The sequence below is a fragment of the Streptomyces acidicola genome (assembly GCF_009377235.1).
Lineage (GTDB): Bacteria > Actinomycetota > Actinomycetes > Streptomycetales > Streptomycetaceae > Streptomyces > Streptomyces acidicola.
Genome location: NZ_VMNX01000068.1, coordinates 1 through 40,814, shown reverse-complemented (window position 1 = coordinate 40,814; position 40,814 = coordinate 1). Strand labels below are relative to the sequence as shown.

30 protein-coding genes and 1 riboswitch are annotated in these 40,814 nt (G+C 70.6%); of the genes, 13 read left to right on the top strand and 17 right to left on the bottom strand.

The annotated features are described in order from the left end of the window. Nucleotides 1-157 precede the first annotated feature (157 nt). Nucleotides 158-1,159 carry an RNA polymerase subunit sigma-70 gene (locus tag FPZ41_RS19525; protein WP_322620442.1) on the top strand — a complete coding sequence of 334 codons (1,002 nt, stop codon included), beginning with the start codon at nt 158-160 and terminating at the stop codon, nt 1,157-1,159. Between the two features lie 106 nt (nt 1,160-1,265). Here FPZ41_RS19525 and sucD read toward each other — a convergent pair whose 3' ends face one another. From sucD to FPZ41_RS19495, 6 genes are all read right to left on the bottom strand, one after another. Next, entirely contained in the window at nt 1,266-2,150 is an 885-nt protein-coding gene (gene sucD, locus FPZ41_RS19520; RefSeq protein WP_131564465.1) for a succinate--CoA ligase subunit alpha, read from the bottom strand. A gap of 21 nt (nt 2,151-2,171) precedes the next feature. Continuing rightward, a complete protein-coding gene (sucC, locus tag FPZ41_RS19515; RefSeq protein WP_322620441.1) occupies nt 2,172-3,353 on the bottom strand; it encodes an ADP-forming succinate--CoA ligase subunit beta in 1,182 nt (393 codons plus the stop codon). An 838-nt stretch (nt 3,354-4,191) separates the two neighbouring features. Further along, the gene (locus FPZ41_RS49535) at nt 4,192-5,178 is read right to left on the bottom strand and encodes a hypothetical protein (protein WP_152864317.1); all 987 of its coding nucleotides are present in this window, start codon (nt 5,176-5,178) and stop codon (nt 4,192-4,194) included. 410 nt (nt 5,179-5,588) lie between these two features. After that, nucleotides 5,589-6,779, bottom strand: a complete 1,191-nt coding sequence (locus tag FPZ41_RS19505) for a VWA domain-containing protein (protein WP_152864315.1) — start codon at nt 6,777-6,779, stop codon at nt 5,589-5,591. Next, nucleotides 6,776-9,190 carry a DUF5682 family protein gene (locus tag FPZ41_RS19500; protein WP_322620440.1) on the bottom strand — a complete coding sequence of 805 codons (2,415 nt, stop codon included), beginning with the start codon at nt 9,188-9,190 and terminating at the stop codon, nt 6,776-6,778. Before FPZ41_RS19500 ends, FPZ41_RS19505 begins: the two co-directional genes overlap by 4 nt. Before the next feature lie 121 nt (nt 9,191-9,311). Further along, nucleotides 9,312-10,511 carry an ATP-binding protein gene (locus FPZ41_RS19495; protein WP_152864313.1) on the bottom strand — a complete coding sequence of 400 codons (1,200 nt, stop codon included), beginning with the start codon at nt 10,509-10,511 and terminating at the stop codon, nt 9,312-9,314. Between the two features lie 143 nt (nt 10,512-10,654). Between FPZ41_RS19495 and FPZ41_RS19490 the strand changes: the two genes are divergently transcribed. Then, nucleotides 10,655-12,010: an SWIM zinc finger family protein gene (locus tag FPZ41_RS19490; RefSeq protein WP_152864311.1), complete on the top strand. Its 1,356-nt coding sequence runs from the start codon at nt 10,655-10,657 to the stop codon at nt 12,008-12,010. 182 nt (nt 12,011-12,192) lie between these two features. Then, a complete protein-coding gene (locus FPZ41_RS19485) occupies nt 12,193-13,800 on the top strand; it encodes a DUF5691 domain-containing protein (RefSeq protein WP_152864309.1) in 1,608 nt (535 codons plus the stop codon). A 104-nt stretch (nt 13,801-13,904) separates the two neighbouring features. On the opposite strand, the gene FPZ41_RS19480 is transcribed toward FPZ41_RS19485, so the two are convergent. Beyond that, nucleotides 13,905-14,321 (bottom strand): cobalamin B12-binding domain-containing protein, encoded by a 417-nt coding sequence (locus FPZ41_RS19480; RefSeq protein WP_131564477.1) that lies wholly within the window; start codon nt 14,319-14,321, stop codon nt 13,905-13,907. 691 nt (nt 14,322-15,012) lie between these two features. Here FPZ41_RS19480 and FPZ41_RS19475 point away from each other — a divergent pair. Then, nucleotides 15,013-15,906 (top strand): esterase/lipase family protein, encoded by an 894-nt coding sequence (locus tag FPZ41_RS19475; RefSeq protein ID WP_152864331.1) that lies wholly within the window; start codon nt 15,013-15,015, stop codon nt 15,904-15,906. Between the two features lie 285 nt (nt 15,907-16,191). Then, nucleotides 16,192-17,823 carry a M23 family metallopeptidase gene (locus FPZ41_RS19470; protein WP_322620439.1) on the top strand — a complete coding sequence of 544 codons (1,632 nt, stop codon included), beginning with the start codon at nt 16,192-16,194 and terminating at the stop codon, nt 17,821-17,823. Between the two features lie 102 nt (nt 17,824-17,925). Here the strand turns inward: FPZ41_RS19470 and pcrA are convergent, their stop codons facing one another. Beyond that, complete coding sequence (pcrA, locus tag FPZ41_RS19465) at nt 17,926-20,445, bottom strand: DNA helicase PcrA (RefSeq protein ID WP_152864305.1); 2,520 nt, start codon at nt 20,443-20,445, stop codon at nt 17,926-17,928. A 499-nt stretch (nt 20,446-20,944) separates the two neighbouring features. Next, a riboswitch (cyclic di-AMP (ydaO/yuaA leader) is annotated at nt 20,945-21,113 on the top strand. An 8-nt stretch (nt 21,114-21,121) separates the two neighbouring features. On the opposite strand from pcrA, the gene FPZ41_RS19460 reads away from it, so the two are divergent. Then, entirely contained in the window at nt 21,122-22,303 is a 1,182-nt protein-coding gene (locus FPZ41_RS19460) for a C40 family peptidase (RefSeq protein WP_152864303.1), read from the top strand. 71 nt (nt 22,304-22,374) lie between these two features. Here FPZ41_RS19460 and FPZ41_RS19455 read toward each other — a convergent pair whose 3' ends face one another. Then, nucleotides 22,375-22,728 carry a hypothetical protein gene (locus FPZ41_RS19455; RefSeq protein WP_152864302.1) on the bottom strand — a complete coding sequence of 118 codons (354 nt, stop codon included), beginning with the start codon at nt 22,726-22,728 and terminating at the stop codon, nt 22,375-22,377. 621 nt (nt 22,729-23,349) lie between these two features. Here FPZ41_RS19455 and FPZ41_RS19450 point away from each other — a divergent pair. Further along, nucleotides 23,350-24,420 carry a C40 family peptidase gene (locus tag FPZ41_RS19450; RefSeq protein ID WP_152864300.1) on the top strand — a complete coding sequence of 357 codons (1,071 nt, stop codon included), beginning with the start codon at nt 23,350-23,352 and terminating at the stop codon, nt 24,418-24,420. Nucleotides 24,421-24,666: 246 nt separating this feature from the next. Here FPZ41_RS19450 and FPZ41_RS19445 read toward each other — a convergent pair whose 3' ends face one another. Then, nucleotides 24,667-25,530 (bottom strand): response regulator transcription factor, encoded by an 864-nt coding sequence (locus FPZ41_RS19445; protein WP_322620438.1) that lies wholly within the window; start codon nt 25,528-25,530, stop codon nt 24,667-24,669. After that, nucleotides 25,527-26,816: an ATP-binding protein gene (locus FPZ41_RS19435; RefSeq protein ID WP_152864298.1), complete on the bottom strand. Its 1,290-nt coding sequence runs from the start codon at nt 26,814-26,816 to the stop codon at nt 25,527-25,529. The genes FPZ41_RS19445 and FPZ41_RS19435 overlap by 4 nt, the downstream gene beginning before the upstream one ends. Before the next feature lie 166 nt (nt 26,817-26,982). Here FPZ41_RS19435 and FPZ41_RS19430 point away from each other — a divergent pair, with 166 nt between their 5' ends. Continuing rightward, nucleotides 26,983-28,764, top strand: coding sequence for a PspC domain-containing protein (locus tag FPZ41_RS19430; protein WP_228022836.1), 1,782 nt, complete (start codon nt 26,983-26,985; stop codon nt 28,762-28,764). Beyond that, complete coding sequence (locus tag FPZ41_RS19425; RefSeq protein ID WP_322620437.1) at nt 28,751-29,017, top strand: hypothetical protein; 267 nt, start codon at nt 28,751-28,753, stop codon at nt 29,015-29,017. Before FPZ41_RS19430 ends, FPZ41_RS19425 begins: the two co-directional genes overlap by 14 nt. Nucleotides 29,018-29,272: 255 nt before the next feature. Here FPZ41_RS19425 and FPZ41_RS19420 read toward each other — a convergent pair whose 3' ends face one another. Together FPZ41_RS19420 and FPZ41_RS19415 are read right to left on the bottom strand one after the other, a co-directional pair. Then, nucleotides 29,273-29,803 (bottom strand): DoxX family protein, encoded by a 531-nt coding sequence (locus tag FPZ41_RS19420; RefSeq protein ID WP_131570472.1) that lies wholly within the window; start codon nt 29,801-29,803, stop codon nt 29,273-29,275. A gap of 321 nt (nt 29,804-30,124) precedes the next feature. Continuing rightward, complete coding sequence (locus tag FPZ41_RS19415) at nt 30,125-31,396, bottom strand: hypothetical protein (protein ID WP_322620436.1); 1,272 nt, start codon at nt 31,394-31,396, stop codon at nt 30,125-30,127. Between the two features lie 324 nt (nt 31,397-31,720). On the opposite strand from FPZ41_RS19415, the gene FPZ41_RS19410 reads away from it, so the two are divergent. Continuing rightward, nucleotides 31,721-32,602, top strand: a complete 882-nt coding sequence (locus FPZ41_RS19410) for a DUF4429 domain-containing protein (protein WP_152864296.1) — start codon at nt 31,721-31,723, stop codon at nt 32,600-32,602. A gap of 179 nt (nt 32,603-32,781) precedes the next feature. Here the strand turns inward: FPZ41_RS19410 and FPZ41_RS19405 are convergent, their stop codons facing one another. Next, nucleotides 32,782-33,576, bottom strand: coding sequence for a class II aldolase/adducin family protein (locus FPZ41_RS19405; protein ID WP_152864294.1), 795 nt, complete (start codon nt 33,574-33,576; stop codon nt 32,782-32,784). A 252-nt stretch (nt 33,577-33,828) separates the two neighbouring features. Between FPZ41_RS19405 and FPZ41_RS19400 the strand changes: the two genes are divergently transcribed. Next, the gene (locus tag FPZ41_RS19400) at nt 33,829-34,323 is read left to right on the top strand and encodes a pyridoxamine 5'-phosphate oxidase family protein (protein WP_152864293.1); all 495 of its coding nucleotides are present in this window, start codon (nt 33,829-33,831) and stop codon (nt 34,321-34,323) included. 73 nt (nt 34,324-34,396) lie between these two features. On the opposite strand, the gene guaA is transcribed toward FPZ41_RS19400, so the two are convergent. Further along, nucleotides 34,397-35,977: a glutamine-hydrolyzing GMP synthase gene (gene guaA, locus FPZ41_RS19395; RefSeq protein WP_322620435.1), complete on the bottom strand. Its 1,581-nt coding sequence runs from the start codon at nt 35,975-35,977 to the stop codon at nt 34,397-34,399. 395 nt (nt 35,978-36,372) lie between these two features. Between guaA and FPZ41_RS19390 the strand changes: the two genes are divergently transcribed. After that, a complete protein-coding gene (locus tag FPZ41_RS19390; protein WP_152864292.1) occupies nt 36,373-36,678 on the top strand; it encodes a chorismate mutase in 306 nt (101 codons plus the stop codon). A gap of 630 nt (nt 36,679-37,308) precedes the next feature. Here FPZ41_RS19390 and FPZ41_RS19385 read toward each other — a convergent pair. Further along, the gene (locus FPZ41_RS19385; RefSeq protein ID WP_322620434.1) at nt 37,309-38,109 is read right to left on the bottom strand and encodes a hypothetical protein; all 801 of its coding nucleotides are present in this window, start codon (nt 38,107-38,109) and stop codon (nt 37,309-37,311) included. A gap of 388 nt (nt 38,110-38,497) precedes the next feature. Between FPZ41_RS19385 and FPZ41_RS19380 the strand changes: the two genes are divergently transcribed. Beyond that, nucleotides 38,498-39,553, top strand: coding sequence for an LAETG motif-containing sortase-dependent surface protein (locus FPZ41_RS19380; protein WP_152864291.1), 1,056 nt, complete (start codon nt 38,498-38,500; stop codon nt 39,551-39,553). 189 nt (nt 39,554-39,742) lie between these two features. Here the strand turns inward: FPZ41_RS19380 and FPZ41_RS19375 are convergent. Beyond that, nucleotides 39,743-40,814 (bottom strand): GMC oxidoreductase (locus FPZ41_RS19375; protein ID WP_265584236.1); only part of this gene is annotated, 1,072 nt, incomplete at its 5' end.

The following is a 40,814-nucleotide window of genomic DNA, read 5'->3' as shown; positions in this document are numbered from 1 at the left end:
CCCGCCGGGTCGGGCGGTTCGGCGGGGTGGGGGGAGTCGCTCAGGTGCGTCACGGCCCCATGCTGCCAACGACACGCGCTTTGGCCGCGTAACGGGAGAATCGTGGATGTGTCGCTCAAGATACGTTTATGTGCTTTTCAGTGCGGAGGGCATACCCGTGACACAGAGCCCCGGAGCGTCGTCCACCCAGGCGGTCGAGCCGTCGACCCGCGCAACCGAGCCGTCGGCCGAGGATGCCGAGCCCTCGCTCCCGGCCGCCGAGTGGTACGAACTGACACCCATCGAGGCCGCCGAACCCGCGCCCCCGTCGGGCCCGCTGACGCCCGCTCAGGCGTTCGACGCCCTCTACGCGTTCTGCGCCCCCACCCTCGTACGGCAGACCTACCTGCTCACCGGACGGCGCGCTCTGGCCCGCGAATCGGTGGAGCGCGCCTTCCAGCTCGCGTGGCAGCACTGGCCCGAGGTGGCCGTCGACCGGGACCCCACAGGCTGGGTACGGGCCGCGGCACACGAGTACGCGCTCGCCCCCTGGCACCGGCTCCGCCCCCGTCTCTGGCGCACCGACACCTGGCGCACCCCCACGCTCTCCGCCTCACCCGACCAGACGGGCACCGCCCTCACCGACCGCGCCCTCATCCACGTACTCCTGAAGCTGCCGCCCCCGTACCGGCGCACGGTGCTGCTGTACGACGGCCTCGGCCTCGACCTGCCCGAAACGGCCGCCGAGACCGAGGCAAGCACGCCCGCGGCGGCGGGCCGACTGCTGTACGCCCGCGAGGCGGTCGCCGCGCGCCTGCCGGAGCTGGCGGACACCGAGGAACTGCACCGCCGGCTCGCCGATGCCGCGAACGGGGAGGGCCCCTGGATCGTCAGGCCGTGCTCCCCGTTCGCCGCACGCCGCCGCGGCGAACGCCGTGCCCGCCGCTGGATCCACGCGGCCACCGCCTTCGCGGCCCTCCTCCTCAGCACGACCGCCGTCGCCGTACGCACCGCCCCCGACCACTACGAGCCGCCGGTGGCCCCGGGTGCTCCGATCCGGGGAATCCCGCCGAAGGGCGCCATGGGCCCGCTCTCCCAGGACCAGCTGGATCTCCGGGCCAAACTGAGATCGGCCACCACGGGAGGCGGCCCGCAGAGGCTGGCTCCGGAGAGCAGATGACGCCCCGGAGCAGATGACACCCCGTTCCCCGGCACCTTGCGTAACGCCGGTGGGCCCGCACCCCCGAGGGGTACGGGCCCACCTGACCGGGCTTCGGACCGAGGCGTCAGCCGGCCAGGATCTCCCGCGCGAGCTTCGCCGTCTCGGTCGGGGTCTTGCCGACCTTGACGCCCGCGGCCTCCAGGGCCTCCTTCTTCGCCTGGGCGGTGCCCGACGAACCGGAGACGATGGCGCCCGCGTGCCCCATGGTCTTGCCCTCGGGAGCGGTGAAGCCGGCGACGTAGCCGACGACCGGCTTGGTCACGTTGGCCTTGATGAAGTCGGCCGCGCGCTCCTCGGCGTCGCCACCGATCTCACCGATCATCACGATCAGGTCGGTGTCGGGGTCGTCCTGGAACGCGGCGAGGGCGTCGATGTGGGTGGTGCCGATGATCGGGTCACCGCCGATGCCGACGCAGGAGCTGAAGCCGATGTCCCGCAGCTCGTACATCATCTGGTACGTCAGCGTGCCGGACTTCGAGACCAGGCCGATGCGGCCCGGCTTGGTGATGTCGGCCGGGATGATGCCGGCGTTCGACTGACCCGGGGTGATCAGGCCGGGGCAGTTCGGGCCGATGATGCGGGTCTTGTTGCCCTTGGCCTGGGCGTGCGCCCAGAAGCTCGCCGTGTCGTGGACCGCGATGCCCTCGGTGATGACGACCGCGAGCGGGATCTCGGCGTCGATGGCCTCGACGACGGCGTCCTTGGTGAACTTCTCCGGGACGAAGATGACCGTGACGTCGGCGCCGGTCTTCTCGATCGCGTCGGCGACCGAGCCGAATACCGGGATCTCCGTGCCGTCGAAGTCGACGACCTGACCCGCCTTGCGCGGGTTCACGCCACCGACGATGTTCGTGCCGGAGGCCAGCATGCGCTTGGTGTGCTTCTGGCCCTCGGAGCCGGTCATGCCCTGGACGATGACCTTGGATTCCTTGGTGAGGAAGATAGCCATGGTGTTCTGTGACCTCGTCCCTTACTTCGCGGCAGCAGCCAGCTCGGCGGCCTTGTCGGCCGCGCCGTCCATGGTGTCCACCTGCTGCACGAGCGGGTGGTTGGCGTCGTTGAGGATCTTGCGACCCAACTCGGCGTTGTTGCCGTCGAGGCGCACGACCAGCGGCTTGGTGACCTCTTCGCCCTTGCTCGCGAGGAGCTCCAGGGCCTGCACGATGCCGTTGGCGACGGCGTCGCAGGCGGTGATGCCACCGAAGACGTTCACGAAGACGGACCTGACGTCCGGGTCGCCCAGGATGATCTCCAGGCCGTTCGCCATGACCTCGGCGGAGGCGCCACCGCCGATGTCGAGGAAGTTGGCGGGCTTGACGTTCTTGTGGGCCTCACCGGCGTACGCGACCACGTCGAGGGTGGACATGACCAGACCGGCACCGTTGCCGATGATGCCGACCTCGCCGTCGAGCTTCACGTAGTTCAGGCCCTTGGCCTTGGCCGCGGCCTCCAGCGGGTTGGCCGCCGCCTTGTCCTCGAGCTCCTCGAACTCCGGGTGACGGAACTCGGCGTTCGCGTCCAGGGAGACCTTGCCGTCGAGGGCGAGGACGTCACCGGAGGCGACCTTGGCGAGCGGGTTGACCTCGACCAGAAGGGCGTCCTCCTTGACGAAGACGTCCCACAGGGTGACCAGGACATCGGCGACCTTGTCGGCGACCTCGGCCGGGAACTGGCCCGCGGCCACGATCTCCTGTGCCTTCTCCTTGGAGACGCCGGCGTTGGAGTCGACCGGGATCTTGGCGAGCTTCTCGGGGGTCGTCGCGGCGACCTCCTCGATGTCCATGCCGCCGGCGACGGAGGCCATGGCCAGGAAGGTGCGGTTCGTGCGGTCGAGGAGGTAGGAGACGTAGTACTCCTCGACGATCTCCGGAGCCGTCTCGGCGATCATGACCTTGTGGACCGTGTGGCCCTTGATGTCCATGCCGAGGATGTCCGTCGCGCGCGCGACGGCCTCGTCCGGGGTGGCGGCCAGCTTGACGCCGCCGGCCTTGCCACGACCACCGACCTTCACCTGCGCCTTGACGACCGACTTGCCGCCCAGCCGCTCGGTGATCTCGCGCGCCCCTTCAGGCGTGTCGATGACTTCACCGGCCAGCACCGGTACACCGTGCTTGGCGAAGAGGTCCCTCGCCTGGTACTCGAACAGGTCCACGCGCTTCCGTCCCTATCAGTGATCTAGCGGTTCGTTGGATGCGTGGGCGTGCCGCGAAGGGCAACGTGACGTCCGCATGAGTCACAAGGGAAGCGCACACGGTGTCCGAGCGCGCGGCATGTCCGTCTCGCAGGTTATCGCTGCTTCCGGGGGGCCTCTAAATTCCGGGTCACACATGAGCGGTGATACCTGTCACATGATGCCTCCCTCACTGGCACGGCGTGCCGCATGTGCGGGGCCTCACCGGGCTGGGGTTGACCCGGTGAGGCCCCTGGATGGCCCTCCAGTGGCTGTGAAGGACCCAGGGCGGGTGGTCCCCACCCCAATGGGGACCGCTCACCGCCCTCCGCCGGAATTCGCTCGGACACGGCCGACGGCTTCGACCGCCCGCGGCACGACCGATGGCTTCGGCCGCCCGGATACCTCTCGGCGGAGCTGGTTCTGATGCACGGCTCGCCGGGATGCCGCGCTCCGCGCGCGCCCCGCACTCGTGTCCGTACGGCTTTCGTCTGTATGTACGGACCTGGTCTCTGTCAGGGCGGGCGTCGGTGCGGCTCTGTCAGGCGCTGTACTCCGCGTTCGGCAGGTGGCACCGCATGTGCGGGATCGGCCGAAGGGTCCGGGAAGCGGGGACCAACGGCTCGGCTGTGTGTCCGAGTGCGGGTCAGGGCTCCGGGCGGGTTCGCGGGTTCCGGCTACTGCTCCGTCGCGGTGCGGTGTCGACGCTGTCGACGCGTTCCGGCTCCGGTGGCGTCCGTCCGGGGAACGGAGGGGTGCCCGAACAGCGGGCAGATCTGCTCCGCTCCCCGCGCTACAGGCCTGGCGGGGAGGGGCCGCGCTAGCCGGGGAACTCGGGTATGTCCCGGTGCCTGTCCCGGGTGCCGTCCGCGGCGACGACCGCGGTGACGCCGAGCACGCGGCTCAGCGGCGCCCGGTGATCGAGAGTGACGGCATGCGGCTCACAGTGCCGCGACCCGCCGTTGTCGACGGCGGAGTGGCGGCCGAGCGCACCGGCCTCGTCGCCCGGCGCCCGGTGCGGGGGCGTCCGTACGGTGTCCACGCCTTGGGGGACACGGGCCCCGGACACGTCGGCCTCGGCGCCGTCGGCGAACCGCGGTCCGTACCCGGCTTCCGCCCGTGCGGCCGGCCGCGCCTCGGAACCGTCACCTCGCTCGGCGGCGCCGGACTGCTCGGGCACCGCCCCGCCGGGCTGCTGAGGTGCCGCACCGATCGGCAGAATGTTCGCCGGGATCCCAGGCAGCCCTGGCAGGCCCGGCAGTCCGGGCAGCGCGGGCAGTGACGGCACCTCGGGGAGACCGGGCAGTGGCGGCATGCCCGGCAGCGGCGGGAACTCCGAGGGTTCGCCCGCCGGACCGCCGGTCACCGTCTCGACGAGATCACCGACGGGTCGCACGACCTGTTCGGTGACCGGCCGCACGACGTGCTCCCCGACGGGCCGCACGACCCGCTCCCCGACCGGCCGCACGACACGACCGACGGTGCCGGTGACGGCCGCGACCGCGTCGGTGGCGGTGGCGGTGGCAGTGGCAGTGGCAGTGGCAGTGGTTGTGGGGGCGGTCCGAGGGCCTGTGGCGACGCCGGTCGCCTGAGCTATCGGGTGGTTGGGAGCGGAGATTCCCACCGTTGGCTCGGCCCTGTCCTCCACGCCCGGTGCCGTGCTCGTCGCGGTGCTCTCCCCGGGAACAGCATGAGCATGAATCGCGGACCGAACGGACTCGGTCGACGTGGTCACCGCGACCGTCGCCGCCTCCGGCGATGTCCCGTCCGCCGCGTGTGCCTGCTCCCCGCAGAGGAACCCCAGCACGAACAACCCTCCCACCAACAGCACAACCTGCAGCACACGTCGCCCGGCCGCCCCGCGCGTCACGCGCAGAACGGCACCGGCACCGGGCAGTGCGGCTGACGGAGTCACAACGGGGAGAGCCCTCCCATGGAGCGGAACGACGGCGTACGGCACGGTGGACGCGGGGGACTTGAGGCCCAGCGGTACGAGGCTGTGCGCGCGCCGGACATCCGGCGAACTGTTCGAAGCGTACGAAGAGGTGCTGCCGATCCTCGCACGGGACTCCCGAGGTTGCGCAAGCCCCTCGTTACCGATGGCCAGTCATGTCCCCTTTCTCGGTTCTCTCAGTCACCTTTACTTCACCTCCCGCACTTCACCTCCCGCTCCTCCGCTCTCATCTCTCATCACACTCCACCGCCTGTCTCGTCACGTCACGCCGTGTCAGGGACCGGCAGGGGCCGCTTCTCGATGGCCGCCGCCATGACCTCGGGGAAGAGGTCGGGCGTGCAGGCGAACGCCGGTGCCCCGAGGGCCGCGAGCGCCGCCGCGTGCTCACGGTCGTACGCGGGCGCCCCTTCGTCGGAGAGCGCGAGCAGCGTCACGAACTGCACGCCCGACGCCTTCATCGCCGACACCCGCTTCAGCATCTCGTTCCGTATCCCGCCCTCGTACAAGTCGCTGATCAGCACGACCACCGTCTCCGCGGGCCGGGAGATCTGCGACTGGCAGTACGCCAGCGCCCTGTTGATGTCCGTGCCGCCGCCGAGCTGTGTGCCGAACAGGACGTCGACCGGGTCGTCCAACTGGTCCGTGAGGTCGACGACGGCCGTGTCGAAGACGACGAGCCGGGTGCTGATGGACCGCATGGACGCCAGCACGGCCCCGAACACCGACGCGTAGACGACGGATGCCGCCATCGAGCCCGACTGGTCGATGCAGAGGATGACCTCCTTCTTCACCGACTGCGAGGCCCTCCCGTACCCGATGAGCCGCTCGGGCACCACCGTCCGGTACTCCGGCAGGTAGTTCTTCAGGTTGGCCGCGATCGTGCGGTTCCAGTCGATGTCGTGGTGGCGGGGGCGGCTGACGCGGGCGCTGCGGTCGAGGGCACCGGTGAGGGTGGCCCGCGTGCGGGTGGCGAGCCGCTTCTCGAGGTCCTCGACGACCTTGCGCACCACGGCCCGCGCGGTCTCCTTGGTCGTCTCGGGCATCGCCTTGTTGAGCGAGAGCAACGTGCCGACGAGGTGCACGTCGGCCTCCACCGCCTGAAGCATCTCCGGCTCCAGCAGCAGCGTGGACAGCCCGAGCCGGTCGATGGCGTCCCGCTGCATGACCTGCACGACGGACGAGGGGAAGTACGTCCGGATGTCCCCGAGCCAGCGCGCCACGGACGGCGCCGACGCCCCGAGCCCGGCGGAACGCTCGCGTCCCGACTGCGGTTTGTCGCCCTTCCCGTAGAGAGCGGTGAGCGCACCGTCCATGGCCGCGTCCCGCCCGGAGAGCGCGCGCCCGGTCCCGTCGGCCGCGCCACCGCCCAGCACGAGCCGCCACCGCCGCAGCCGCTCCTGGCCGTCGGCCGACTGATCCGTCACCGCTGTCCCGTTCGTCGTTTCGGTACTCATCGGCCCACCCCCGCGAGGTCGTTGATGCCCGTCGTGATGCCGGCGCCGTCGCTCGTGTCCGCCTCGTCCAGCCCCAGCAGCAGACGCAGCACCGGCAGCACGGCGTCCGCCCGGTCGGTGTCGAGCTCGGTGGCGAAGCCCGGTATCCCGGAACCGGCGGCCGCGGCACCCGTCCGTGCTCCCGGCCCGCGTCGGACCAGCTCGCCGAGGGTTCGCCGCACCCCGGGCTCGTACGCCGAGAACGTCCGCCGCAGCAAGGGCAGTACGTCGGTGAACGCCTCCTGCGGCACCCCGGTCAGCCATGCGTCCACCAGCCCGAGCAGCCGCTCGTCGTGCACCAGCAGCATGCCGCCGCCGGCCCCGCCCCCGACGAACCCCTCGATCCAGGCGGCAGCGTCCCCCGGCGCCGTCCCCGGCGACAGCACCAGCGCCATGAGCCGTGCGGCGTCGTCCTGCGCCAGCTCCCCGTCGTCCAGGAGGAGCCGTACGGCCCGGCCTCGGATGACACCGGGAACGGTGTCGCGTCCGCAGAGGACGTGCAGCACGGAGTGCCAACGGGCCCGCAGGTCGCCGTGCGCCTCCGAAACGGTCTCGCCCAGCAGCGCCACCGCGCCGTGCACCGCGTCCACATGGCGTCGCATCTCCTCCGCCGCCTCCGCGTCGAGCGCGGCACATGCGGGCGGGAGGCCGACGAACACACGCTCGGCGAGTCCGGCCGCGACCTCGGCGAGAGCGTGCGTGTCCGTGGCGCGGACGTCGCCGTAGCGGAGGGAACGGACCAGGGCGGGGAGTGCCTGGGCGAGGTGGCCGACGTCCGCGTCGAGCGCGGCACGGTCGGCGAGGGCCCGCATCACCACGGGGAGGGCGTCCGGGAGTTCGGCGAGGAGGCAGCGCTCGGCGAGCCCGGTGACGTCGGCGAGCGACTGCGCGGCCACGGCGTCCGCTTCGGCCTTGGCGGTCGCGGCCGAGAGCACCGTCGTGCCCCACACCCCGGCCTCGGCCACCCGCACCGACAACTCCGGCTCCCAGCGCAGCCGCCAGGTCTCCCGGAACGTGCCCGTGCTGCCGCGCGAGGCCGTGGGCTCGCCCCACTCGATGCGGAGCAGCCTCAGCCGGTGCAGGAGGAGGCTGCGCTCGGCGTCGTTCTCCTTGCGCAGGTCGAGCTCCAACTCCCGCTCCAGCGCCTCCGGCTTGAGCCGCAGCTTCCGCTGGATCCGCGCGAGGTCCCGCTGCAACGGCACCGCCGGCGCCGCCTCGGGCACCTCCCCCAATACGTCCCCGACGACCAGCCGGTCGTGCACGAGGCCCAGCGGCACGTCCGAGCCCTCGCACATCACCGCCCGCACGGCGTCGGTGGCCTCGGTGAGGCCCGGCAGCGGGCGCCCTCGCATCGCCGCCAGCGTCTCGGCGAGCCGTACCGCCTCGATGACGTGCGCCGACGAGACGATCCGGTCCTCCTCGCGCAGCAGCCCGGCCACCTTGGTCATCCACCGCTCGACGGGGCGGTCGGGCGCGCCGAACAGGTGCCCGTACCAGCCCGGCGAGTCGATGCCCGCGCCGTACCCGCTGACCCGGGACAGCCTCCGGTGCGTCCACGGCACCCACGTCATGTCGGCCCTGACCTTGGGCAGCCCCTTCAACAGCGCCCGGTCGGCTGCGACGGTGTGCTTCTCCCACAGCGCGGGCACGTGCCACGCACCGCACACCACGGCGACCCCGTCTCCGGCCTCCTTCTGCGCGGCCCTCATCTGGAGCCGCATGTATGCCTCCCGCACCAGGTCCCGGTCATGACCACCGGTCCCGTACGCCTCCCGCAGCGCCCCCATGGCCTCCCCGAGCACCGCGAACGGTGCGAACACGTCCCCACCCGTGCCCCTGTGCTCGACGACGTCCTCCCACCACCGCTCGGGGTCGTCGTACCCGGCGGCCTCGGCGAGGGCCGCGAGCGGATCCACGCGGAGGGCTTCCGCAGGCGTGACGGTCTCAGTGGCCTCGGTGGCCTCGGTGGGCTCGGTGGGCTCGGTGGGCTCCGAAGGCTCATCCTTGCCCCACGCCAGCGTGTGGGTCGCCGGGAGGTCGATGAAGCGGGCCGGGACCTGGTGCTCCAGGGCCCAGCGGATGGCCACCCACTCCGGGGAGAACTCGGCCAGCGGCCAGAAGGCCGAGCGGCCGGGCTCGTCCACCGCGTGGGCGAGGAGGGCGACCGGAGGTCGCATGTCCTCGTCGGCGGCGAGCGGGATCAGGGCGTCCGCCTCCGGTGGCCCCTCGATGAGGACGACCTGCGGGCGCGCCGCCTCCAGCGCGGCCCGCACCGCCCGTGCCGACCCCGGACCGTGGTGCCGGACACCGAGCAGCAGCGGCCCGTCACCGTACGCCCGCTCTCGCGGCAGTACCCCCTCGACGCCGGTCACATGGTCCTCCAGAATCCCCAGTCGGAGTCGTCCGGACCAAATCCCCAGCCGAAGTCGCCCGAACCGGTCCCCTCGCCTCCAGAGCCGGGCCGGGGGCACGCGCTCACCATCTGAAACCTGCTCACGCGCTCACCTCCCGGCAGGCCCGGTAGAAGTCCGCCCAGCCGTCGCGCTCGCGCACGACCGCCTCCAGGTACTCCTGCCAGATGACGCGGTCGGCCGCCGGGTCGCGGACGACGGCGCCGAGGATGCCGGCGGCGACGTCCGAGGCGCGCAGGACGCCGTCGCCGAAGTGGGCCGCCAGGGCGAGTCCGCTGGTGACGACGGAGATGGCCTCCGCTGTTGACAGCGTGCCGCTGGGCGACTTCAGCTTCGTGCGGCCGTCGGTCGTCATGCCGTCGCGCAGTTCACGGAAGACCGTGACGACCCTGCGGATCTCGTCGATGCCGTCGGGTGCGGCGGGCAGGTCTAGGGAGCGGCCGATCTGGTCGACGCGGCGCGAGACGATGTCCACCTCGGCATCGGCGCTCTCCGGCAGTGGCAGAACCACCGTGTTGAAGCGGCGGCGCAGGGCACTGGACAGCTCGTTGACCCCGCGGTCGCGGTCGTTGGCCGTGGCGATCAGGTTGAAGCCGCGGACGGCCTGCACCTCCTGCCCCAACTCCGGTATGGGCAGCGTCTTCTCGGACAGGATGGTGATCAATGAGTCCTGGACGTCGGCGGGGACGCGGGTCAGCTCCTCGACGCGGGCGGTCATGCCCTCGGCCATGGCGCGCATGACCGGGCTCGGCACGAGCGCGTCGCGGCTGGGGCCGTGGGCGAGCAGCTGCGCGTAGTTCCAGCCGTAGCGGATCGCCTCCTCCGGCGTGCCCGCGGTTCCCTGCACCAGCAGCGTCGAGTCGCCGCTGACGGCTGCGGCGAGGTGCTCGGACACCCACGTCTTCGCCGTGCCGGGCACGCCGAGGAGGAGCAGGGCTCGGTCGGTGGCGAGCGTGGTGACGGCGACCTCGACGATGCGGCGCGGGCCCACGTACTTCGGCGTGATCACCGTGCCGTCCGGCAGCGTGCCGCCGAGCAGGTACGTCGCCACGGCCCACGGCGACAGCTTCCAGCGGGTCGGGCGCGGCCGGTCGTCCTGCGCGGCCAGCGCGGCGAGCTCCACGGCGAAGGCGTGCTCGGCGTGCGGGCGCAGCGCCTCGGCATCGGTCTGTTCCGCGGGCGTGTGCCCGCTCGTGCGGGCGCCCGGGTCCGCGTGCGTGTTCGCGGGCGCGGACGGGTTCTGGTGCTCGTCGACGGACGTCGGGTCAACGGAAACAGGCATGACTGAGTCCCCCTCCAGCCCGGCCGCCTCCGGCCGGTTCGGATCTGGTGTCCACCGTGCACCACACCACTGACAATGCGTTCTGACCTGCGGAAACGTGCCGCAGAGGTCGATTGTCAGTGGTGGGTCCTACCTTCGATGACATGACTCAGCAGGGGGTGCGCTGGACGGCTGAGCAGGTGCTGGCATTGGCGCCTGACGCCGCGTCGCGCAAAGCGGGAAGCAAACTCGGCGCGGCCGGGCCGTGGTCGGAGGCGGGCAGTTCTGACGAGGGGACGGTGTGGGGACTGTGCAAGGGCAGTGGCAGCAAGCCGTATCAGACGGTCATCGACGTCGCGGACTCCAGTGGGCCCGCGTACAAGTGCAGTTGTCCGAGCCGCAAGTTCCCGTGCAAGCACGCGCTGGGGCTGCTGTTGCTCTGGGCGGGCGACGACGGATCGGTGGCGCGTGCCCAGCCGCCGGACTGGGCGGAGCAGTGGATCACCGGGCGCCGGCGGCGCGCGGAGGAGAAGAGGACGACGACGGGCGCGGAATCTGGGGGCACGTCAGGTGATCCGGAGGCGGCGCGCCGCAGGGCGGAGCGGCGCGCCGAGCGGATCACCGCGGGGGCGACGGAGCTGGAGCAGCGGTTGTCGGACCTGTTGCGGGGCGGTCTGGCGGCGGCCGAGCAGGCGGGGTACGGGCTGTGGGAGGAGACCGCGGCCCGCATGGTCGACGCCCAGGCGCCCGGACTGGCCGCGCGGGTGCGGGAGCTGGGGGCGATACCGGGCTCGGGGCCCGGCTGGCCGGTGCGGTTGCTGGAGGAGTGCGCGCTGCTCCACCTCCTCGACCAGGGCTGGCTGCGGCGTGAGCGCCTGCCGGACGGCCTCGCGGCGACGGTCCGTTCCCGGGTCGGCCTGCCCGGCTCGGCTGACGGCCCCCCGGTGCGCGACCACTGGCTGGTCCTCGCCCAGTACGACACGGCGGACGCCCGCCTGACCACGCGCCGGATCTGGCTGTACGGCGCCGAGTCCGGGCGTACGGCACTGCTCCTCTCCTACGGCGCGGCCGGCCGCCCGCCGGAGTTGACGCTGCCGATGGGGCTCGCCTTCGAGGCGGAGGTGTCGTCGTATCCGGGTGCGGGGCAGTTGCGGGCCTCTCTCGGCCAGCGGTTCACCGCGCCGGAGCCCGCGGCGGTACGACCGCCGGGGGTGACCCCGGCTCAGGCCGCTGCCCGCTACGGCGAGGCGCTGCGCGACGACCCGTGGCTGGACTCGGTCCCGGTCACCCTGTCCAGGGTCGTCCCGGCCCCGGACGGCGACTCCTGGCAACTGTCCGACGCGGACGGCGACATGGCCCTCCCCTTGTCTCTCTCCGCCCGCTCCCGGCCCGGCCTGTGGCGCCTCGTCGCTCTCTCGGGCGGCGCACCCGTCACGGTCTTCGGCGAGTGCGGTCACCACGGCTTCACCCCACTGACGGCTTGGCCGGAGGGGGCGGGAGACGCGGTGGGGCTGTGCTGAGGGAGATGAGTGGCCGCGTGAGGTGAGCCGGCGCGTGACGAGCCGGGTGTGACCCGCACCCGGCTCGTCCGCTCCAGCGTCTCCAGGACCTGGCCGGCCTCCTGCCGAACCAGCGGAACCAGCCGAACGAGCGGAACCAGCGGAACCAGCCGCACAAAGAAACACGGACGGAAGGAACCCTCATGAACAGCACCTCGGCTCCTCCGCGGAACGCATGGGAAGAGCTCGTGACCGTCGCCCTGCTCGGGACCGATCGGCGCCCGGCTCCCGGCCCGGCCGCCGGGCGGGAGGCGCCGGTGGCGTTGTTGGACGCGGCGGCGGTGGAGACCGTGCGACGGAGGGCGGGGGTGCGGCCCGCGCGGGCGGCGGTGCGTCCGGAGCCCGCCGCACCTGATCCGCGTCCGCCGCTGCCGCCGGCCGCGGCGCGCAGGCTCGCGCAGTTGCTGGCTGATCGGCCCGGCGCGGGAGGCGGGGGACGCAGAGGAACGGCGCCCGACCTCATGGAGTTGCTGCCGCAGTGGCTGGCGCTGGCGAACGCGTGCGGGTTGGCGGCACCTCCCGAGGCGCTGCCCGCCTTGCTGGACACGGCACGGGGCCGTACCGACCTGCGCCCGGCGGCCCTGGCCTTCGCGGGCCCGCGCGCGCTGTGGCTGGCCCGGCTGAACCCGGACTGGCGTTTCGCTCTGCGGGCCGCACCGGGTGGTGGCGCCGATCTGCCGGGCCCCCAGGAAGCCGACCGGATCCGACGGCTGTGGCAGGAGGGGCTGTTCGCGGAGCGGGTGGCGCTCCTGACGGGGATACGGGCACAGGAGCCCGCGGCCGCACGCGAGTTGCTGGAGACGACATGGGCGACGGAGCGGGCCGAGGACAGGCTCATGTTCCTCGATTCCCTGCGTACGGGGCTGGGCTCGGACGACGAGCCGTTCCTGGAGCGGGCGTTGACGGACCGCAGCCGGAACGTGCGGGCGACGGCTGCGGAGCTGCTGTCCGCGCTGCCGGGTTCGGCGCTCGCCGCGCGGATGGCGGACCGTGCGGCGGCGTGCGTGGCCGTCGACCGTACGCGGGACGTACCCACGATCGTGGTGGAGGCGCCGCACGAGTGCGACGCGGGCATGGAGCGCGACGGGGTGGCGCCCAAGGCTCCGGCGGGGAGGGGTGAACGGTCCTGGTGGCTGGGCCAGTTGGTGGAGGCGACACCACTGGCGGCGTGGTCGGCGCGGCTCGGGGGACGTTCACCGGAGGAGATCGTGGCCTTGCCGGTGGCGGACGACTGGCAGGGGGAGCTGAACGCGGCGTGGTGCCGGGCGGCGGTGCGGCAGGGGGACGCCGGCTGGTCCAGGGCGCTCCTGGGTTCGCCGTCCGCTACCGAGGCCGCCGGCCCCGGGGCGGTGTCGCTGGCCGAGCGGGCCAAGCTCCTGGGGACGCTGGATGCCGGTGAGCGGGCGGAGTGGGTGGCGGGGTTCATCGCGGCGCACGGACTGTCGGAGGCGTTCCAGTTGCTCGGGGTCTGTGCTGTGCCGTGGGCGCCGGCTCTGGGCGGCGCGGTGGTGGACGCGCTGAACATCGCGCGGGACGCCGGTAGTTACCCCTGGAGCTTCAGCGGCGTGATGGGACTCGCCGAGCGCTGCCTGTCCCCTGCGGAGGCGGCACGTCTGGATGCCCTGACGGCCACCCCCGAGGAGCAGGAGGATGCGTCTCCGGGTGCCGGCGGGTACTGGTCCGAGGCCTTCCAACGCCTCGTGACGACGTTGCGTCTGCGCGCGGCGATGGAGGAGGAGTTGAGGAGCTGACCCCGCCGAGGCGCCGGACTTCTCCGCGGCCGCGGCGGGGGCGGCCATGCCGTCACGGCGGGCGGCCACCCTCTGTGGGGACCGCTCGCCGGGAGGCCGGGGACCTACGCCTCCGCCGGCTGCCGTACGTTCGCGCGGACCCAGTCCACGATCGAGGCAGTGGTGGCGCCGGGGGTGAAGATCTCGGCGACGCCCATCTCCTTCAGGGGCGGGATGTCGGCCTCGGGGATGATGCCGCCGCCGAAGACCTTGATGTCCTCCGCGTCCCGCTCCTTGAGGAGCCGGATGACGGCTGCGAACAGCGTGTTGTGGGCGCCGGAGAGGATGGAGAGGCCGATCGCGTCGGCGTCCTCCTGGATCGCGGTGTCGACGATCTGCTCCGGTGTCTGGTGGAGGCCGGTGTAGATGACCTCCATACCGGCGTCGCGCAGCGCCCGCGCAATCACCTTGGCCCCTCGATCGTGGCCGTCGAGCCCCGGCTTGGCCACCACCACACGGATCGGACCGGCTGCCACACCCATCACTGCCTCCATCAAACGACTGCACCGAACCCGTACCGAACGTCACGACACACACGGCAGACGAACCATCACAGTACGTACTGTCACAAACCGTACCGACCGCCCGTACAGCATGCACACCGCACATATCGCTACATACCGCCACCTACCGCGACTGACGCGGCTGCGGGCACAGGCCCCGCACCGCACCGGCCGGGAAAGTGAACGAACGTTATCGCCAGCATCCCGCAACCGGCAGTTTCGCGGTGCGGACCGAGGGGGAAATCACACACAGGGACACGTTCACAGCGCAAGGTTCCGGGTTCCGCGGCACACGCGTCACCGAGACGGGCGGCCACCAGGCCGCACGGCCCCGGGAAACGGGCGTCACGGGCGGATCGTGCGCAAGGAGAGCCGCCACGAGGTGGCCGCACCACCGCCGTACCGGCGGGAGACGGCAGCGGTGGTGAGGCGCTTCGGCGATGGCACGAGCACGAAAGCGAGGAATCGAGGTCGTACGGAGTCCGGGACAGCCTGTGCCGTGAGCACGGCAGGGCGTCGCGTCGCCGGCACGGCAAAGGCCCTCGACGCGACACCGGCGCCCCAGCGTCGCCCACGCCGCACTCGCACCGTCACCCACCTCCACGGCGGCTCACCATGAGGGCACATGGGGGACAGGGACGTCCTCCCGAGTGCCGACGGGAGGTCGGCCATGAAGGTCACCTGGGGAGCACTGCCCTTACTACCGTTCTGCCAGCGCCTGTGGCCCGTCAAACTGGCAGGGCTGTCAGTGGCCCTCCTGAAGGCGACCGCCCTGGAGTTCGCGGTCCTCGCGGGGCATCTGCTCCTCTACCCGTCCGGGATCGCGCAGGAGCGCCGTTCCGTTCCCGCCCCTTCGCCCCCCGGTGACACCACCACCGCTCCCCTGCCGACCGAGGTCAAACCCCCGGTCGTCCTGTTGCACGGGTTCATCGACAACCGGTCCGTGTTCGTCCTGTTGCGCCGCTCCCTCACCCAGCACGGCCGGCGGCAGATCGAGTCGCTCAACTACTCGCCCCTCACCTGCGACATCCGCACCGCCGCCGCGGCGCTCGGCCGCCGCGTGGAGGAGATCTGCGAGCGCACGGACTGTGAGCGGGTGGACATCGTCGGGCACAGCCTCGGCGGACTCATAGCGCGGTACTACGTACAGCGACTCGGCGGCGATGCGCGTGTGCGCACGGTCGTCACACTCGGCACCCCGCACGGGGGCACGCGTGTAGCACCGCTGGCCGACGCACATCCCGTCGTGCGCCAGATGCGCCCCGGCTCACCGGTGCTGGAGGAGTTGCGCGAGCCGGCGCCGGGCTGCCGTACGCAGTTCGTGGCCTTCTGGAGCGATCTCGACCACCTGATGGACCCGCTGGAGACCGCCTGCGTCGACCATCCGGACCTGCTCGCTCAGAACGTGCGGGTGAGCGGCATCGGGCACCTCGCCATGCTCGTACACCCCGCCGTCGCCGCAGGGATTCGGCAGGCACTCGACCTCGACGAGACGACACCCGAGACGGTCCACGGGCCCACCGGAGGGCCGGAAGCCCCCACAGGAGGCCTGACCGTGGCGTAATCGCTCAAAGTCAGCTGAAAATCCGGCAGAACCAGTCGAGTCGAGCGGCGACCCGCCACCCGAACGACGACCGGCGCAGTCATTCGACAGTCTCGATCTCGCCGTGCAATTTCGAACATTCATCGAACACAAAGCCAAGGCTCAGTCCATGGTCCACCGAAAGGCGCTCGAATGCCCGTTTCCTGCGAGCCCGAAACCCGTTGAAGATTGTCGCGCCCGCGCACCGCCGGGTACAGTCGCCGCACTGCTCTGCCAGCCCCTGTTGTCGAGGCGAAAGAGAAGTTGGTGAACGATCGTCACCCGTCGGGGACTGTGACTCCCCCGGCTCCGGCTTCCGATGCCACCTCGGCGCATTACGCGTCGTACGGCCACCAGGAAGCCTCGTACGGCGACTTCACCACGTATGACAGCTACGGTGCCACCGGTTTTGACACCGGTCACCACACCACCGCCGACCCGGGCTTCGCGACCGCGACCTTCGAGACCGACCCCCTCTTCGGCAATATGCCGGGCGACGGCGCGACGGGCTCGTACGACTCCTCACAGTGGTCCACGGGCAGCCACCAGACGCTGAACCACGACCCGTACGCGGGCCAGCACCAGGAGCACCAGGCCGCCTACGACACGGGCGGCTACGACGCCACCGGCTGGACGGCGGGTTACCAGAACCTGGGCGAGATCCCCGCGCAGCCCCAGAGCCCCGAAGCATCCGGGCAGTGGGACTCGAACGGGTGGACGCAGGCCGAACAGCGCGTCCAGGCAAGCGAGTTGGGACAGCCCGACCAGACCCAGCAGTGGACGGACGGGCAGTACTTCGACACGGGCGCCTACGACGCCACGCAGTGGAACAGCGACGGAACCTCCGGCGATCACGACGCGAACGGCCATGAGTCGTACGAGGGGTACGAGCAGCAGACACCGGCCGACGGGTACGAGCACCCCTCCCCCGACACCTTCGACCAGCAGGCGACCGCGGCCTTCGAGCAGGTCAACCCCTACGACGACGGACAACCCGCCGTCATGGAGGGCGAGTTCGAGGGGGCCGACGACACCGAGGCGCACGGAACAGGCCGTTCCACGCTGCTGGAGGACGAGGAAGAGGCCGCGTCCGGGACTGCTGTCGCCGCAGCGGCGGCCGGCGCCTCCGCCGGCTCCGGCCGGGCGGCGGCCCGCGCGGCCGCGCGCTCGCGGCGTCGCGCTCCGGCGAAGCGTTCCGCCGTACTGACCGTCGCCGTTCCGTCCGCGTGCGTCATGGGCGTCGCGGGGATCGCCGCCGCCTCCGTGGGCGGTGCGGACGACGACGTCAACAGGACGACGGCCAGTGCGTCGGAAGCGGTCGCGGTCAAGCCGTCCACCGCCAACAACAAGCTCGACACACAGCTCGAAAGCCTCTCTGCCGGGGCTGACGACTTCGCCGACCGGGCGAGCCGGACCCAGGAGCGCATCGACCTCAAGGCCCAGCAGGAGGCCGAACAGAGGCAGGCAGCGGCGGAGGCGGCGCGCAAGGAGCGCCTGCGGCCGAAGTTCGCGCTCCCGGTCGCACAGAGGGGGCTCAGCGCGTACTACGGGCAGTCCGGCATCAACTGGATGTCCACGCACACCGGCATCGACTTCCCGGTGTCGTACGGCACGCCGGTGATGGCGGCGGCCGATGGCGTCATACGGACCCAGTGGAACAGCGCCTACGGCAACATGGTCATCCTGACCGCCAAGGACGGTACGGAGGTGTGGTACTGCCACCTCTCCACGTACAAGATCCCCTCGGGTACGGCGGTGAAGGCGGGTGACGTGATCGCGTTCTCCGGCAATTCGGGCAACTCGACGGGCCCGCACCTGCACTTGGAGGTACGGCCCGGGGGTGGCTCGGCGATAGACCCGCTGGCGTGGCTGCGCAGCCACGGGCTCGACCCGACGTAGCTCGAGCGCCGCGAGCCCCGACATCCCGCAAACACAAGCAAGCACACAATCGGGCCCCTGCTCAGCAGGGGCCCGATTCGTGTCCGCGGCCTCGTCCTCCGCCTACAGCTTCTCCACCGGGGCGTACCGCAGGAGCAGCCGCTTCGGCTTGGTGTCGCCGAAGTCGATCGTCGCCTCGGTGTTGGCACCCGTGCCCTTCACGGCGACGACCGTGCCCAGGCCGAACTGGTCGTGGGTGACGCGGTCGCCGACGGCCAGGGAGACGACCGGCTTCTCGGTGGCACGTCGCGTCGCGAAGCCGGAGGCGCCCGCGGCGGACGAACGGGAACGGGAGGACGACAGGGAGGCAGCGATCCCCGAGGCCGGGCCGGTGGAACCCGGGGCCGCCGACGCGCCCGTGCGCTTCCAGTCCAGGTGCGCCGCCGGGATCTCCTCCAGGAAACGGGACGGCGGGTTGTACGAGGGCTGGCCCCAGGCGCTGCGCAGGGTCGAGCGGGTCAGATAGAGCCGTTCCCGCGCGCGCGTGATGCCCACGTACGCCAGGCGCCGCTCCTCCTCCAGCTCCTTGGTCTGGCCGAGGGCGCGCATGTGCGGGAAGACACCGTCCTCCATGCCGGTGAGGAAGACGACCGGGAACTCCAGGCCCTTGGCGGTGTGGAGGGTCATCAGCGTGATGACGCCGGAGCCGTCCTCCTCGTCCGGGATCTGGTCCGAGTCGGCCACCAGGGCGACCTGCTCCAGGAAGTCGGACAGGGCCACCGACTCGCCCTCGGCGCGCTCCTGCTCGAACTCCAGGGCCACGGCGGCGAGTTCCTGGAGGTTCTCGATGCGGGTCTCGTCCTGGGGGTCGGTCGAGGCCTGCAACTCGGCCAGGTAGCCTGTGCGTTCGAGGATCGCCTCCAGGACCGTCGCCGGGCCCGCACCCGAGTCGGCGATCGTGCGCAGGTCCTCCATGAGCGCGTTGAAGCGCTTGACGGCGTTCGTGGAGCGCGCGGCCATGCCGTACGCCTCGTCCACGCGCCGCAGCGCCTGCGGGAAGCTGATCTTCTCGCGCTGGGCGAGGGCGTCGATCATCGCCTCTGCGCGCTCGCCGATGCCGCGCTTGGGCACGTTCAGGATGCGGCGCAGCGGGACCGAGTCCTCCGGGTTGGCCAGCACCCTGAGGTAGGCGAGGACGTCCCGGACCTCCTTGCGCTCGTAGAAGCGGACGCCGCCGACGACCTTGTAGGGCAGGCCGACGCGGATGAAGACCTCTTCGAAGACACGGGACTGGGCGTTCGTGCGGTAGAAGACCGCGACATCCCCGGCCTTGGCCTCGCCCGCGTCCGTCAGGCGGTCTATCTCGTCGGCGATGAACTGCGCCTCGTCGTGCTCCGTGTCCGCGACATAGCCGGTGATCTGGGCACCGGCTCCGGCATTCGTCCACAGGTTCTTGGGGCGGCGGGACTCGTTGCGCTCGATGACCGCGTTGGCGGCGGAGAGGATCGTCTGCGTGGAGCGGTAGTTCTGCTCCAGCAGGATCGTCGTCGCGTCCGGGTAGTCCTCCTCGAACTGGAGGATGTTGCGGATGGTTGCGCCGCGGAAGGCGTAGATGGACTGGTCGGCGTCACCCACGACACACAGCTCGGCAGGCGGGACGTCGTACTCGCCGGGCGGTACGTCCACGGGGTGCTCGGAGGTCCCGACGAGTTCCCGTACGAGGGCGTACTGGGCGTGGTTGGTGTCCTGGTACTCGTCGACGAGGACGTGCCGGAAGCGGCGGCGGTAGTGCTCGGCGACGTCCGGGAAGGCGCGGAGCAGATTGACCGTCGTCATGATCAGGTCGTCGAAGTCGAGGGCGTTGGCCTCGCGCAGCCGCGACTGGTAGAGCGCGTACGCCTGGGCGAGGGTCTTCTCGAAGCCTCCCCCACTCTCGGCTTCGCTCGAGCGGGAGGTGCCCCCACCGGCCTGGGCGGCGAAGTCCTCCTCGTCGATCAGCTCGTTCTTCAGGTTCGAGATCTTGGCGCTGAACGACTTGGGCGGGAAACGCTTCGGGTCGAGGTCCAGGTCGCGGCAGACGAGCGCCATCAGCCGCTTGCTGTCGGCAGCGTCGTAGATCGAGAAGGACGACGTGAAGCCGAGCTTCTTGCTCTCCCGCCGCAGAATCCGTACGCACGCGCTGTGGAAGGTCATCACCCACATCGCGTTCGCGCGCGGGCCGACGAGCTGCTCGACGCGCTCCTTCATCTCGCCCGCGGCCTTGTTGGTGAAGGTGATCGCGAGGATCTGGCCCGGGTGGACGTTCCGCTCGCCGAGCAGGTGCGCGATGCGGTGGGTGAGCACGCGGGTCTTGCCGGAGCCGGCGCCGGCCACGATGAGCAGGGGGGAGCCGGAGTGGACGACCGCCGCGCGCTGGTTCTCGTTCAGCCCCACCAGGAGCGCGGCCGGGTCCACCGCGGGGCGTGGCTCGCCGTCGCGGTAGTAGGCGTCCCGGTCCGGCGGCGCGTCGAACCTGCCGCCGAACAGATCGTCCGGAATCGGCTCCGGTACGTGCTCGTCCTCGGGTGGCGGCGGAGGCTCTTCCTCATGGGCCCGCGGGGCCTTGAGGTCCGCCAGGAAGCTGTCATCGAAAAGGCTGCTCATCGCTCTCCGAGTCTAGGCCGCCCCACCGACACCCAGGGGCCACCCCGCAAACTCGGTCCGAGCGCGCGCTGCCGACGATCTTCAACGGCTGGCCTCTCCCGGACTCATGACCGTCCGGGTTCACGCCGTATGACCGTCCAGGTTCATACCGCATGTCCGTCCGGGTTCACCCTGTCACCATCCGGCTTCACGCTGCCACTGTCCGCGGTCGGCCAGGTGAGGACGCGCCCCCTCCATCGCGACGGATCACCGCAGCCCCACCCCGGAACCGGCAGCACGGGACCACGACCGACCGCACCTTTAGCCACATAACGGGTGTATCGCATATGAGACATCATGCATCCACAGATCACTCCGAATTCGCCACACGCGGCAGCCATGTTGACTAAGGTCACGAAAACGTATCGGGCATATCGCGCATCAACCTTCACAGGCGCCACACGAATTGGCTAGCGTTCTTGGTGGGCCGCTCGACCCAACCGGCGAACCTCGCCGGGCCGGGCGGCCTCCGCCGAGTCCGGCGCCCCTCGCGGAGCCGGAGCCGGGGACCCACCGACCTTGGGGTGAATCGGCCCACCTGCCGTACGCGGCAAGGGCCGTAGGGCACACCTTCCAATGCACGCGCCCGAACCCGACAGCTAACTCGGTAGGCGGACAACGGAAGGAGCCGCCTTTCATGGCGCCGCACCGAAAGTCGCGTCCTGCCCGGACGCGCACAGGCATACGGACACCCGCCCTCGCGACGGCGGCGCTGACCTCGATGGCCCTGTTCTCCCAGACAGCGACCGCCGCACCCTCGACCGACGACAAGCCGAGCCTCGAAGAAGTCGAGAAGAAGGTCGGCGACCTCTACCGCCAGGCCGAGTCGGCGACCGACAAGTACAACGCGGCCGAGGAGAAGACGGCCAAGCAGAAGAAGCGCGTCGCCACGCTCCTCGACGATGTCGCCAAGCGCACAGAGAAGCTCAACGAGGCCCGGGAGCAGCTGGGCTCATTCGCCGCCGCCCAGTACCGGACGGGCGCCGCGGCCCCGGACACGGCAACGATGCTGCTGGCGGACAACCCTCAGGACTACTTCGACCAGACCCAGCTGATGGACCGCTTGACGGAACGTCAGAAAGAGGTGGTCGACGACTACGTCACCCAGCGGACCGAGACGGCTCAGAAGCGCCAGGAGGCCACCGAGGGCCTGGAGTCGCTCACCCAGTCGCAGTCCACGCTGAAGGCGAGCAAGGCGCAGGTCCAGGCGAAGCTCACCGAGGCCCGTCAACTGCTGGACAAGCTGACCGCCGAGGAGAAGGCCCGCCTCGCGGCGATCGAGAAGAAGAAGCAGGAGGAGGCCGAGCGCCGGGCTGAGGAGCTGGCGCGGCAGCAGGCAGCCGAGGCGGAGAAGAAGCGGCTGGCGGCCGAGGCGGAGAAACGGAAGCAGGAGGCGGCCCAGGAGCAGAGCGCCGGCAGCAGCTCCACCGTCGAGGCCCCGGCAGAGGACTCCACCTACGCCACGAAGGCGGCCAAGGTCATCGCGTTCGCCCGCGCGCAGATCGGCAAACCGTACGTCTGGGGCGCGACCGGCCCCGACTCGTACGACTGCTCCGGGCTCACCCAGGACGCCTGGAAGGCCGCCGGCGTCGACCTGCCGCGCACCACGTACGACCAGGTCAACGTGGGCAAGACCGTCTCAGTCGCCGACGCCAGGCCCGGCGACCTCGTCTTCTTCTACGACGACATCACCCACGTCGGGATCTACATCGGCAACGGCATGATGATCCACGCGCCCAAGCCGGGGGCTTACGTCCGCGAGGAGTCGATCTTCTACGACGGCGAGTCGTCGATCCACAGCGTGGTGCGGCCGGCGTAACGGTCGCACCTTCCCGGCCCCGGTCGGCGCCTGACTCCTCGGTCGCCGGTCGGGGCCGGCGCGGTCTCCGATCAGGTCCAGAGCACCGCGATGAAGATGTTCGCCGTGGTCAGGCCGCCCACCAGGCCGAACAGCCCCTTCTCCACCTGTTCCTCGTCGCGCTTCACGTAGACGAGCCCGAGGATCACGACCAGCAGGGCCAGCTTCACGCCGATCTTGACGTTGTTGACCGTCTGGTCGTCGGCCTGGTTGAGGCCGACCAGAACGGCACCGGTGATGAGCATCGTCAGCGCGCCGTGCAGCATGGCGGGCACAAAACGGGCCGTCCCCTGCCCCATCGCCTTCATCTGGGTGAGGAAGCCACCCAGAAGGGAGGCGATGCCGATGATGTGCAGGGCGACGAAGAGATGGATGAGTATGTCCATGGAGCCGGAGCCTAACCAGGGCCCCTTCGGCGGCCTGGCACCGGCCCCGGGAAGCCGCCGGTACCGGCTGCGGGAAGTCTCCGGTACTGGCTGCAGTGGTGGCCATGACGGTGGTCCTGGCATCGGCCGTGGCGGTGGCCCTGGTGTCCGGCGTCGGTGCTGACTTGGTATGCCGCGCCACCACCCCCGAAAACCCGGACCATTCGCCGTATGGCACGCCCTGCCATACACCAGACGACCCGCCGCATATATGCGCCCCATAGCACTGTCTCGCCGCCGGTTGCCCCCAAACCACCGCATTGATCATCGCTCTGCGTGAAGGCGGTGCCGCCAGGCAGAGATCACGGTCACATACGGTCACCGGTGGTCCACTGGGGCCAGTTCCGTACATGGCGTCACCGAGTGGACACAGCCACGCTTAGCGTCCTCCAGCAGGTGCCCGCTCCCCACCGCCGCCCGGGCCAGGGGCGGCAGTCGGGCACCTCCGCCGAGAGGTCCGGCGGCGGCCCGCTGCCCCTGTGCGGGCCGCCGCCGGACGCGTGACCGCCGACCCCCATGGCGGCCGCGGCCGAAGAGGCCGTCTCGGTCGTAACGCGTCGTACGAAAGGACGTGACGTCCCCTTGCCAGTGCACCGCAGGCCCAGACAGCGCCCCCTCAGCGGCACCACGGCCCGTACCGCTGTCACGATCGCCCTGGCGGGCGCGGCGAGCGCGACCGGCTTCGACGGCACCGGGCACGCCGAACCGCAGCCCACAGCGGCGCAGGCCAGGGCGAAGGTGAACAAGCTGTACGAACAGGCGGAGGTCGCCACCGAGCAGTACAACGGCGCGAAGGAGGAGGCCGACAAGGCGCGGAAGCGGCTGGAGGACCTGCGGGACGAGGCGGCTCGCCGCACGGAGGGGCTGAACTCCGCACGCGAGAAGCTGGGTTCGGTGGCGGCGGCGCAGTACCGCGGTGACGGCATCGACCCCGCGGTGCAACTCGCGCTGAGCGACGACCCGGACGTGTATCTGGACGGTGCGGCCTTCGCCGAACGGATCGGCAGCCGACAGGCGTCGGACGTGGCAAACGTACGTAGGCAGTTGCGGGAGATCGAGCGACTGCGGGGCGCCGCGCGCGTCGAACTGTCGCGGCTCTCGTCCCGGCAGGCAGAGCTGAAGCGGCACAGGGGGACGATCACGGGAAGGCTGGGCGAGGCGAGACGTCTGCTGGCGCGGTTGCCGGAGGGCGCCCGGGCTGGGCTGGACGCGGCGGCGGGCGCGGGGCGCGCATCGCGGTCCGGTGCCCCGGCGCGCGACCTCGGACCGGTCCTGGCGGCCTCCTCCACCGCCCAGGCACCCAGTTCACGGGCGGCCGCGGCCCTGTCGTACGCCTACGGCAAGCTCGGCAGCCCATACGTGTGGGGCGCGACCGGTCCCGACGCCTTCGACTGCTCCGGGCTCACCCAGGCGGCCTACCGCGCGGCGGGGGTCTCACTGCCCCGGACGACGTATACGCAGATCGGCACCGGGCAGCGCATCGCGCGCTCCCAGCTCCTGCCCGGTGACCTGGTGTTCTTCTACTCCGGGATCAGCCACGTGGGCATCTACGTGGGGAACGGTCAGATGATCCACGCGCCCCGTCCGGGGACGCAGGTGCGGGTGGCGCCACTCGACGAGATGCCGTTCGCGGGCGCCACGCGGGTGGCGTGAGCCTCAGGGCGCGACGGCGGAGGCCGCGTAGCCGAGGAAGAGGAACCGGCCGCCGCCTTGAGCTCGAACCCGGACTCGAACCCGGACTCGGACTCGACGCCGGGCTCGGACTCACCCCTGGCTCCGGCATCGGCCTCGGGCTCGGCCTCGCGCCCAGGCTCGGGCTCGGGCTCGGGCTCGGGCTGGAGTCTGGGGTCAGGGCTGGGGCTGGAGTCTGGGGTCAGGGCTGGGGCTCTCAGGACTGCCTCACACCAACCGTCGTGCCGTCGCCCACCTCGTCAGTTCGTGCCGGTTGGAGAGCTGCAACTTCCGCAGCACCGCCGAGACATGGGACTCCACCGTCTTGACGGAGATGTACAGCTGCTTGGCGATCTCCTTGTACGCATAGCCGCGGGCGATGAGGCGGAGGACCTCACGCTCGCGCTGGGTGAGACGGTCCAGGTCTTCGTCGACGGGCGGGGCGTCCGTGGAGGCGAAGGCGTCGAGGACGAAGCCGGCCAGCCTCGGCGAGAACACCGCGTCGCCCTCCTGGACGCGGAAGATGGAGTCGACCAGATCCGTGCCGGTGATCGTTTTGGTGACGTACCCCCGGGCGCCACCCCGGATGACACCGATGACGTCCTCCGCCGCGTCCGAGACGGAGAGGGCCAGGAAGCGGACGGGCTGCTCGGCGTCCGACATCAACGCGGCGCACCGGCGCAGCACTTCGACCCCGCCCCCGCCCGGGAGGTGCACGTCGAGGAGCACCACCTCGGGCCGTGTGGCCGAGATGACGCTCACCGCCTGGTCGACGTCCGCCGCCTCCCCGACGACCTCGACACCGGTGCGCTCCGTCTCCCCGATCTCCGCCTGCACGCCCGTACGGAACATGCGGTGGTCGTCGACCAGCACGACCCGGACCCGACGTCCGGGCGCCGAACCGCTCGCCTCCGCCGAGCCGCCCGGCGCGTTCGAGTCCGTCGGGGCACCCGGCGTACCAGTAGGACCGGTGGGACTGGTGGGACTGGTGGGACTGGTGGGACTGGTGAGACCCGTGGGACCCGTGGGGCCGGCACCGGGAGCCGGACCGTCCTGCCCAATCGGACCGCTGGCCCCGTTCGCGTCGCTCATGACGTCGTCTCCGCCCTCTCCATCTCCAGCTCGACCTCCGTGCCGCCGTCCGGCACGGCGCGCAGCCGTGCCGTACCGCCGTTGCGCTCCATGCGACCGATGATCGATTCTCTAACGCCCATGCGGTCGGCGGGTATCGAGTCGAGGTCGAAGCCTGGGCCCCGGTCACGCACGGACACGAAGACCGTCCCTCCCTCGACTTCGGCGAAGACCTGTACGGCGCCGCCCTCGCCACCGTACTTGGCGGCGTTCACCATCGCTTCGCGCGCAGCCTGCATCTGCGCGCCCAGGCGTTCGTCGAGCGGGCAGTCGCCGACGACCACGACCTCGATGGGGACGCCGTGCTTGTCCTCCACCTCGGCGGCGCTGCGCTTCACGGCCTCCGCGAGTGTGTCGGGCTCCTCGTCCTCGTCCTTGCCGGTGCCTTCCGGCTTGTAGAGCCAGTTGCGCAGGTCGCGCTCTTGGGCACGGGCGAGGCGGCGTACCTCGTTCGCGTTCTCCGCGTTGCGTTGTATCAGGGTCAGGGTGTGCAGCACCGAGTCATGGACGTGGGCCGCGACCTCCGCCCGCTCCTGGGCGCGGATGCGCATCAGCCGCTCCTCGGAGAGGTCCTGGGTCATGCGGACGAGGTACGGGCCGGCCAGCAGCGCTATCCCCACGAGGACCGCGAGCGCGGCCTGCAGGACCGACCCGAGGTGGGCGGCGGAGCCCTGCAGGACGAATATCCCGGAGACGCCCGCGGTGACGAGCAGCACACCGCCCACGGAACGGAGCAGCGTGAGCGTGCGCCGACGGCGGCCGACCTCGACCCAGCGGGCCCGCCGTGCGTTGTCCGCCTGGCGCCAGACCAGGGCGACACCGGCGGCAACCAGCACGGTCGGCCACAGATACGCCTTGGCCCCGTCGCCGAGGTTCACATTGCCGACGAAGACCATGGCCACGACGACCATGAGGAGCAAGGCGACGATCTGGCCCTTGTCCGGTCTGCGCGCCACGAGTTTTCGCCGGCCGTCCGGCGACGTCTCCGTGGAAACGGCCGGGGGCCGCTGGTTGTCGACACCGCCCACGCCGAGCGGGACGAAGAACCAGAACGCCGCGTACAGCAGCGCGCCGAGGCCGTCGGCGAGGAACAGGCCGACGAACACGAGCCTCAGCCATGTCACGGGCAGCCCAAGATGCCCTGCGAGCCCCCGCGCCACGCCTCCGAGCCAGCGACCGTCGCTGCTGCGGTAGAGCTTGCGCGGGGGCCGCGGGACGTCGACTGGCACTGTTGCGGCTTCCGGCATGCCATTGATGTTCACACGCATGGCGGACCATGGCATCAGGGTCTACCCCGGAGACGCCCCTGATCTCCGACCGGCTCATGATCGAACAGTTCCCGGGGCCAATATCAGGGTTGGGCCAGGGTCATCCCGACTGCCGCGGGGCGGTCTCGGCAGCCACGATGGACACATGACAGATCAGCAGCACGCGGCACCGGAGCCGGGCCCCGGCTCGGACGCCCGGCGGACGGCCACCGAGCCGCAGGACGCCGTGCCCGCCCAGGACAAGGGCGGCACCGTGCCCGGACCGGGCCTGGGCAAGGAGCCGCGCGCGCACGGGGGCGCACACGCGCATGCGGGCGCGGTCGCAGGTGCGCACGCGGACGCAGGCACGCCCGCGGATCAAGCAGGCCCATCCGGGCAGGCGAGCCAATCGGGACAGGCGGGTCAAGACAGACTCACAGACCAATCAGCGGCGGGCTCACCGGCCGGGGGCGCGAGCCCGGTGACGAACGAACCGAGGAACGAACCGAGGAACGAACCACGCGACGAGCTGACGAGCGAGCCGGTGGACGGGCCTCCCGACCGGAACGCGGTCGGGCCTGCGGGGCAGGCGAGGAACACGGATCAGTCATCCGGGGGCACCCCACCCACCGGGCCCACGGCTCAGGTCGCCGCCGACGGCTCCACCACGCCCCCGGCCCCCACCGGGTTCCGCCGTGACCGACGACACAAGATGCTGGCCGGGGTGTGCGCGGGGCTGGGGCGGCAGTGCGACATGGATCCGGTGATCTTCCGGATCGTGCTCACTGTCCTGTCGGTGAGCGGCGGCATAGGCCTCATCTTCTACGGCTTCGTCTGGCTGTTCGTCCCGTACGACGACGAGGAGGAGAACGAGGTACGCAAGCTGCTGACCGGCCGTGTCGACGGCCAGGCCCTGGCGGCCGTGCTCTTCGCCCTGGTCGGCTGTGGCGTCTTCCTCACCATGCTGGGCAACGGCGGGGTGCTGACCTTCGCGGTGGTCCTCGCCCTGCTCCTCGCGGGCGCGGGCTACTGGTCGCAGCAGCGCAGCGCCCCGGACCCCGACCCGCTTGCCGCACAGGCCGTCGCCGACGCCCCACCGGAGGCGCAGGCGCCGCCCGTCCCCATTTCCTACCCGTCCTGGTGGCGTGACCCGATCGTCAAGGACGGCAGGCACGTGGGCAGGACGGGCTATCTGTGGGGACCCTGGGATGCCCGGGACCGCGACGTCGCGGCGGCCATCAACATCGCCCGGGGGACACGGTCCCACCAGGACATACGTGCCGCCCAGACGCCCAAGCCGCGGGGGCCTCGCTGGATAGGCGGCTGGGTGTTCCTGCTCGCGCTGCTCGCCGGCGGTCTCGCTACCGGCCTGACGTGGGACGACCACGCACTGGGGACGAGCCTGCAGGCAGGCCTGGCCTGCGCCCTCGCCGTGTTCGGCCTGGGCATCGGGGTCAGCGCGTTCCTGGGACGTACGGGTGCGGGGTCGATCTTCCTCGCGGTGGTGACGGCAGGTCTGATGGTGTGCTCGGCGGCACTTCCGGCCGACATCAGCACCCACTGGATACGCACGACCTGGGCGCCGACCGCAGTGGCGGGCGTGCAGCCGACGTACACGCTGGGCAGCGGTGTGGGCACCTTGGACCTGACACGCATGGACGTGCCGAAGGGCAGGACCGTGACGACCCGCGCGGAAGTGGGCGTGGGCAAGCTGGAGGTGGTGGTCCCCTCGGACGTCACGGCGCGTCTGACGATCGAAGTGGGCGTGGGAGACATCCAGTTGCCCGGCGAAAAGAAGGAGGACGTGGACGTGGCACCGGGCAAGGCGAAGCAGCTGACCCTCTCCGCCGAGAAGGGGGACACCGATGACGGGAAGTCCGGCGGCACGATCCGTGTCCACCTCCAGGTCGGCATGGGCCAGGCGGAGGTGACCCGTGCTGCGGCATGACGTTCAGCCCGGCAAGCTCGTCGCGGGCTTCTTCCTCACCCTCACCGCCGTCATCTACGCCGGAGACGCGGGCGGTGCCTGGGAAGCCCCTTGGTTCGTGGCCCTACCCCTGGTCACCGCAGGCCTCTGCCTGGCGGGCGCCACGGCGCTCCTGACGCACGCGATACGACGACGCCGATCGTCCCCGCGTACGGGGCACGCTCCCGGGAACAGGCAGACGTCAGACGCCGGGGCGTCGAGCAGGACCGAGTAACGGCCCTTTCAGGTCCTGCCTCGCGGAGCAGCAGGGGCGGCGGCGTCCTCACGGTCGAGGGCGAGATGCTCCCGGAGCGGAGCGGGAGAACCGCCTGGGCACACGTGCCGATCCGGCACAGGGTCGTCCTGGATCACGGGGCGCCCGGAGCAACCAGGCACCGCGCGCCGGCCGTAGGCGGTCAGTGACATGCGGCAGTGCGGCACCGCAGCGGCACGGCTGTGCGCCAGTTCAGCAGCACGGCTGTGCGGCAGCTCAGCGATAGGCGCCCATACGTTGCCGTCGGCGGTTGCGGATGGCCGCGTCGATGGAGAGGACCGAGGCGCCGGCGAGAACGAGGGGGAGCCAGGCCATGAGGTAGGCGAGGTCGTTGCCGTAGTAGTAGGGGTCGGATGCCCAGCTGACGGTCAGCCAGAGGCTGAGGGAGATCAGGGCGCCACCGAAGGCCGCGAGGCGGGCGAGGAGGCCGACGAGGGTGCCGATACCGACGGCGAGTTCACCGAAGGCGATGGCGTAGCCGAAGCCGACGGGGTTCTTGAGGGCGAGATCGATGAGGGCGGGGATCGCCGAGGTGTCGCGGACCGCGCGCATCATGTCCCCGACCGAGCCGGAGCCGGCATCGGACAGGAAGGCGCTGTCGGTGAGTTTGTCCAGGCCGGCGTAGATGAAGGTGACGCCGAGAAAAACCCTGAGGGGGAGCAGGGCGTAACGGGTGGCGGTGTCCCGCCAGTCCCGGCCGCCATCGAAGTAGGGGGTCCGCGTGTCCGTACGAATACTGTGAGTCATGACTGTCCGCCGCCTCTCGCCGCCGTGCCGTTGACCCCTCAACAGACCATACGTACGAAAGGGGGGAGCCGCTCAATGAGCGCGCATCAGATTTCTGTGAAGATTGCCTTTGGGATCGTTGTCTTTGGGATCGTTGCCCGGTTTCTCTCAGCGGGTTTCCGCACGGCTCGGTCGGCCCTGGCCCCGTACCGGCCAAACGATCCGAACCAGGCCCACGTGGCCCACGCCCAACACCTTGTCTGTCGACGGTCGGTCAACGGACCAGTCGGCCACTCGGACAGTCGGTCACTCCATCGGTCGGCCAGTCAGCCGGCCGGCCAGTCAGTCGGTCACCTCGATCAGGCACCGGTTCGTCTCCACCCCGGCGGCGGTCACCACCTGGACCTCCACTCGGCCGGGCTCCACGTCGGCGGGGACCGGCACGGTGAGGACGGCGTCCGTGGGGTTGCTGAAGCCTCCGACGACGGGTACGAGCGGGACGTGGACGTGGACGGCACCGATACGGACGACCATCCGGGAGAGGCGATCGGCGGCCTGGGCGCCCGGCGGTACGAAGCCGGCGCCGCGGATCTCGATGTCGTCGCCGGTCCGGATGGGCGCGTCGAGGTCGCCGGCCTCACGGGCTCGGACCACGGAGAGGATCACGGGGCGGCCGCCCTCCGCGTACTTGCCGGCGACGTACGTGGCCGCGGAGACCAGCACCAGCAGCGCCAGCCCCCAGGGCAGGTCGGGGAGTTGGTCGGGGCGGCGGGCCAGACGTACGAGCGCGAAGGCGAGGGCGACGGCGTTCACGACGACGTACTGGATGTCGGTGAAGCTGCCGCGGCCGCAGTCGTCGGTGAGAAGGTCGGAGGCGCGTGGGCGGTCGGCGCGGACCTTCTGCAGGCGCTGCCCGAGGACGCGCAGGCCCACCACCCGCCGGACCAGCACGGCGATCCCGCACACCACGGCGAGAACAGTCACCACGCCCGCGCCCCGGGCGAGATCGAGCCCGGTGATCAGCGCGTCCCGCTTGCCGTGGTCCGAGGCGGCGGCGAGTTGTCCGACGAGCACCAGGACTGCGTACCCGGCGAGGAGCACCCAGCTCGCGGCCACGGCGCGGGAGGTGGACAGCCGATTGTCCTCACCGATCACGGGGGCCAGAGCGCCGCCCTTCTTACGGTGCAGGTATCCGGCGCCCGTCACCGCCAAGCCCACCACCAGTGCGGCCAGCAGACCGGCCGTGCGTGCCGCCGTCCAGCCCGCTCCGATCGCGGTGAGTGCCTGGACCAGGAGCAGGAACAGGAAGGCGCCCCACAGGACGTAGGCCGTGCGCAGCCACAGGCGGCCCAGCCATGCCTCGCCCTCCACTCGACCGCGCTCGGCGACGAGGGCGGCGGACTGGGTGAGTTCGTCGGAGACCCACTGGCGGGACGCCGACGCGGAGTACGCGACCGCTGCGGGCAGTCCCTGGCCGGACGCGAACTCCTCGCGCATGAGCAGGAATTCAGCGACCGCGCGCCGGTGTCCCTCGCGTGCGCCGTGGGGGCAGTCCCCGCACGCGCAGCCGCCCTCATGGGCGCCCGCGCCCTGCCTCGCCTCCTGCACCGCCACGCCCGTGCCCGCCTTCCCCGCGCCGTTTCTCCTCCGTACGCCTGCGTCATGCGACAGCCGTACATCCACCCTGTGATGACAGGGAATTCTGCCGTACGGAACAGGGCCTTCATCCGGCAGGTCTGGTCAATGCGGGGTGAAGAGAGGAGAAGCGTGTTGACCAGGACGGCGACGCTCACATCAGCGCCCGTTCAGGAGTGTGGGGCTGTGAGATGCCGCGGCACCACCGGGTGGGCGCGAACAACCACACCCACCCCGCACCACCCCACCGGCCTTTCTCGCCGGCACTCCTCCCGCGGAGCGGCGCGCTGCGAGAATCTCCCTATGGCCGAGATCATCCAGCGCGACGGGACCTGGGCCTTCGACGGCATCACGGTCCGGATCACGCCGGGACTCCACCGCACCGTGCCGCTGTTCCGACAGACGTACGGGGAGATAGCGGTGCCCCTCGAAGCGGTGTCGGGCATCGTCTACGAACCCGAGCGCAAGCGCGGACGGCTCCGGCTCAGGCTCCGCGAGGGCTGTGATCCGCTGCTCCAGGCGACCGGTGGGCGACTCCCCGACGCGGCCGATCCCTACCGGCTGACGGTCGACATCGACCGCGCGGGCGTCGCCGAGTACGTGGCGGAGGAGGTACGGCAAGCCCTGCTGCTGGAGCAGACACCCAAGGAACCCGCCAGGACCTATCTGCTGCCCGGCCCTCCGGTGCCGGTGTCCGTGCGGTCCAGTGACGGCATGGTGTCGTTCGACGGTACGCAGGTGCGGATCGACTGGAGCGACACCTCCGACCGGGTCAAGCGCGCGACAGGGCCGCGCATCCTTGCGATCGGTGAGCTGGTGCAGGTGGAGTGGCTGCCCAACACCGGGTACGAGGACGGGTTCATGCGGTTCGTGACGCGCGAGACGGTGTTCTCCAAGCTGCCGCCCGAGAAGGACCCGTACGCGCTCGACCTGTGGGGCAGTTCTCGTCGCGACCTGCTCACGGCCCTCGTCGCCACTGCGGTCACCGCCCGGCTCCCGCACCCGTCGACCCGCGCGATCGACGACGTGGAGCGCCCCCGGTTCGCCGCCGCGACCGCATCCGCGGCCGACCATCACGACGTCCTCCTGCGCAGGTTAAGGGAGTTGGGGGAACTGCACCGGGACGGGGTGCTCACGGACGAGGAGTTCGCGATGACGAAGGCGGCCGTGCTACGGGGTTTCTAGGTGCCGCGCCAAGGGGTTGCTTCCAGACGTAGTGCTACGGGGTTCCGAGGTCTCGTGCCGTACCCATACCAATACCCGTACCGTGTCGTGTCGTGTCGTGTCGTGCTGCGCGGTTTCCGCGGTTTCGTTCCGCGTGAACGAGGTGTCTGGACCAGGGAACATGCGGCATGGATGGTGCGCTAGCTCAGCAGGTCGGGCTCGCTTCTGCTGATGTCCTGCCACAGGGGCTGGTAGTTGATCCACGCCACCAGGTCGCCGCCGAGTTGCTCCCGCGTGGCCACCGCCTGCCGATGACCGATGAGCACGGGCCGCCCCGCAGCCTTCGCGTTGAGCTGGACCTGGGCCGACCGCTCCATCGACAGGAACCACCAGGCCGCCGCGTCCACCGAGTTGCCGACTGTCAGTAACCCGTGGTTGCGCAGGACCAGGGCCTTGCGGCTGCCGAGCGCGGACGCGATCCGGCGGCCCTCGTCGGCGTCGACGGCGACACCGGTGTACGCGTCGTAGAGCGCGTGGTCCTCGTAGAACGCGCAGCTCTCCTGGGTGATCGGGTCCAGCAGCTCGGCAAGCGCCGAGAGAGCGCGGCCGTGCACCGAGTGACAGTGGGCGACCGCGACGACGTCCGGGCGGGCGGCGTGCACCCGGGCGTGCACGGTGAACGCCGCCTGGTTCACGTGGTAGCGACCGTGGATCACCTGCCCCTCGGCGTTCGCCATGACCAGATCACTCACCGTGACATGCTTGAACGGCATCCCGAACGGATTGACCCAGAAGCAGTCGCTGAACTCCGGGTCGCGGGCGGTGATGTGCCCCGAGACCCCGTCCTCGAACCCGAGCCGCCCGAAGACCCGCAGTGCCCCGGCCAGCCGCTCCTTGCGGTGCCGGCGCTCGTCGTCCAGCGAGTCGTGCATCGGCGGCATGGCAAACTGCAGCTGGTCGGTGGGTAGGGGCAGGGGCGGTGTGGGCCCGTGCATATGTCCTCCAGCACTGGGTTCCTGTACGGAGCGGAAGTTACCCTCAGTCCCCGTAAGAGGACAGGGCCGTCGAGTGAAGAGTGTGCGTAACCGTTACGGAAGTCACGGATGCGCATCGCCCCTCACGACGCCGCCACCACGCCGTCGCCCCACGACCTCGCCCCCGTACCCTCGCCCCGCGCCCTCACCGCCACAACAAGAGAGCCGGAATACGCGACAGAAGGTGTCGGGTATGAGCGCCAGACTCGCCGCATGAACCACATCGATGTGAACACGGGTACGAACTGGGCCGCCTTCGCCGGCGCCGAACCCGACCTCGCCGGAACCGTCGAGGAGCGCTTCGGCGCCTTCACGCACCACGTCCTCGCGACGCTCCGCAAGGACGGTTCGCCGCGCACGACCGGGCTCGAGGTCCGTTTCCTGGGCGGTGAGCTGTGGCTCGGCATGATGCCGGACTCGCTCAAGGCCCTCGACCTGCGGCGCGATCCGCGGTTCGCGATCCAGGCGAATCCGGGCTCGGGTACGGAGATGAGTGGCGGTGACGTACGGATCAGCGGGCGGGCAATCGAGGTCGAGGACCCGGAGACGAAGGCCCGCTACACGCGAGAGGTGGAACCGCCGGAGCCGTTCCACCTCTTCCGCACCGAGTTGATGGAGGTCGTACGGACCTACATCGAGGGCGACAAGTACCTGGTCGTCCAGGTCTGGAAGCCCGGAGAGCCGGTGCGCACGCTCAAACGGACCTGACGCTCAAACGGACCTGATGCTCAAACGGTCCCGGCCCTCAAACGGACCTGAGCCCCAGAAAACGCGAAGGGGCTCACTCCCACTCGATGGTCCCCGGTGGCTTGCTCGTCACGTCCAGGACGACCCGGTTGACGTCCTTGACCTCGTTCGTGATGCGGGTGGAGATGCGAGCGAGGACGTCGTACGGCAGGCGCGACCAGTCGGCCGTCATCGCGTCCTCACTCGACACGGGGCGGAGGACGATCGGGTGGCCGTACGTCCGGCCGTCGCCCTGGACGCCGACGCTGCGTACGTCCGCGAGCAGCACCACGGGGCACTGCCAGATGTCGCGGTCGAGGCCTGCGGCCGTCAGTTCCTCGCGGGCGATGGCGTCGGCCTCGCGGAGCAGGTCGAGGCGGTCCTTGGTGACCTCGCCGACGATACGGATACCGAGGCCGGGGCCCGGGAACGGCTGACGCTGGACGATCTCGTCCGGCAGGCCGAGCTCCTGGCCGACCATACGGACCTCGTCCTTGAAGAGCTTGCGGAGCGGCTCGATGAGCTCGAACTCCAGGTCCTCGGGGAGGCCGCCCACGTTGTGGTGCGACTTGATGTTGGCGGTGCCGGTGCCGCCGCCGGACTCGACCACGTCCGGGTAGAGGGTGCCCTGGACAAGGAACGCCACCTCGGGGCCCTCGTCCGCGATGATCTCCGCCTGGGCCTGCTCGAAGACCCGGATGAACTCGCGGCCGATGATCTTCCGCTTCTCCTCGGGGTCGGTGACCCCGGCGAGCGCCTTGAGGAAACGCTCCTCGGCGTCGACGACCTTCAGCTGAACGCCGGTGGCCCCGACGAAGTCCTTCTCGACCTGCTCGGTCTCGCCCTTGCGCATCAGGCCGTGGTCGACGTACACGCAGGTCAGCTGGGAGCCGATGGCCCTCTGCACGAGGGCTGCGGCGACCGCCGAGTCCACGCCGCCGGAGAGGCCGCAGATCGCGCGCCTGGTGCCGACCTGCTCGCGGATGGCCGCGACCTGCTCCTCGATCACGTTGCCGGTGGTCCAGGAAGGGGTGAGGCCCGCGCCCCGGTACAGGAAGTGCTCCAGGACCTGCTGGCCGTGCGTGGAGTGCATGACCTCGGGGTGGTACTGGACGCCGTACAGCTTCTTCTCGTCGTTCTCGAAGGCGGCGACCGGGACGACGTCCGTGGAGGCCGTGACGGTGAAGCCCTCGGGGGCGGCGCTGCACGCGTCACCGTGGGACATCCACACCGACTGCTCGCCCGGGGTGCCCTCGAAGAGGGTGGAGCCCGGCTTGGAGACGTGAAGGGACGTACGGCCGTACTCGCGCGCGCCGGTGTTGTCGACCGTGCCGCCGAGGACCTGGGCCATCAGCTGGAAGCCGTAGCACATACCGAAGACAGGGACCCCGGACTCGAAGATCTCGCGGTCCAGACGGGGGGCGCTCTCAGCGTAGACCGACGAGGGGCCGCCGGAGAGGATGATCGCCGCCGGGTTCTTGGCGAGCATCTCCGCGACCGGCATGGTGCTCGGCACGATCTCGCTGTAGACCCGGGCCTCACGGACTCGGCGGGCGATGAGCTGGGCGTACTGCGCGCCGAAGTCGACGACCAGGACGGTGTCGGGGGTGGCGGCAGCGGGGGTCGCTGATGACACGGGGTGCCTTCCGGCGGTTGGGCGGGGGTCTGTGCTGCCGAGTCTAACCGGGGGTGTTGATTCGGGGTGCCTGCGCCGGTTTTTCGCCCCGCCACCCCTGCCCGTCCCATCGCCAGGGGCTCCGCCCCCTGCACTGTCTGGCCTGCGCCATCTCACCATCCGAACCCACTTGGTCTCCGCCCCTGCCCAGGGCCATACTGCTCGCATGCTCGAGCACCAGACGTTCGTCTTTACCTATGGCAACCGGCCCACCGGCTGCCATGGTCGTGCTGCTTGAGCAACTGACAAGCGACTTCCCAGGCGCCCCGGGCCGACAAGGCCCGGGGCGCCTCGTCGTTTCCAGGTCCTGCCGCTCCGGGGCATCCATGACGAACACGGAACAAGGAGCCCCCGCGATGACCGCCACCACGCCCACCACGCCCACCTCCACCGAGAAGACCGGCGCCCGCACCGAGGCGGCGGCCGATGTGATCACGGGCGCACGCGAACGCATCGACGCTCTGGACGACCGGATCATCGGGCTCGTCCAGGAACGGATGGCCATCTCAGCCGTCATCCAGGACGCCCGCATCGCCTCCGGCGGCCGCCGCGTGAACCTCTCCCGCGAGATGGAAATCCTCACCCACTACAGCGAGGCCCTCGGCAAGCCCGGCACCTCCCTCGCCATGACCTTGCTGGAACTGTGCCGGGGCCGTATCTGAACAACCCCCTGCACCGGCGCACCACCCCGCACGCGAGCCCGGCGCACGCCCGTCCGCACTCCCTCTCACCCGGACGGCGCGTGACCGCCGTACGGCACGCCTCGTTGGTCCCGGTGTCCGCGCCAGCCAGGCGCGGGTCCGAAAGAACCACGCGTGGCTCCGCTGGGGCGATGAGGCGTACGGATCGTGCTGTGCGCCGTGGGACCTCGCTCCAGGGTCGTGACCGGACGGCAGGGGACAGCAGCCCGGTCACCCAAGAGAACGGTCGGCTTCGGGGACGCCCGGAGCCGATCGGCGGAATCTGTTCAAGGGTGGTCGAAACGGTTGCGGAGGCCGTGCCCCATCCAGCACGATGCAGGGACAGCCCGCACCGGACAACCGCACTGCACAGCCCGACTGCCAAAGGTCGAGACCACGCGCGCTTCCCCAGTGCGCCAAGGCGCCGCCCGGCGGTCGGCACACCGAGAACCAATCAAGCGGCGCAACCCCCCGGCGCCGCTCCCCAAGCACCGGCGCTGCCCTGACGCCGGTGCTGACTCCGAAGAGCCCCGCGGGACGCACCCCGCGGGGCTCTTCGCCGTCCGGCGCGCGGAACACCGAGCCGATCAACCGAGCGTTTTCCGCTTCGGCTCAGCCCGACGCCTTCTCCGGCTTCGTCAGTTTCATCAGCTTTGTCAGCTTTGTCAGCTGCGCCTCGATCACCTCAGCCGGCACCTGCACCTTGTCCGCGTCGAGGTTCATCGCGTAGAACGCCGCAAGCGTCGACCCGCTGCGAACGATCGTGAAGGTCATCGGCACGTCGGTGCCCTCGATGGAGCTCGTCAGCTTGAACGAGACCGCCTCGTCGCCCTGCTTGGGTGCCGGCAGGGCCTTGACGCCGCGGTGCTTGTAGTCGGCGTGCTCGTAGGTGGTGCACGACTTCGACTTGGCGCGCAGGTCGGCGATCACCTTCTCGGCGTCGCTCTGCTCGTACGCGAGCAGAGCGAGCGAGACGACCGTCGCGTCGAGCTCGTTCCTGGCGGTGAGGGTGCGGGCCGCGCGGGCCTCGGCCCTCGGGGTGGAGGTGAAGAAGAACATGTCCGCGATCGACTGGCAGGCGGCCGGCTCGGCGGGCACGGACTCGGCGGGGATGTCCCCCTCGGGCGTCTTCGCGATCTTGTAGCTCTTGGCGTCACCGCTCGCCAGAGCGGCCTTCTCCAACTGGGCCTCGGTCAACGGGCTCTGGCCGGCACTGCCCGCATCACTGCCCCCAGCTCCGCCCTCGCCGCCCTTCTCTTCATCGGCGGCCTTGGTGGCTGCCTCGGTGGCGGCAGACCCCGTCGGCTTCTCCACGACGTCGCCCTTGTCGCCGCCCCCACCGCACGCTGCGGTGAATCCCAGTGCGGCCACGACCGAGACGGCCACGGCTGCCCGCAACATCCTTGACTTCACGTTCCCCCACCTTCGGCTCCGACGCAGGCCTGCACGCCTCGCATGCGGCCTCGTATGCACCCCACAAGACTCGGACAGTTTCATCCGAGTCGACACACATCACATCATGTACGCGACATCACAGTATGACGGCATGACGGCATGGAGGCATGGAGGCATGGAGGCATGGAGGCATGGGGGCATGGAGGCATGGGGGCATGACAGCGTCGCAATATCGCGCCATGCCCCGACCTCCATCCGCATGTGACCCAACACACATAAGGATTCTGTGAAGTCGGACGCAACCCTTCTCAGGTCTCGGGGGTCACAGGTGTGCAGAAACCAACAGCCATGCCCGCGGCCCGCGGTGTGGCCGCCACCCCCCGCCCCGTATTCGTATGAGGTCTCGATGAAGCTTCGCCGCACTCTGGCCACGGCGGCCACGACGGCAGTCCTTGCGCCGCTGGCCCTGCTGTCGGCCCCGGCCGCGTTCGCCGAGGAGCCGTCGACCTCGAGCGAGACCCCGAGCGCGAGCGCGCCCGAGGCCCCGCCCGAGTCCGCCCCCGAGACGACGCCGGAGAGCACTCCGCCCACCACGACCTCGGAGCCGGAGGCCACCCCCTCCACGTCCGCGCCGGCGACCGAGGAAGAGGAGGAAGAGGGCGAGACGGACCCGACCGAGTCCCAGACCCCGACGACCACCCCGTCCCAGTCGAGCGAGCCGGAGGACCCCTCCGACCCCGAGATCCCGTTCTGCGAGGAACTGGACGAGGACTACGGCGACGCCAAGGTGTCCGCGCAGGTCAAGGGCCTGCCCGGCAAGATCGTCGCGGGCAGCGGCGCCCACTCGTTCCAGCTGGTCGTCACGAACGACAGCAGCGTGGACATCGACGGCGTCGCCTTCTACGCCGAGATCGAGAACTACGAACTGGACGAGGACAAGTTCCTCAGCCCCTACATCGACTTGGAGTTCAAGAACCCCGAGGACGGCAAGTGGACCCGGATCGGGAACGACGAGTGGGCCGGTGACTACTTCGCCTACGTCGACGAGCTGAAGGCGAAGGCGAGCCAGAAGTTCGACCTGCGCGTCAGCATCGACGCGAAGGCACCCGCGGGCGACGCCTGGTCCTTCGGTTCCGGCGCCTACCTCGACAAGGTCAACGACCAGGACTGCATCGCCGAGGGCTGGGCTCAGTACGACTTCGAGGTGCTGAAGGCCGGCTCCTCGAACCCGAACCCGGGTGAGGCCGACCCGAGTGACCCGGGCGACAAGGGCAAGGGCGAGAAGGACTCCGTGAAGAAGCCGCAGGGCGATGTCTCCGAGCTGCCGAAGGGCAACCTCGCCGAGACCGGGTCGAGCTCCGCGCTGCCGGTGATCGGCCTCGTGGGCGGCATCGCCGTCGTCGCGGGTGCGGGCGCCGTGTTCCTGGTCCGCCGCCGCAAGGGTGCGGACGCCGTCGCCTAGGACCACCGCGAGCCGCGTAAGGCATCACGCCTCGCACAAACAAGAAGGACCCGCGCTCGGAGGGGAGCGCGGGTCCTTCTCGTCTTGCATCTCTTCTTCCGCGGATTCCCGTACTCCGCTGCTGACTCTGCTTCCTCTGCTTCCTCTGCTTTCTCTGCTTTTCTCTGCTTCGCTGCTTCGCTGCTTCCTCTACTTCTTCGGCGGTACCGTCGGCACCCCCAGGAAGGGCAGCCGCAGTGCCCCGAACGCGTTCTCCGGGACCGCCGGGTGCCGGGGCTCCACCGGCTTCAGCCGCTCGTACGCGGCGCCCGGGGCCGGACGCGGGTCGGCCTCGCCCTTGTTGGGCCAGTACGACATCGCGCGCTCGGCCTGGGCGGTGATGGTGAGCGACGGGTTCACGCCGAGGTTCGCCGAAACCGCGGCGCCGTCGACGACCGAGATGCCCGGGTGGCCGTACAGCCGGTGGTACGGGTCGATCACGCCTTCCTCGGGGGACGCCCCGATCGGGCAGCCGCCCAGGAAGTGCGCGGTGAGCGGGGTGCCCATCAGCTCGCCCACGTTGCTGCCGGCGAAGCCGTTGATCTCGGCGGCGAGGGCGGAAGCGGTCTCCGTGGCGGCCCAGATCTGCTTGGGGTTGGGGGCGCCGTGTCCCTGACGTGCCGTCAGCAGGCCCTTCCCCAGGCCCTTGTCCTTCAGGTACGTGGTCAGGGAGTTGTCCAGCGACTGCATCACCAGGCCGATGATGGTCCGCTCCGACCAGCTTCGGTTGGACAGCGAGCGGACCACGAGCCAGGGGTGCCGTGCGGCGTGCGCGAGCCAGCCCAGAGCCCTCGACGAGCCCTCCGCGTACGGCACCTGGAGGATGGACAGGCCACCCATCGCGTTGGAGCCCTTGCCGTAGCGGACGGGCTCGATGTGAGTGTTCTCGTCGGGGTGGATCGAGGACGTGATGGCCACGCCCCGCGTGAAGTCGGCCCGGGGAGCGCCGTGCGCCTTGCGGTAGCGCCGGTTGTCGGTCTGCGCGCCCACCAGCGCCTCGGAGTTCGTACGGGTGAGCATGCCCAGCCTCGGTGAGAGGTACGGCAGTTGGCCACCCGCCTTCATGCGGTGCAGCAGCGTCTGGGTGCCGTACGTGCCGGCTGCGAGCACGATGCGCCGCGCCTTGAAGACCCGCCCGACCTGGCCGTCTCGTCCCACCCGGCCGTCTCGCCCGACCCGACCGTCTCGCCCGACCCGACCGTTCCCGTTCACTTCCTCCTCC

Coding starts and splice junctions, on each gene's coding strand:
- sucD (WP_131564465.1), bottom strand. CDS start 2,150: ATGGCTATCTTCCTCACCAAGGAATCCAAGGTCATCGTCCAGGGCATG.
- FPZ41_RS19505 (WP_152864315.1), bottom strand. CDS start 6,779: ATGAGTACCGAAACGACGAACGGGACAGCGGTGACGGATCAGTCGGCC.
- FPZ41_RS19495 (WP_152864313.1), bottom strand. CDS start 10,511: ATGCCTGTTTCCGTTGACCCGACGTCCGTCGACGAGCACCAGAACCCG.
- FPZ41_RS19490 (WP_152864311.1), top strand. CDS start 10,655: ATGACTCAGCAGGGGGTGCGCTGGACGGCTGAGCAGGTGCTGGCATTG.
- FPZ41_RS19485 (WP_152864309.1), top strand. CDS start 12,193: ATGAACAGCACCTCGGCTCCTCCGCGGAACGCATGGGAAGAGCTCGTG.
- FPZ41_RS19480 (WP_131564477.1), bottom strand. CDS start 14,321: ATGGGTGTGGCAGCCGGTCCGATCCGTGTGGTGGTGGCCAAGCCGGGG.
- FPZ41_RS19475 (WP_152864331.1), top strand. CDS start 15,013: ATGAAGGTCACCTGGGGAGCACTGCCCTTACTACCGTTCTGCCAGCGC.
- pcrA (WP_152864305.1), bottom strand. CDS start 20,445: ATGAGCAGCCTTTTCGATGACAGCTTCCTGGCGGACCTCAAGGCCCCG.
- FPZ41_RS19460 (WP_152864303.1), top strand. CDS start 21,122: ATGGCGCCGCACCGAAAGTCGCGTCCTGCCCGGACGCGCACAGGCATA.
- FPZ41_RS19455 (WP_152864302.1), bottom strand. CDS start 22,728: ATGGACATACTCATCCATCTCTTCGTCGCCCTGCACATCATCGGCATC.
- FPZ41_RS19445 (WP_322620438.1), bottom strand. CDS start 25,530: ATGAGCGACGCGAACGGGGCCAGCGGTCCGATTGGGCAGGACGGTCCG.
- FPZ41_RS19435 (WP_152864298.1), bottom strand. CDS start 26,816: ATGCCGGAAGCCGCAACAGTGCCAGTCGACGTCCCGCGGCCCCCGCGC.
- FPZ41_RS19430 (WP_228022836.1), top strand. CDS start 26,983: ATGACAGATCAGCAGCACGCGGCACCGGAGCCGGGCCCCGGCTCGGAC.
- FPZ41_RS19420 (WP_131570472.1), bottom strand. CDS start 29,803: ATGACTCACAGTATTCGTACGGACACGCGGACCCCCTACTTCGATGGC.
- FPZ41_RS19410 (WP_152864296.1), top strand. CDS start 31,721: ATGGCCGAGATCATCCAGCGCGACGGGACCTGGGCCTTCGACGGCATC.
- FPZ41_RS19405 (WP_152864294.1), bottom strand. CDS start 33,576: ATGCACGGGCCCACACCGCCCCTGCCCCTACCCACCGACCAGCTGCAG.
- FPZ41_RS19400 (WP_152864293.1), top strand. CDS start 33,829: ATGAACCACATCGATGTGAACACGGGTACGAACTGGGCCGCCTTCGCC.
- FPZ41_RS19390 (WP_152864292.1), top strand. CDS start 36,373: ATGACCGCCACCACGCCCACCACGCCCACCTCCACCGAGAAGACCGGC.
- FPZ41_RS19380 (WP_152864291.1), top strand. CDS start 38,498: ATGAAGCTTCGCCGCACTCTGGCCACGGCGGCCACGACGGCAGTCCTT.